Source organism: Bacillus sp. JNUCC-22 (genome assembly GCF_018861275.1).
Classification (GTDB): Bacteria; Bacillota; Bacilli; order Bacillales; family Bacillaceae; genus Bacillus; species Bacillus velezensis.
The window spans coordinates 828,187-884,317 of the sequence record NZ_CP076408.1 but is presented as its reverse complement, the minus strand read 5'-3'; the positions used below and the strand labels follow the sequence as shown (position 1 = coordinate 884,317).

Genomic DNA, 56,131 nt, shown 5'->3' with positions numbered 1-56,131 from the left:
CGGGCATCTCGTTCGGAATTTACAGCCTGAAGGCGGATCAGAGGGGCTCGGTATATCACCCTTTAAAATTATCCGCTCCCTTTTCGCTCCGGGATCAGGAACAGGCACGGCTGATAACAGCGCTTTCGTATAAGGGTGAAGCGGCCGTGAAAAGAGCTCCTCCTTTGACGCGTATTCCACAATCGTCCCTAAATACATAATGGCGACCTTCGTACATAAGTGCTCCACCACGCTTAAATCATGAGAAATGAACAAATATGACAGCCCGTGCTGTTTTTGAAGGCTGCTGAACAAATTGATCATCTGCGCCTGGATGGAGACATCTAACGCCGCCACGGGTTCATCCATAATGATAAATTGCGGCTTGAGCGCCATCGCTCTTGCAATCACGATCCGCTGCCGCTGCCCTCCGGAAAATTCATGCGGATAACGGTCGATAAAGTTTGCGGAAAGGCCGCAGGCTTCAAGAACTTCCGCCGCTTTATCACGCGCGTTCCGTTTTACCGCCAATTGATGCTCGATCATCGCTTCACCAATGGCTTCTCCGATCCGGCGCCGGGGATTTAAAGAACTGAACGGATCTTGAAAGATGAGCTGCGCTTCTGATCTGAAAGTTTTGAGCTCGCGCCGGCTCATCCGAAACACATCACGCCCCTGAAAAAACACCTCTCCCGCTGTTTTTTCATGAAGCCTCAAAATGGTCTTGCCGATTGATGACTTTCCGCTGCCCGATTCTCCCGCTAAGCCGAACACTTCTCCCTTTTCTATCGTAAAACTGACACCGTCAACCGCTTTTACGGGATTTTTGCGGGTCTTTCTCATCCCCCCATGCTCCTCGTAATATTTTTTCAGCCCCTTGACCTCCAGCAACACATCACTCATCTGCTTTCTCCTCTCTGTAAAGCCAGCACGCCGACTGATGCCCCTTCCCGAATTCAGTAAAATGCGGGCTCGATTTCCGGCATATTTCCGTGCTGTGTTCACATCGCTCCGCAAAATAACAAGACGATCCCGACAGGTCCGCAAGCTCGGGGACCTGCCCCGGAATGGTGTACAGCATCTCCCTTCTTTGACCGATAACCGGCTTGGCCGCGAGCAGCCCTTTCGTATACGGATGCTTCGGATCAGAAAACAGCTTTGCAACCGGTCCTTCCTCCACAATTTTTCCCGCATACATGACAATCACATAATCAGCCATTTCAGCAACCACGCCAAGGTCATGAGTAATGAATAAAATAGACATGCGAAATTGCTTTTTCATATCCCGCAATAAATCCAATATCTGCGCCTGAATGGTTACGTCAAGCGCTGTCGTCGGCTCGTCGGCAATGATCAGTTTCGGTTCGCAGCTTAGCGCGACAGCCGTCATGATGCGCTGCAGCATGCCGCCGCTCAGTTCATGAGGATATTGGTGCATAACCTGCTCGGCATGCGGGATCTCCACTAACGTGATCAGTTCAACGGCCCTCCGCCATGCTTCTTTCTTACTCAGCAATAAATGTTCGCGAATCGGTTCGGCCAGCTGCTCACCGATTGTAAACACCGGATTCAAAGATGTCATCGGTTCCTGAAATATCATCCCGATTTCGCTGCCGCGGATTTTCTGCATGTCTTTTGGTTTCAATTCCAACAGGTTCCGTCCGGAAAAATGCACCGCTCCCCGTTCGATTCTCCCCGTCTCGGGAATAAGCTGCATAATGGACAATGACGCCATGCTTTTCCCGCAGCCGGACTCCCCTACAATACAAACCGTTTCCTCCTCATGTATCGTAAAGCTGACATCGTCCACGGCCTTTACCGCCCCCTCCTCTGTATAAAAAGCCGTTTCCAAATGCATCACTTCTAAAAGCGGTTTTTTCATTTCATTTTCACCTGCCGTTTTACCTTAGGATCAAAAGCGTCTCTTAAACCGTCTCCAAGAAGATGAATCGCCACAACGGTCAGAAAAATGGCCGTTCCCGGCGGAATCCACAGCCACGGACGGAGTGTAAAATCCATAAAATGATTCGCCGCTTCCATCATGTTTCCCCAAGAAGGTGTCGGCGGAGCAACGCCAAGCCCGAGAAAACTCAGCGCCGATTCACTCAGCATCGCTCCCGCCACATGCAAAGTCGCCGCTACCAGTAATAACGGCAATGTATTGGGAAGCAAATGATAGAGGATTTTCCGTTTATCACTAAGCCCCAAAACTTCCGCGGCCATCATAAACGGCTGCTCCTTCAGCGACAAAATCTGTCCGCGTACAAGCCGCGCCAGACCGGGCCATCCGATCAGGCTTAACATCATCATAATCAGGTACATCCTGTATTCAGAAGGCACTTTCCACTCCGACATCACCGCAGCCAAAATCAAAAGCAGCGGCAGGCCCGGGATGGACATGAGCATATCAGCGATGCGCATAATGATCATATCAGCGGCTCCCCGATAAAATCCGGCCGCAGCCCCGAGTAAAGAACCGATGACAAGCGACAGCACCATTGAAGCAAGCCCCACGGTCAGAGAAATCTGCCCCGCCAGCATCAGCCTCGTCAGCACATCTCTCCCGTACTGGTCAGTTCCCAGCCAATGATGGATTCCCGGCTGCTGATTGGCATTTGAAATATCCGTCCGATCTGTTATGTACGGAGAAAAAGACGGCCCGATAAAGCACAATAAAAACATAAAACATAAGAAAAGAAGACTGATGACCGTCAGCTTATGCTGCAGCAGGCGGCGGTACGTCTGCTTCCAAAGAGAAGGCGGCACCCCTTTTTGTTTTTTCATTCCGAACACCCCCTATTTCAGCCTGACCCGCGGATCAACCGCGGCATAAGCGATATCCGCCAAGAAGTTCCCCACAATCGTTAAACAAGACAAAAACAAGGTAAACGCCATCAAAACCGGATAATCACGATAATGCACAGATTCCAGCTGAATACGTCCGACACCCGGCCACCCGAAAATCTGTTCAATAATGATGGCTCCGGAAAACAGTCCCGGCAGTTCAAAAGCAAGCAGGGTGATGGCCGGAATGAGCGCGTTTTTCAACGCATGTTTCCAGATGACGGTGCGCTCTTTCAATCCCTTCGCTCTCGCCGTTCTGATATAATCCTGTCTGATCACGTCCAGCATGCCGGAGCGGAAATACCTTGTCAGCGAGCCGATGCCGAGCATAGATAAAATCACGACCGGAAGAATCATATGTCTGGCGGCTTCAAGCACGTACGAAAAACCTGTACTCGTGCTTCCGGTATCAATCATCCCGCCGACGGGCAATATTTTCAAATCCACCCCAAACCACTTAATAAACAGAAGGCTGATAAAAAAAGACGGGAACGCCATGGAAGCAAAAACAAGAAACGTCACGATCCCGTCAAACCATGAGTATTTCCTGACAGCGGATATGACACCCGTTATCATCGCGGCTGACCATGTGACAAGCAACGCCAAAAATGCGACAAAAAACGAATTCCAGACATATTTCCGAAGCAGTGACAGGACGTTCTCCTGATATTTCAAAGAAAACCCAAAATCTCCGCTGAGCACATTTCCGAGCCATGTCACATAGCGCTGCCAAATCGGCTGATCCAGCCCGTAAAGCGCTTTTAACTCCTGCGCTCTTTCAGGAGTCAGGTTTACATTGGAATCAATATAGTCGCCCGGCAGCATGGCGAATAAGAAAAAAATAATAAAGGACGTACCAAATAAGATCACAAGCATTTGAATGAATCGTTCTGCGGCATACCGTTTCACAAAAAGCCCCTCCTTTCCGCTGAAAGGGCAAAATCCCCAGGATGCACCGGGTATTTTGCCCAACCGTTCTATTGAATTGAGACATTTGAGAGACTTGAACTGATTCCAGAATAATTGTCAGGCTCAAGCCCTTTTATTTTTCCGCTGACCGCCCTTGCGCTCTGACGGTAATGAATCAGAATGTAAGGCGGGTTTTCCCCGAGCTCCCGGTACAGCTGGTGATAAATCTCTTTTCTTTCGCTGATATCAAGCGTGCCGGCTCCTTTCTCTATCAGCCGGTCCGCTTTCGGATTGGAATACCCCGTTACATTATTGGGATGGCCGGAAGCCAGCTTTTCCACCGTGTCATTCGGATCAAGAATCTGCGAGGTGGAAACGGCGGCAAGGTCATATTGTTTGTCATTTATTTTCGCTACTTCTGTATTAAAATCCATCACTTCCGGTTTTAATGAGATTCCGATGTCCGCGTAATTTTCTTTCGCGATCGGGATAAAATCATCATCCGCTTTAGACGTGTAATAGCTGATTTCAAGCTTTTTGCCGTTTTTTTCACGTACACCGTCTTTGCCCGTTTTCCAGCCTGCTTCATCGAGAAGCTTTCTGGCTTTTTCAGGGTTAAACGCGTACCGATTGACATCTTTGTCATCATAAGCCCACGAAACCGGAGACACCGGCACATTCGCGACTTCTCCGTAGCGTTTAAAGCGGACATCGACGATTTTTTGACGGTCAAGTCCGTAAATAAGCGCCTGGGACACTTTCTTATCTCGAAAAGGCGGACGCTTGTGATTGACGTACACAAGCCCGTAATCATTCACGACAGATACGCTTATATTAGCAAAACCGAGACTTTTTAAATGCTGAACCGTATCATCATCAGGTGAGAAAGAAGCGTAATCAAGGTCACCCGTTTCAAACAGCTGAAGGGAAGTTGACGGATCGATAATTTTATAAATCAGCTTTTCCGTTTTCGGTTTTCCTGCATAATAGTGTTCATTAGCCTGATAGCGTATTTCCTGTCCCGGAAGGTATTCTGTAAATTGATAAGGTCCCGCTCCGAGCGGTTTGGCATAAAGCTCTTTTAAATAGTCCAGTTTGCCGAATTGATATTTCTTCCCGTAGTAGGCTTCTGACAGCACCTGCCCTCCCAAAAGAAGCAGCGACTTCGCACTGACTTTCTCAGTCGTGATTTGAATGGTTCTGTCATCAAGGACGCGAATGCCCTCTATCGTCTTTGCCTTTCCTTCTTTGTATGCCTTACCGCCTTTAATATAGGCCGTGGTGATATCTTCATAGCCCGCGTATGCAGGATCATGCAGCAGTGTTAAAGTGAATGCGGCATCCTTTGCGGTCAGCGGTGAACCGTCGCTGAAAACGAGATTTTTTCTTAAACGGAACGTGTATGTAAGCTGATCTTTGGAAATTTTCCAGCTTTCCGCAAGAGCCGGGGCAGGCTTCCCCGTTTTATCCAGTTTGACTAACGGTTCAAAAATAGGATCTGTCGCATTTCCGTCCCAGCCGTTTTCGTAAAAGTACGGCAGAAACACGCCGCCCGGCGCGGAAATCCCAGCAACAAAAGTGTCAGTTCTGGCTTTCGATTTAGCGGGAATCGCCGCCGGATGAGAAGCTTTAAATTCCTTTGTCTTGACATGGGCAATACGTGTTTCTTCCTTTTTATCCGCCGCAGATGACGGTTCTTCTCCGGCACTCCCGAACGCGCACCCTGATAACATGATGGATACCGACAGCGCGAGTACCGTTGTTTTTATCCTCCATTTTCTCTCCTTCATCTTTATCGAACCCCCGCATGCTTTTCATCTATCTTTATATAAATCTGCTCCATCTGTTCCTCATTTCTCATAATCTCCCGTTTGTTTTTCTCTACAAGCAGTTCGAAATTCAATGTGTGTTTTCTGTACTTTTTTCGTTTTTTGCTCTTTTTGCGCACATGTGATACCTTTTTTAACTCCACTTTTCATCCCTCCGCTTTTCATTTCATTCAATGACTTTCACGCAAAAAAGGCCCTTATCTGTTTAAAAGATAAGAGCCTTCGGTGATCCGATCAGCCATTGTTTGGAAATATGTAATGATTATGTTAATTCATACATTCCCTACCTGTCAACTACAATTTAAAATATCGTTTCCTTCCGGGGGTTTTCCTCATACACTCTCTCATTTTTCCGCATATGCTAGAAAACATAGCAGATTACAAGTGAAAGTGAGTGAGAATGTGGAAAAGACAACATTGACCGGTCGCATCGTCAAAAAAGATGACCCGGACTATAATGCTGCGAGAACCAATATCAATTTAAGCCTGCAAAGATATCCAGACATCATTGTGTTTTGTCAAAACAAACATGACGCCCTCAATGCGGTGAGATGGGCGCGTGAGAACAATGTGCCTTTCCGTATCAGAGGCGGAAGACACAGCTACGAAAACTTTTCCCTGTTAAATGACGGACTAGTCATTGATCTCAGTGAAATGAAGAAAATAAGAGTAAATGAGGATAAGCGGCTGGTCTCGATTGAAGCGGGAGCCGAATTGGGGGAAGTCTACCGCACACTCTGGCGGTACGGCTTGACCCTTCCTGCGGGAACCATTGCGAATGTGGGAATCACGGGGCTGACGCTCGGGGGAGGAATCGGATATTTAACAAGGACAGCCGGACTTACTTGCGATCGTCTCCTCCAGCTCGAAATGATCATAGCGGACGAAAAAGCGGGTGCTGACTTGATCACAGTCAACCGTTCAAAGCACTCTGATCTATTTTGGGCGTCTCAGGGAGGAGGGGGAGGCAACTTCGGCATTGTCACATCCATGATGTTTAAAGCCGTGCCGATCTCGTGCGTGTCTGTTTTTTCTGTCACTTGGGGCTGGGATGATTTTGAGGAAGTATTTAACACATGGCAGCGCTGGGCTCCATTTACAGACAACCGGCTTACCTCATCAATTCAGTTTTGGCCTAAGGAAGTCAACCGCATAGAAGCGCTCGGTCAATTTACCGGGACAAAGGATGAGCTGAAAGAACTGCTGGCTCCGTTAATGAAAGCGGGAAAACCGGCAAGCGGCATGGTCAAGACAGTGCCATTTATTAAAGCGGCAACCTTTTTTAACAGCCCGGGAGGCAATCAGCCACAAAAGATGAAGCGGTCAGGATCCTTTATTGAAAAACCATTATCAACACGCGCGATTTCCACTTTAAAGCGCTATTTAGAGCACGCTCCGAACGAAAACGCCAGTGTGTGGCAGCAATCTCTCGGCGGGGCGGCCGGACGGATCGCTCCGGACCAAACGGCATTCTACTATCGCAACGCAATCATTGCCCAAGAATATATTACAACTTGGACATCTGCTGAAGAAGAAAGACAAAATGTCCGCTGGATCGAAGGACTGAGAACGTCCCTATCAAGAGAAACGATGGGAGATTACGTGAATTGGCCTGATAGAGAAATCAGAAACTGGCTGCAAACGTATTACGGAGAAAATGTTCACCGCCTCCGTCAAGTCAAAACGAAATATGATCCGGAAAATATATTCCGCTTCGAGCAGAGCATTCCGCCGCTTCGCCGTTCACCGTTTTTCTAAAAAAGATGAAGATGGGCAAACTCCATCTTCATCTTTTCTTTTATTGATATAAGCGGCTTCCCTTCTCTGCAAACTCTTTTGCTTTTTCTTTCAGCCCTTCGTTGACGGCCTCGTCTTCAGTAAGTCCGTTTTCCTTCGCATAATCACGAATATCCTGAGAAATTCTCATACTGCAGAACTTCGGACCGCACATCGAACAGAAGTGAGCCGTTTTTGCGCCTTCAGCCGGCAGCGTTTCATCATGATATTCCATTGCTCTTTCAGGATCAAGCGACAAATGAAATTGATCACGCCACCGGAATTCAAACCGCGCCTTAGACAGAGCATCGTCACGGATCTGTGCACCCGGATGCCCTTTAGCAAGGTCTGCGGCATGTGCCGCGATTTTGTACGTGATGACACCTTCTCTTACATCATCACGATTCGGCAGCCCCAAATGCTCCTTCGGCGTGACATAGCAAAGCATCGCCGTCCCGTACCAGCCGATCATCGCCGCGCCGATTGCTGAAGTAATGTGGTCATAACCCGGAGCGATATCCGTCGTTAATGGCCCGAGCGTGTAAAAAGGCGCCTCTTTACAAATTTCCAGCTGCTTGTCCATGTTTTCCTTAATTTTATGCATCGGCACATGACCCGGTCCTTCGATCATCACTTGCACATCGTGCTTCCACGCAATCTCCGTCAATTCTCCGAGAGTCTCCAATTCCGCAAACTGCGCTTCATCATTGGCATCCGCAATCGAACCGGGGCGAAGCCCGTCACCAAGAGAAAAAGCGATATCATAGGTCTTCATGATTTCACAAATTTCTTCAAAATGCGTGTACAGAAAGCTTTCCTGATGATGAGCCAGGCACCATTGCGCCATAATCGCCCCCCCGCGGGATACGATTCCCGTCGTGCGTTTAGCCGTTAACGGGACGTAACGAAGCAGTACGCCGGCATGGATGGTGAAATAATCCACGCCCTGCTCCGCCTGCTCAATCAATGTGTCACGATAAATGTCCCACGTTAAATCCTCGGCAATGCCATTTACTTTTTCAAGCGCCTGATAAATCGGCACCGTCCCCACAGGCACGGGACAGTTGCGGATAATCCATTCACGCGTCGTATGAATGTCTTTTCCCGTGGATAAGTCCATCATCGTATCGGCGCCCCAGCGAATCGCCCACGTCATTTTTTCGACTTCTTCTTCGATAGAAGATGTAACAGCCGAGTTGCCGATATTGGCATTAATTTTCACATGAAAATTCCGGCCGATAATCATCGGCTCGCTTTCCGGGTGGTTGACGTTAGAAGGAATAATCGCCCGTCCGCTCGCCACCTCTTCCCTGACAAATTCGGGAGACACATGCTCACGTATTGCGATAAACTCCATTTCCGGCGTAATGATGCCTTTTCTCGCATAATGCAATTGTGTTACATTTTTCCCCGGCTTGGCCCGAAGCGGTTTCCGCTGTAGGCCGGGGTATTCGGCGGCACGGCCCTCTTTTTTATAGCCGTTGTCTTCAGGTCTCACGGTCCGGCCGTTATATTCTTCTACATCTCCGCGCCCGGTAATCCACTTTGTGCGGAGCGCCCCCAGCCCTTCATGAATATCAATCTGTACATCCGGGTCTGTATACGGCCCGCTCGTATCATAAACACGGACCGGCGCATTCTCCTCTTCCCCGAATGCCCCTGTAGTCGCACTCAGGCTGATTTCCCGCATCGGCACTCGTATATCGGGCGAAGAACCTTCTGTATAAACCTTTTTACTGCCGGAAAAACTCGACATAATGGAAATGTTCGCTTGCTGTACTGATTGATTTTGCATACAAATCTCTCCTTTATCATTTGAATAACAGAACCAAGCTCAGCACCAGCACAAAAAAACCGGGTTCAAAGAAGAACCCGGTTTTGCAGTCAGAAAGAAACTATTATTGTTTTCATCAACAATAATAAAACCTTTACTTCCCCACGCTGGTACGAACCAGATCAGGTCCAAAGGGTTAAGAAGCCGCCGCTTCTCTCTCAGCCCGCTCAGACGGGCACCCCCAGTAACTATTGATTTCGCTCTCATCGTAACATAAGTTGTGTACAAAAAAAAGCATATTATCAAAATTCAGATAACGGTACGGTCATAAGCTCTGTTTCCCGAACGCCTTCTTCGGTATTAAAAACCCGATAACCCTTTGCGGTTTCCCGGGAAGAGACAGCCTGGAACAGCTGACCGTCTTTATAATGAAGCGCAGCGCCGTCATCAGCGGCATAGCCCTCCCTGAGTTTCTTTTCTGAAATCAGACGGTGATACACCGGCCGGCGCTCCGCTTCTCCGTCATAGTGCGGACAAAAGCTGCCCGGCAAAAATCCTAAAGCTCTTAACTCTCTCAAATCTCCAGCTGAATCCGTCAACCCTTCTTCATACCAGCAAATCGCCCCGGCGCTGAGACCAGCCAACATGATGCCGTTTTCCCAAGCCTCACGAAGAATAAGGTCAAGCCCCCACTCTTTCCATAAGACAAGCATATTGCGCGTATTTCCGCCGCCGACATATATAATATCTTTCTTCATGAGAAAGGATCTGAGATCAGAACCCGGCGGTTTAAACAGCGACAAGTGATCCGGCTCACACCGCAGCTTTTGAAAGGCCTGATAAAACCTGCCGATATAATTCTCCGAATCTCCGCTTGCCGTCGGCAAAAAACAAATTTTCGGCTTTGACCGCGCCGACTGCTCTAAAATATACTGATCCAGCACAAGATAATCCGGCTCCATGGAAAAGCCCCCGCCGCCCATTGCAATAATCTGCTTCAATGTCATCACCTCTTTTTTCCTCTAGTATAACAGCTCATAAAAAGGCGTTATCCCCATTTCGGATACCGCCTTTAAAAAGTATTTGTTATCTAAAAAATGAAAACGCACCGTATAACACAACGGAGATCCCCGCGGCGATAAGCGCCGGAACAAGCTTCGAACGGGCATACTTCACAACATCGATCCCCAACACCGTACAGGTTGTCACCGTATTATCACTGAGAGGAGAAGCAAACGCTCCAAATGTTCCGCTCGCAAACACGGCCCCGATCGCTAATAATAAGCTGGTATGTGACTGAACCGCCAGCGTTACGCCGAGCGGCATTAAAAGCCCCCAAGTCCCCCAAGATGACCCGATAAAATAGGATATAACAGCCCCCAGTATAAAAAGAGACGGCGCAATAAACATATGAGGGATCCATGACGTTAAATGAGAAGTAACATATTCCGAGAATCCCAGATCTTCAGATACTGCTGTTACGGCCCAAATCAGCGATAACATAATAATAACGTTGACCAATTCGTTTCCGCCCTTAATAAAATGGGTAACAAGCTCGCCTGCATGAAAACGCTGAAACATAAAAAGAGCAAATGCTGCAATAACCGCTGCCAATAATGCGGTTAACATGACGCCAAGCATATCGCTTTTGATAAAAGCATTCAAAAACCCTTGTGCTTTTGAATGGCCGTCCCACCAGCTGAGAAAGAGTGTTAATAGCAAAAACAGCCCGATCGGAATGATTAAATTCCAAGGCCGAATCGGTGTTTCCTTAATATAAGCACGGTGCGCCGAATCCAGCTCCTCCTGCTGGTCAGCATGCTCATTACTTTCGAACATTCCCGTATGTTCACCGTGAATATCTGAGATCGTCCCTGTTTCCATGTTAAATGAACCTGAGCTTTTTGAAAGCAACACACCGCTGTTCCGCGGAATCGGTTCCGTATTTTTGTTATGTTTGCGAGCAGAAGTTTGTCCGCTCTTTTCTGTTTTTTCTAAGCTTTCGTCCGCTTTTTGTTTCTTAAAAAAGCAGTAATAAATTCCGACTACTATAATCACAATGGAGAAAAAATTGAAGGGAATACTTTTCACATACACCGTGTAAGCCGGCTGATCTATTCCTGACGTTTTAAGGGCCTGTCCGATAATGGAAACCATGTAGCCGACAAATGCCGTTGCTATCGGAATCAAGGCAATGACAGGGTTTGCCGTAAACTCAATGGCATACGCAATTTTCTGTTTCGACAGGTCCAGACGCTTGCTTAAAGCTTTCATGATCGGTGCAATTGTGACGATGCGAAAGTCCGGTTCACTGAACGTGCCAAATGTCGACAGCCATGCAAGCAGCATCGCACCTTTTTTGGTTTTAACTTTTTTACTGATCAAATGGACGAATCCTTTTATCCCGCCGGTCAGCTTTATAATCCCTACAAGGCCGGCAAATGAATATAGAAACACAATGATTCTAATATTATTGGTGACGACAATGTTGCTGATTACATATTGAACCATATGTTCAATCCCGCCAAGCAAGCTGGGATGCAAAAGATAGCTTCCGACCAGCAAACCGACAAACAGACCGGACTGCACTTGCTTTGTAATGATTGAAATGGGAATGACCAGAATAAATGGGATAAGACAAGTCCAAGTCCCTTCCATAAAAAACACCTCTTTCAAAGAACTTCTTGTTAGTATCTTTGAAAAAAGCGTATTTATACAATCTGCACGCGTATCATGTTTTCACAAGCCTTGGAGGATATTTTCACACAACAAAAAAGGCTTCTACAATATGTAGAAGCCTTTGTATACCGGTGGCCGGGGTCGAACCGGCACTCCAGAAGGAACACGATTTTGAGTCGTGCGCGTCTGCCAATTCCGCCACACCGGCATGTAATGCGTCGTGTTCAACCGACGTATATAAATATAACATGTATTTCATAAAACGTCAACGATTTAAGCAAAGTTTTTTTAATGGTAATGCAGTATATACGATACAAGCAAGAAACTTATATTGATAGTCATTACGTTTTTATTATATAAAAAAAGTGATCTGCAATATGCAAATCACTCTCATATATGTTTTATAATGTGAAAATTGATGACCAATTTAACATAGTTCGTTCAAAGTTAAATTGGTGCCGAGGGCCGGACTTGAACCGGCACGGTAGTCACCTACCGCAGGATTTTAAGTCCTGTGTGTCTGCCAATTCCACCACCCCGGCAATAGAAAGGCGACACCCGGATTCGAACCGGGGATAAAGGTTTTGCAGACCTCTGCCTTACCACTTGGCTATGCCGCCGTAATTTGGAGCGGAAGACGGGATTCGAACCCGCGACCCCCACCTTGGCAAGGTGATGTTCTACCACTGAACTACTTCCGCAACATGTAAAAGAACTTAATACATCTTATGCTGTTGTTTTAAAAAAAATGCAACTGGGCTAGCTGGATTCGAACCAACGCATGACGGAGTCAAAGTCCGTTGCCTTACCGCTTGGCTATAGCCCAATGATAATATGGGGCGATTGATGGGAATCGAACCCACGAGTGCCAGAGCCACAATCTGGTGCGTTAACCACTTCGCCACAACCGCCATAATCTGAAGATGAATAAATAATATAGTGGCAGGGGCAGTAGGAATCGAACCCACACCGGAGGTTTTGGAGACCTCTGTTCTACCGTTAAACTATGCCCCTATTTATAAAATGGTGGAGGGGGGCAGATTCGAACTGCCGAACCCTGAGGGAGCGGATTTACAGTCCGCCGCGTTTAGCCACTTCGCTACCCCTCCATCATTTAGAGTGCCGGCCAGAGGACTTGAACCCCCAACCTACTGATTACAAGTCAGTTGCTCTACCAATTGAGCTAGACCGGCAAATGGTGGCTCGGGACGGAATCGAACCGCCGACACACGGATTTTCAGTCCGTTGCTCTACCAACTGAGCTACCGAGCCTTGTTATAAATGGCGGTCCGGACGGGACTCGAACCCGCGACCTCCTGCGTGACAGGCAGGCATTCTAACCAACTGAACTACCGGACCATTTTTTTGGTTGCGGGGGCAGGATTTGAACCTGCGACCTTCGGGTTATGAGCCCGACGAGCTACCGAACTGCTCCACCCCGCGATGATAATGGTGGAGGATGACGGGCTCGAACCGCCGACCCTCTGCTTGTAAGGCAGATGCTCTCCCAGCTGAGCTAATCCTCCATCATATAAGTGACCCGTACGGGATTCGAACCCGTGTTACCGCCGTGAAAGGGCGGTGTCTTAACCGCTTGACCAACGGGCCCTGGTATTTTTTCGTTTGTTATGTATTGATAATTAGTGGCGGAGAGCAAGGGATTCGAACCCTTGAGACGGGGTTACCGCCTACACGATTTCCAATCGTGCTCCTTCGGCCACTCGGACAGCTCTCCATAAATGGCTCCGCAGGTAGGATTCGAACCTACGACCGATCGGTTAACAGCCGATAGCTCTACCACTGAGCTACTGCGGAATGAAGTCTGCCTGGCGATGTCCTACTCTCACAGGGGGAAACCCCCGACTACCATCGGCGCTGAAGAGCTTAACTTCCGTGTTCGGCATGGGAACGGGTGTGACCTCTTCGCCATCATCACCAGACATTTTAGTGACATGTATTATTATACTATGTATTTCAGAAAAAGCAAGAGTTTTTTTAAAAAAATTCTCTCAAAACTAGATAACAGTAAGCATACATTCAAATTGGTTAAGTCCTCGATCGATTAGTATCTGTCAGCTCCATGTGTCGCCACACTTCCACCTCAGACCTATCAACCTGATCATCTTTCAGGGATCTTACTTCCTTGCGGAATGGGAAATCTCATCTTGAGGGGGGCTTCATGCTTAGATGCTTTCAGCACTTATCCCGTCCGCACATAGCTACCCAGCGATGCCCTTGGCAGAACAACTGGTACACCAGCGGTGCGTCCATCCCGGTCCTCTCGTACTAAGGACAGCTCCTCTCAAATTTCCTGCGCCCGCGACGGATAGGGACCGAACTGTCTCACGACGTTCTGAACCCAGCTCGCGTACCGCTTTAATGGGCGAACAGCCCAACCCTTGGGACCGACTACAGCCCCAGGATGCGATGAGCCGACATCGAGGTGCCAAACCTCCCCGTCGATGTGGACTCTTGGGGGAGATAAGCCTGTTATCCCCGGGGTAGCTTTTATCCGTTGAGCGATGGCCCTTCCATGCGGAACCACCGGATCACTAAGCCCGACTTTCGTCCCTGCTCGACTTGTAGGTCTCGCAGTCAAGCTCCCTTGTGCCTTTACACTCTGCGAATGATTTCCAACCATTCTGAGGGAACCTTTGGGCGCCTCCGTTACCTTTTAGGAGGCGACCGCCCCAGTCAAACTGCCCACCTGACACTGTCTCCCCGCCCGATAAGGGCGGCGGGTTAGAAGGTCAATACAGCCAGGGTAGTATCCCACCGATGCCTCCACCGAAGCTGGCGCTCCGGTTTCCAAGGCTCCTACCTATCCTGTACAAGCTGTACCAACATTCAATATCAGGCTGCAGTAAAGCTCCACGGGGTCTTTCCGTCCTGTCGCGGGTAACCTGCATCTTCACAGGTACTATAATTTCACCGAGTCTCTCGTTGAGACAGTGCCCAGATCGTTGCGCCTTTCGTGCGGGTCGGAACTTACCCGACAAGGAATTTCGCTACCTTAGGACCGTTATAGTTACGGCCGCCGTTTACTGGGGCTTCAATTCGCACCTTCGCTTACGCTAAGCGCTCCTCTTAACCTTCCAGCACCGGGCAGGCGTCAGCCCCTATACTTCGCCTTACGGCTTCGCAGAGACCTGTGTTTTTGCTAAACAGTCGCCTGGGCCTATTCACTGCGGCTCTCTCGGGCTTGCACCCTAACAGAGCACCCCTTCTCCCGAAGTTACGGGGTCATTTTGCCGAGTTCCTTAACGAGAGTTCTCTCGATCACCTTAGGATTCTCTCCTCGCCTACCTGTGTCGGTTTGCGGTACGGGCACCTCTCACCTCGCTAGAGGCTTTTCTTGGCAGTGTGGAATCAGGAACTTCGCTACTATAATTCGCTCGCCATCACAGCTCAGCCTTCACGGGAAACGGATTTGCCTATTTCCCAGCCTAACTGCTTGGACGCGGATATCCAATACCGCGCTTACCCTATCCTCCTGCGTCCCCCCATTGCTCAAATGGTGAGGAGGTGGTACAGGAATATCAACCTGTTATCCATCGCCTACGCCTTTCGGCCTCGGCTTAGGTCCCGACTAACCCTGAGCGGACGAGCCTTCCTCAGGAAACCTTAGGCATTCGGTGGAGGGGATTCTCACCCCTCTTTCGCTACTCATACCGGCATTCTCACTTCTAAGCGCTCCACAAGTCCTTTCGGTCTTGCTTCACAGCCCTTAGAACGCTCTCCTACCACTGTTCGAAGAACAGTCCGCAGCTTCGGTGATACGTTTAGCCCCGGTACATTTTCGGCGCAGAGTCACTCGACCAGTGAGCTATTACGCACTCTTTAAATGGTGGCTGCTTCTAAGCCAACATCCTGGTTGTCTAAGCAACTCCACATCCTTTTCCACTTAACGTATACTTTGGGACCTTAGCTGGCGGTCTGGGCTGTTTCCCTTTCGACTACGGATCTTATCACTCGCAGTCTGACTCCCAAGGATAAGTCATCGGCATTCGGAGTTTGACTGAATTCGGTAACCCGGTAGGGGCCCCTAGTCCAATCAGTGCTCTACCTCCGAGACTCTTACCTTGAGGCTAGCCCTAAAGCTATTTCGGAGAGAACCAGCTATCTCCAGGTTCGATTGGCATTTCACCCCTACCCACACCTCATCCCCGCACTTTTCAACGTGCGTGGGTTCGGGCCTCCATTCAGTGTTACCTGAACTTCACCCTGGACATGGGTAGATCACCTGGTTTCGGGTCTACGACCACGTACTCAATTCGCCCTATTCAGACTCGCTTTCGCTGCGGCTCCGCATCTTCTGCTTAACCTTGCACGGGATCGTAACTCGCCGGTTCATTCTACAAAAGGCACGCCATCACCCGTTAACGGGCTCTGACTACTTGTAGGCACACGGTTTCAGGATCTCTTTCACTCCCCTTCCGGGGTGCTTTTCACCTTTCCCTCACGGTACTGGTTCACTATCGGTCACTAGGGAGTATTTAGCCTTGGGAGATGGTCCTCCCGGATTCCGACGGAATTTCACGTGTTCCGCCGTACTCAGGATCCACTCAGGAGAGAACGAAGTTTTGACTACAGGGCTGTTACCTCCTATGGCGGGCCTTTCCAGACCTCTTCATCTACCTCGTTCCTTTGTAACTCCGTACAGAGTGTCCTACAACCCCAAGAGGCAAGCCTCTTGGTTTGGGCTGGTCCCGTTTCGCTCGCCGCTACTCAGGGAATCGCATTTGCTTTCTCTTCCTCCGGGTACTTAGATGTTTCAGTTCCCCGGGTCTGCCTTCTCATATCCTATGTATTCAGATATGGATACCACTCCATTACGAGTGGTGGGTTTCCCCATTCGGAAATCTCCGGATCAAAGCTTGCTTACAGCTCCCCGAAGCATATCGGTGTTCGTCCCGTCCTTCATCGGCTCCTAGTGCCAAGGCATCCACCGTGCGCCCTTTCTAACTTAACCGTTAAAAAGAATCACTACGTGATATCTTGCATTACTAATTGAATGTGAATTACTTCTGTTATCTAGTTTTCAAAGAACAACGCATAGGACATGCTAACACATGCGTTGCCACAGGAAGTGGCGCATTTAGCAGGTGTTCCTATGTTTTGAAGGAATGATCCTTCAAAACTAAACAAGACAGGGAACGTTCTGTTTATAAGACCCATGGTCTTATATTCCGTTAAAATCCTTAGAAAGGAGGTGATCCAGCCGCACCTTCCGATACGGCTACCTTGTTACGACTTCACCCCAATCATCTGTCCCACCTTCGGCGGCTGGCTCCATAAAGGTTACCTCACCGACTTCGGGTGTTACAAACTCTCGTGGTGTGACGGGCGGTGTGTACAAGGCCCGGGAACGTATTCACCGCGGCATGCTGATCCGCGATTACTAGCGATTCCAGCTTCACGCAGTCGAGTTGCAGACTGCGATCCGAACTGAGAACAGATTTGTGGGATTGGCTTAACCTCGCGGTTTCGCTGCCCTTTGTTCTGTCCATTGTAGCACGTGTGTAGCCCAGGTCATAAGGGGCATGATGATTTGACGTCATCCCCACCTTCCTCCGGTTTGTCACCGGCAGTCACCTTAGAGTGCCCAACTGAATGCTGGCAACTAAGATCAAGGGTTGCGCTCGTTGCGGGACTTAACCCAACATCTCACGACACGAGCTGACGACAACCATGCACCACCTGTCACTCTGCCCCCGAAGGGGACGTCCTATCTCTAGGATTGTCAGAGGATGTCAAGACCTGGTAAGGTTCTTCGCGTTGCTTCGAATTAAACCACATGCTCCACCGCTTGTGCGGGCCCCCGTCAATTCCTTTGAGTTTCAGTCTTGCGACCGTACTCCCCAGGCGGAGTGCTTAATGCGTTAGCTGCAGCACTAAGGGGCGGAAACCCCCTAACACTTAGCACTCATCGTTTACGGCGTGGACTACCAGGGTATCTAATCCTGTTCGCTCCCCACGCTTTCGCTCCTCAGCGTCAGTTACAGACCAGAGAGTCGCCTTCGCCACTGGTGTTCCTCCACATCTCTACGCATTTCACCGCTACACGTGGAATTCCACTCTCCTCTTCTGCACTCAAGTTCCCCAGTTTCCAATGACCCTCCCCGGTTGAGCCGGGGGCTTTCACATCAGACTTAAGAAACCGCCTGCGAGCCCTTTACGCCCAATAATTCCGGACAACGCTTGCCACCTACGTATTACCGCGGCTGCTGGCACGTAGTTAGCCGTGGCTTTCTGGTTAGGTACCGTCAAGGTGCCGCCCTATTTGAACGGCACTTGTTCTTCCCTAACAACAGAGCTTTACGATCCGAAAACCTTCATCACTCACGCGGCGTTGCTCCGTCAGACTTTCGTCCATTGCGGAAGATTCCCTACTGCTGCCTCCCGTAGGAGTCTGGGCCGTGTCTCAGTCCCAGTGTGGCCGATCACCCTCTCAGGTCGGCTACGCATCGTCGCCTTGGTGAGCCGTTACCTCACCAACTAGCTAATGCGCCGCGGGTCCATCTGTAAGTGGTAGCCGAAGCCACCTTTTATGTCTGAACCATGCGGTTCAGACAACCATCCGGTATTAGCCCCGGTTTCCCGGAGTTATCCCAGTCTTACAGGCAGGTTACCCACGTGTTACTCACCCGTCCGCCGCTAACATCAGGGAGCAAGCTCCCATCTGTCCGCTCGACTTGCATGTATTAGGCACGCCGCCAGCGTTCGTCCTGAGCCAGGATCAAACTCTCCGATAAAGTAGTTTGACTGACTACGCACATCGCTGTGCGATTTATTTAAAACTTTGAATTAACAGGTACGTTTTGTCTTGTTTAGTTTTCAAAGATCATCTCAACCTCATCTTGAGGCGACTTTTTCAGTATAACATTTCAGCGATTTGCTGTCAAATGTTTTTTGTTTTTATTTCTCCGCCGCTGTGAGCTTTTTGTTGAAGCGCATCAGCGACGTTTAATAATATACCATGCCTATGATTCAGCGTCAACACTTTTTTTGAAAGAATATCCTCGATGATATACTTCCTGCCCTTTGGTCTCTATTTGAGATACTTCAACAAAGCCTTTTTCCGTCAGGTAATCAAGCATAACACCAAGATCTTGGGTGAAGTGCACCAGTTCAGGGTGCTGAAGCAATTCTCCAAACTGCCACATTTCTTTTTCTTTCATCACTTGAAAAAGGTGGGCAGAACCGATTTCAGCTTTTGAATGGATGAGAAAATCATTTGCTAAGAATAATAATTCGAGCCTTTTCTCCAAACTTTCGTGACTCTCGACAAGTTCGGAATATAGCTTATATACCTGCGGCTCAATGTGACGAACCTGGTTCCAGACTGTCGTTTCGGGATAAAACCCCCGGTCAATCACTTCTATGCGGGCCAAATGGTGAAGAGCATGCACTACCGCATAATATGCATCCAGAAAATGATCAGCTTCAAAAAACGCTTTTCCTTCTACAAATCTTCTGATCAGCTTGCCGTATTCCATTCCGATCTTTAATTTCCGCTCGGCGAAAGGAAAAGTGCTGAGCCGGTCATTGAGTTCAGATATATATTCATTGCGGTCAAACAGCACTTTGCCGTTGATGATCCAATCTATGACTCTTCTATTGGTCCCAAGCAGAATCCATTCCTGAAGCAGAGCATCCGTTACAATATGTAAAGAAGCGGTTTTGTGTTCGAATTCATAATGCTTTATAAAAAGAGGTTCATCAGCCTGTTTGACAATGACAAGCATGACCGCATCAAAGTTATCCGTGATGGATGATGCTTTACTCCTTCTTTCAATCATAAGGACGGCCAGCGTATCGGGATGACTTGCTCTTTCTTGGTAAATTGGACGGAGAAGATTGTCCATTACGATTCCTCCAATGCGATTGTTTCACTAGCTATTGTTTCTACATTTCTATGATAAAACATGAAAGTCCTTTTTTCTAAACACATTGCACTATTATAACAAATTTCCTTTCAGGTGCCATATTTATTCTTCCCTTTTCTTACGAAAACATGAAGAATATGCCATCTGTTTTGTGCTATAGTTAAACGAGAGGGGGATGGACATGGCGAAATACTCAAGCAAAATTAATAAGATCAGAACGTTTGCGTTAAGTTTGGTTTTCGTTGGGTTTATCATTATGTACATCGGGCTGTTCTTTAAGCAGTCTGTTTTGCTTGCCAGCTTGTTTATGATTCTCGGCCTGCTGTCGATCGGGCTCAGCACCGCCGTTTATTTTTGGATCGGCATGCTGTCCACAAAAGCGGTCCGGGTGATGTGCCCCGCTTGCGAGAAAGAAACGAAGATTCTGGGCAGAGTGGATATGTGCATGCATTGCAGAGAGCCGCTTACATTGGATAAAGGATTGGAAGGCAAAGCGTTCGATGAGTCTTATAACAGAAAAAACAGTGTAAAATAAACGAAGCTGACCGTATCAAAGCGGTCAGCTTCGTTTAGTGGTTTTCTTTTTTGGAACATTCTTGGCAGACGCCGTAAATCTCCAAACGGTGGTGGCTTACCTTAAACCCCGTGACGTGAGCCGCAAGCTGTTCCACTTCGTCAAGCCCGGGATAATGGAAGTCTACGATTTTTCCGCAGCTTTCACAAATGGCGTGATAATGGTCAGAGGTGACAAAGTCAAATCTGCTGGACGCATCTCCGTACGTCAGTTCCTTTACAAGCCCCGCTTCCCGGAATACACGCAAATTGTTATACACTGTCGCAACACTCATATTAGGGAATTTCCCTTCCAAGGCTTTATATATATCGTCCGCTGTCGGATGTGCCATAGAATCCACGAGATATTCCAGAATGGCATGACGTTGAGGAGTAATCCGGACTCCCGTATCCTTCAACGTGTCTAAGGCTTCTTTTAATTCATGTGCAGCCATCCGTCATGCACCTCTCTTCTAAAAAAGATTCTTACTTTATAATGTTTATAATTAGTGTACATCTTTTTCCGGTCTCCTGTCAAATGTAATCTGAAGAAAACCCCGTGAGTTCAGCATTTGTCCATTAATTAGACGCAATTTGTTCCAATTCTCGAAGCGCCTCGGCAACGTGATCTTTCACTTTTACCTTTCTCCACTCCTTCACAAGACGGCCTTCTTTATCTAACAAAAAAGTGGATCGCTCGATACCCATATATTCTTTCCCAAAATTCTTTTTCAGCTTCCACACATCAAAAGCTTCCGCCAATTTGTGCTCATCATCAACGAGGAGCTGGAAAGGAAGATCGTGTTTTTGCTTAAATTTTTCATGTTTATCACGGCTGTCAGGGCTTACTCCGATAATAACCGCATCAAGTCCCGCGAAACTTTCGTGCTGATCACGGAAATCACATGCTTCCGTCGTGCATCCGGGTGTCATGTCTTTCGGATAAAAATAGAGAACGACGTACTTCCCTTTAAAATCCGTCAATGCTACTTCTTCCCCGCTGTCATTCACTAATTTCATATCCGGTGCTGTTTGTCCGATTTCAATCGTCATTTCTTATACCTCCGGGTTTTTTATTAAGCGTATCCAATTCACGTTAAGATTACAACCGTTATCCTCCCGCTCTTTTCTGGAAGCATGAACCGTTGTGCTCGCAATGAAGCATGCTACAATAGAACATGATGTAAGGAGATATTAGGAGGGTCATTTTTTGTATACAAAATCAGTTGAACTTCATAAGGAAGCGTTAGAGCATATCGTCGGAGGCGTGAACAGCCCGTCCAGATCCTATAAAGCGGTAGGCGGCGGTTCACCCGTTGCGATGGAAAAAGCGAACGGCGCTTATTTCTGGGATGTAGACGGGAATCAGTATATCGATTATTTAGCGGCTTACGGCCCGATTATTACCGGACATGCCCATCCGCATATTACTGAAGCGATTAAAACAGCGGCTGAAAACGGCGTGCTGTACGGGACGCCGACCAAACATGAGGTCACTTTCGCCAAAATGCTGAAGGAGGCCATTCCTTCACTTGATAAAGTACGATTCGTAAACTCAGGCACTGAAGCGGTGATGACAACGATCCGGGTTGCACGCGCTTATACAGGCCGGACAAAAATCATTAAATTCGCCGGCTGCTATCACGGCCATTCTGATCTCGTACTTGTCGCTGCGGGTTCCGGTCCGTCTACGCTCGGCACTCCTGATTCCGCCGGCGTGCCGAAAAGCATCGCCAATGAGGTGATTACCGTTCCTTTCAATGATATTGAAAGCTACAAAGCCGCGCTGGATAAATGGGGTTCGGAAATTGCAGCGGTTCTCGTCGAGCCGATCGTCGGCAACTTCGGCATCGTTGAACCTGAAGAAGGATTTTTAGAACAGGTAAATGAATTGACCCATAAAGCGGGCGCGCTCGTCATTTATGATGAAGTGATCACGGCGTTCCGTTTTATGTACGGAGGCGCGCAGGATCTTCTTCAAGTGAAGCCTGATTTAACGGCGCTCGGTAAAATTATCGGGGGCGGCTTGCCGATCGGCGCTTACGGAGGCAAAAAAGAGATCATGGAGCAGGTTGCTCCGCTCGGCCCGGCATATCAAGCCGGCACGATGGCCGGAAACCCGGCATCTATCCTATCAGGCATCGCCTGCCTGGAAGTGCTGAAGGAAGAAGGCGTTTATGAGCGGCTTGATGAGCTCGGCGCCAGACTTGAGCACGGCATTCTCGCCCATGCGGAGACACACGGCATTACCATCACCGTCAACCGTTTAAAAGGCGCGCTCACGGTTTACTTCACTGATGAAAAGATCGTCAATTACGAGCAGGCGGAAAATACGGACGGAGAAGCATTCGCCAAGTTCTTCAAGCTGATGCTTGAGCGCGGCATCAATCTCGCTCCATCGAAGTATGAAGCTTGGTTTATCACAACCGCACATACTGAAGAGGATATCGACGCCACTTTACAAGCCGTTGAAGATGCGTTCAGACATATGAAAAAATAACTGCTGAAACAAGCGGGAGCCCGGGGCTTCCGCTTTTTCTTTTTGTCCGATTTGTGAGATAATGGTTTTTTCAAAAAAAGACCTTGAATAATTGGTATGATCCCTGTATATTACTTTATTGTTTAGCAAATCAGCCGACAGGGAAATGTAAGTGTCAGCCGTTCGTTCGGCACATAATTTATTAGAGAAAGGAATGCACGCACAAACCAATGAAACTTGGTGCCCGCATTTTCAAAACAGGGATTGCGATTACGCTCGCGCTCTACTTAGCATCATGGATCGGACTTCCGTCGCCGATCTTTGCCGGGATTGCAGCTATATTTGCCATACAGCCCTCTATTTACAGGTCTTTTCTTATCATTATTGATCAGGTTCAGGCAAATATCATCGGCGCTGTCATCGCTACGGCATTCGGACTGATTTTCGGACCGAGTCCGATTATGATCGGATTGACCGCAGTGATTGTCATCACGATCATGTTAAAACTGAAAATTGAACACACCATTTCGATTGCGCTCGTGACGGTTATCGCAATTTTAGAAACACCGGGAAACAGCTTCCTGACGTTCGCTCTGATACGAACAAGCACCGTTATTTTAGGCGTGCTGTCTTCTTTTATTGTGAACCTTGTGTTTCTTCCGCCGAAATACGAAACGAAGCTGACTCATCATACGGTTGAATATACCGATGAGATCATGAAATGGATCAGGCTGACGATGCGTCAGTCCACGGAACACTCGATATTGAAAGAGGATATTGAGAAGCTGAAGGAAAAGATGATGAAGCTTGATCATACGTACCTTCTTTATAAAGAGGAGAGAAGCTACTTTAAGAAAACGACGTATGTAAAGTCGCGCAAGCTTGTATTGTTCAGACAGGCGATTATTACGGCGAATCGGGCGCTTGATACGCTGAAAAAGCTGCACCGCTATGAAAACGAGATTTATCATATGCCGGAGGAATTTCAGGAGACGCTGACAGAAGAAATTGATTATCTGCTTCATTGGCACGAAAGGATTCTGATGCGGACGGTCGGCAAGATCAAACCGCATGATGACGATGCTGAAGAAAGCATAAGATATAAACAGCTTTTGACGAAGTCTTTCTTGAAAAATCAGCAGAACTGCGAGGATGAACTGCTTGATTACAATATGCTCAGCATTATGGCTGCGGTTGCGGAATACCGCGAGCAGCTGGAGCATCTCGATACATTAATTACGAGTTTTCAGACATACCACCCGAAAGACAGCGAATTAGAAACAGACGATGATGAGTAACCCGGTGCTCTAGATAACCGGGTTTTTTTGCATAAAAAAAAACGTATGCCGCCCATTCGGACGGCATAAGTTTTTGTATCAGTTCAAATTCTGAATCGTAAATAAGTGTCTGTACTGGCCGCCTTGGGCCATTAATTCCTCGTGCGTGCCGGTTTCGACGACGGCGCCGTTTTCCATGACGACAATTTTATCCGCGTGCGTAATCGTGGACAGCCTGTGGGCGACGATAAAAGTCGTCCGGTTTTTCGCAAGCTTTTCCATTGCTTCCTGAATGTAGTGTTCACTTTCAAGATCAAGAGCCGATGTCGCTTCATCCAAGATTAACAGCGGCGGATTTTTTAAGAACACACGCGCGATGGAAATCCGCTGTTTCTGCCCGCCTGACAATTTGACGCCCCGTTCGCCGACTTTGGTTTCGTAACCTTCTGGGAAATTCATAATAAATTCATGGGCATTTGCCGCTTTCGCAGCCGCAACCACCTCATCCAGAGACGCTCCCGGTTTACCGATGGCGATATTTTCACGAATCGTCTCACTGAACAGAAACGTATCCTGAAGCACCATTCCGACTTGATTGCGGAGGCTTCTCGCTTCATAATCGCGAATATCTGTGCCGTCAATCAGCAGGCTGCCGCCGGATACATCATAAAAACGCGGTATGAGGCTGACAAGCGTCGATTTACCGCCGCCGCTCATCCCGACGAGCGCGACGGTTTCCCCTTTTGTCACCTTTAAGGAAACGTCCTGCAAAATCGTTTCTTTTCCTTCCTCATAACGGAACGAGACATTTCGGAATTCAACTTCGCCCTTAATGCCGTCAGCTTTTACTGCATTCGGTTTATCAGTCAGTTCATACGGCTCGTCGATAAATTCAAATATGCGGTCCATTGAAGCGATCGACTGGGTCAGCGTCGTCGATGAGTTGATCAATCTTCTGACCGGATTGTACATTCTGTCAATATAGCCGACGAACGCAACCATCGTCCCTACCGTCAGCGGACCGTTTATGACAAAATAACCCGCAAACGCGATAACGAGCAGCGGCGCCAAATCCGTAATGGTATTCACGACTGCAAACGTTTTTGCGTTCCAATTCGTATGACGGATCGCTCTGTCCAGAAAATGTCCGTTTTTTTCATCAAAATTGGCTTGTTCATAATCTTCAATGGCAAAACTTCTGATGACGGGCATCCCCTGAACTCTTTCGTGCAAATGTCCCTGAACTTGGGCGAGTGCCTGAGAACGCTCACGTGTCAGTTTTCGGAGGCGGCCGTAAAAGTATTTCACTGAAATTCCGTATAACGGAAACAAAATGACAGATATCAATGTCAGCTTAACATCGAGTGTAAACATAATGCAGATGACGATCAGCACCGTCATCATATCAAGCCAGATATTCATCAGTCCCGTTATGACAAAGTCTTTTGTCTGTTCGACATCATTTATCACCCGGGAAATGACTTCGCCCGTTCTCGTGTTGGCATAAAACCTCAGGCTCAATTTTTGAATATGATCAAACAATACCCCCCTGATATCATAGAGCACCCGGCTGCCCGTCCATTGCGCGAAGTATTGCCGATAGTACTCTACCGGGGGACGCAGAATTAAAAACAGCACGAACATGATGCCCATTATCGTGAATAGCGATGATGTTTTAGCGCTTGCCGTTCCGCTCCCTTGAATAATGTCATCGACCACGTATTTTAACAGCAGCGGGAGAGCCAGCGGGATGGAGAATTTTATGATGCCGATTAACACTGTGATAAAAATTTGTTTTTTATAAGGTTTTACAAATTGCATATAGCGTCTGATTACGCCCACACTTTATCCCCCTCTCTCTTTAAGGCGTGTGAGCCCATGTGAAAAACCTGTTGACACCCCAACAGGTTTTTTATTGTATTCTTTATTTTGTATAGCGCAGATACCGTTCATACCACATATCAACAAATTCCGGAGCAAACGGTCCTTTCCGCTGATGAATCCAGTGCAGCAGCGTATTCAGATACTCCTTCAGAATGCTGTCGATCTCTTTAGGGTAATTCATTGATTTGCGGTGGTCATCGTATTCATCCTCGTCAAGAATGTTATACGTCATATCCGGAAACACCTTGACATCCAAATCGTAATCAATATATTTGATGGCCTCTCCGTCATAAGCGAACGGTGAGCTGATGTTGCAATAATAGTGTACCCCGTCATCTCTCAGCATTCCGATGACGTTAAACCACTGACGGGCATGAAAGTAGCAGATCGCCGGTTCTCTCGTCACCCACGTCCGTCCGTCGGATTCCGTCACCATTGTCCGGTCGTTGGCTCCGATGATACACAATTCCGTACTTTTTAAAATCGTCGTTTCATTCCAAATTCGATGAAGCAGCCCGTTATGCTTATAGCTGTGAATTTGAATGGTTTCTCCTTCCTTGGGATATCCCATATTTCTCCCCTACTTTCTGTAAAGCCCTGCAGTCAATGCAGCCGCAATTGCTTTCCGACAAGTCTTTTCACTATTATAACGTTACGAATTAAAAAATGAAAATAAAAGAACCACTCCGCTTCCGGAATGGCACATTCATTTCTGCACATAGGAAGACGGCTTTTCCGTGCTGCGATAAGACTGGATGACTTGCTCTGTCTGCCTTTGGAATAACTCCTGTATGCCGGCCAGGTCTTTTCGCTTTGTCGCAATTTCGTCCTGTACATTGTCCAGCTTTGCATCTCTTTCCAGACTGATGAGTTCCGCTTCCACCTGCCGGCAGCGGTCAAGTTCTGACTGCAGCTCGAGAAGCTGATCCATGATTTTCATCTGTTCACTTACAAGCTTTTCAAACTCTGACATCGGGTTCCTCCTTAGGCTTTTAGGTTGATACTCCTTACCATTTCGATTTTCCGCCGGAAAACCCTTTGACTCATTCTGTAGAGGAATCACAAGTTTTGTCGTTTTGGCAACAGAAAAAAGCACTTCCATCCGAAGATGAAGTGCTTTTTCGTTTCAGTGATTAGCTGTTTTGCTGTTTGTTTTGTTCAGCAGATTGGTTTTGCTTTCTAACCTGCTGCGCATCAGTTTCACTGCCGAATTCAGTGCCGTATTGACCCTGACCGGAAGCTGATTGCTGGTTTTGTCTTTTCACCTGCTGAACGTCTGTTTTGCTGTATTTTGAGTTTGCCATTGTTATCACCTCCACGCACTTTAGAATGCGCAGGAGATGATAAGGCTATTCATCTTTTTTTAAAACTTATACAAGCAGAGAACGTCCGCCGTCAATAATGATGGTCTGGCCGCGGATCATATCCGCTTTTGAAGAAACTAAAAACTCCACCGTGTCGATCATATCTTTAATCTCGACCATTCTGCCGGCCGGCGTATTTTGGCGGGCATCTTCCAGCAGTTCATCTCTGTTAGGGAAATGCTTCAGCGCGTCCGTATCAATCGCTCCGCCTGACACCGCGTTTACGATGATATTTTTCGGAGAAAGCTCAACCGCCAGATAACGGGTTAACGATTCTAAAGCGGCTTTTGAGACACCGACCGTCGTATAGTTTTCAAGATAGCGGATGCTGCCGAGCGAGCTGATGCTGACGATGTGGCCGCCTCCGTTTTTCTCCATCATCTTTGCCGCTTCCTGGGCGCAGAAAAGCAATGCTTTCGCATTGATATTCATCGTCCAGTCCCAGTGTGTTTCTTCGAGTTCCATGACCGGTCTCAGCACGCCTGAAGCCGCATTATTGACGAACACGTCCAGTCTGCCGAATGTTTCGTCAATCTGGCGGAACATGTCTTTGATTTTTGCCGGCTGGCCGACATTGGCTTTAATGACGAGCGTTTTCACGCCGAGTTTTTCAATTTCTTCGGCGGTTTCTAATGCCGCTTTTTTACTGCGGGCGTAATTGATGACGATGTTGTATCCTTTTTCCGCGAGTCTGATGGCCGCTGCTTTCCCGACGCCGCGGCTGCTTCCCGTGATCAGTGCGCATTTATTTTGTTCCATTTTTCCTCAGCTCCTTGCTGTGTATAGTTCTTTTCATTCAACAAACAATAAAAGCAATATGTGTTGAAAGGGGTCTTTTATATGTATGTCGGACGTGATATGGGCGAATTGGCCATGATGCCCAAAAAAGATTGGAGAGATTCAGAGCTCGCCTATTTCCATCATGCCTTCCAGCAAATTATGCCGTATTTAAACGAAGAAGGCCAGTCCAAATACCGGGAACTGATTCAGGAAATCGAAGCCCGCGGCGGACTGAAACGGAATGAAGCGGATTACGGCCACGGCACTCGCGTCAGCTATGACTGACGCTTTTTACAGGCGGCCGCTTTCTTCCGCCATTTTCCATATCTTTTGATGGGAAACGGGAAATGCGTATTCCTCGAGCTCCTCTTTTGTGACCCGTATAAATTCCGTTGTATCCGACACTTGTTTTACTTTACCGAAAAAGACCGAAATATTCCAGACGAGATGGGTGAAAACATGTTCTACGATGCCTTCCAGCTCCCCGATTTCAGCGGTTGTTCCCATCTCTTTTTCTAAATAGGCTTCAAGCTGCTCTCTTTCGGTTTTGATTCCTTTCTGGGTTTCGGTATTCGGAAACTCCCACAAGTTGGCGAGCAAGCCTTTTGGCGGCCGTTTATGAATATAGACATCGCCTTGATCGTCTGTCAGCACAACGGCTGCCATTGTTTTTATTCCGGGCTTTTTCTTTTTGCTTTTAACGGGCAGCTCCCGCTCTGTCCCTTCCGCAAATGCCGAACAGTGCTTTTGTACGGGGCAAAGCAGGCAGGACGGCGATTTCGGGGTGCAGATGATCGCGCCGAGCTCCATTAAACCCTGATTGAATTCAGATGGTTTTTCATGAGAAATGAAAGCGGATACCGCCTGTTCAAAAATGGTTCTGGTTTTAGGTTTTGCGATATCGTCCCATATGGAAAGAATTCTCGACATGACACGCATCACATTGCCGTCTACGGCGGGGATCGGTTTGTTGTATGCGATGCTGAGCACGGCGCCTTTTGTATAAGGGCCGACGCCTTTCAGTCCGCCAAATTCCTTTTCCTCGGCAGGGACGACTCCCCCGTACCGCTCATGCACTTCTTTTACGGCACTTTGCAGATTTCTTACACGGGAGTAATAACCTAGCCCTTCCCAGGCTTTGAGCACTTTTTCCTCATCGGCTTCAGCGAGCGCCGAAACGGTCGGAAATTGCTCAACAAACCGCCGGAAATAAGGGATAACGGTTTCTACGCGCGTCTGCTGCAGCATCACCTCTGACACCCACACCCGATACGGGTCCTGATTTTCTCTCCACGGCAGAATTCTCTGTTCTCTTTCGAACCATGTAATTAAGTCCTCGCGAAATTTGTCTATATCTTTTTGTTTCATTTTTTCTTCAAGTGCGTTCATATCTTCTCCTCAGATGTTTCGGGTTCCGCTTTTCTTGACACCGTATTTTGGTGTAAACTTAGGGCACGTTACGATAATATGTTACATTAAATAGTGATAAAGAAAAAGCGGAAACATATGAGAACGGCGGATAAACGCCATGATTGGGCAAACAGAAAATGGGGAATATCTTATAATGCGAAATATGCGGGCGACTGATTGTTAACGCCTGCTAGGAGGTCAACAATGGATACTGGCACTCACGTTGTCATGGGTATCGCGCTTGGCGGAATCGCAACTCTTGATCCTGCCGTCGGCATGCACACCCCCATGTCTCAGGCAGTTATGATTGCCGCTCTTGCCGGCTCTCAGGCACCTGATATTGATACCATATTGAAGCTGAAAAATAATGCCGTTTATATTCGAAATCATAGAGGGTTCACGCACTCCATTCCCGCCGTTTTATTTTGGTCCGTTCTGATTCCGGGTATTTTGTTTATGTTTTATCCGGAAGCGAACTTTTTGCACCTGTGGCTGTGGACGCTTCTCGCTGTCGTTTTGCATGTGTTTGTTGACATTTTTAACGCGTACGGCACGCAGGCCATCCGCCCGTTTTCGAGAAAATGGATCGCTCTCGGTTTAATCAATACCTTTGATCCGTTTATTTTCGTCAGCCATTTGGCCGCGATTGCCGTGTGGTATATCGGAGGTCATCCGGGCGTGACATTTCTGATGCTTTATATCATCCTCGCAGGATATTACGCCGTCCGGTTTTTGATGCAGCTGCGGATAAAGCGAAGGCTGCGCGAAATGATTGAAGAGGAGATTGAAACCATCATTATTTCGCCGACGATGAAATTCAGGCAGTGGCGTATCGCCGTGACGACGGCGCATGCCTTTTATGTCGGCAGAAGCCTTGACGGCCATGTCGTGATATTGGATACATTCAACCGCGTGCCCGTTCCGGAAACCGATGTGATGAAGGCCGCGAAACAGGACGAAAATATTGCAGCCTTTCTTTCATTTTCCCCCGTTTACAGGTGGGAGGTCGATACCTTTAAAGATCATTATGAGGTGCGCTTTATTGATTTGCGCTACCGGAGCAAAGGCCACTATCCTTTTGTCGCCATCGTCCACCTCAGTCATGATTTAGAGCTTCTCTCTTCTTACACGGGCTGGATTTTCAGCGAGGAAAAATTGCAGAAAAAATTAAAGCTCGGCTCTGTTTAAGAGCCGGGCTTTTTTTGTCTTCTCACATATATAACCGCAAACACGAGGCTGATCACCGATAGAGCGGCCGCGGGTTTAAAAAACGGCGGGTAATACGTTAATTGAATATCGTTTTTTCCTTTTTGCGCTTTAAATCCGATAAAGGAATAATCCGCTTTTTCAATCTGCTCTTTTCTGCCGTTTATCTTCAGCTCCCAGCCTTTTTCATATGGAATCGGAAGCATGATATACGGCGCGCGGGTTTTGTTATCATACGAGATATGAAGCGTATTTCCGCGCCAGCTTAGATCGGCCCGCGGTTCTTTTTCCGCTTTTCGGTATGCGCTTTTCAGCGTATCGTATCGTTCTTCATAAAGCGCCAGTCTGTCAAGCTGATACGATCCTTTCGGCAGACGGATTTGGATGTTTTTTGTTTTCGGCACTCTCACAGTAAGATCGTTGACACCTGTTTTGTAAATGGATTGATTCGATTTTCTCGTTGTCGTGTAATCGTTCACTTTTAATGTAAAGCCCTGGTCCTTCGCTTTATTCTTCAAATAAAAGCTGACGTAATAATCGCCGCCGTCCATCTTAGCGGCTTGCGGCGTAATGATCAGGCCGCCGCCGTCTTCGTTTACCGTCAGGATGCCGTTATGATAATCGCCATGTTCGGCCGCTACCTCTGCATGGCGGATCATATTTTTCGCCTCAGTCGCTTTTTTCGTGTTGGTTGTGCTTGATTCCATGACGATCCCGTCAAGCATTGCCCGTTCCCTGGCAAGGGCGGGCGCTTTTTTCAGGCCGCCCTCGTTATATACGCGATCGGCTGTCCGTACGAACGGAAGCATATATTGATTTTGATAAACCGCATAATGGGTTGATTCCATGATTTTTTTGAACCCGTACGGCACGCCGGCCTCGTTTGTTTTTTCCGTCATATAATATTTTCCGTAAAGCAGGCTGTATAAATTAGCCCTGTTTCCTAATGTCGCATAGCGGCTGACGCTTTCTCTGCCCATGTCAATCTGGAGATCGTTCCAGTAAAAGGACAGCAGATTGCGGTTCAGTATGCTTGAGTATACGCTGAATCCGTTGAATCCGTATATGATCGGGGTGTTATTGAAGACACCGTTCATCCAATCTAAACGGGCAAACGGATCAGGGTCTTTTTCTTTCAGACGCTGAATGAGCTCTGATTGCTCTTTGCCTTTATAGTCAGCACCCGTCATAAAAGTATGCGATACCGTATAAATCTTCCCGCCTTCTGATAAAGCATATTTTTCATATGTATTAGCCGTAAGCACAGCCGTAAGCAAAATGACGGCATAGACGGCGGGCACCGCGCCTTTCAGTCTTGTCTTTGCTGCAAAGAAAGCGGCTATGCTCAGCACCAGAAGAAGGATGACGGGCAGGTTGGCGTGATCAGACATATCCAGACTGTACCGCCTCACCTGGCTCCAATAGAGCAGAACGACGAGTACGGCGGACATCAGCATACTCTTCATGCTGATGTCTGAAAGCTTAGAAAGCCCGGCTGAAACCGTTCCGGCAATCGTGAAGCACAGGACGTATTCAAACCTGTTCTGCGGAGCTGAAAAACCGTTAAAGGCACTTGCCGCGAACGGACTGAAGTGAAACAGAATATACAGCAGACTGATTCCCGCAAACAGCCGGAACAAGCGGTTTTTGTATAAAGTAAATGTAAATAGAAAAAGCAAAAAAGCCGCCGGCAGGATGATTATCCTGCTAGAAAATAAAATGTTGTCGGAAAAATCAAGCCATGCAATATGCTCTGAATACGGAGGCCGCAGATTATGAAGGTATCCGTATACGACAGGAATAAAGGAAACTGCGCTTATGCCGAACCCGAGAAGGCCCGACAGAATAAATATCCTGCATTGAGTGAGCTTTTTCGCCTCATTGCCTTCAAGGGGGATCACCCACCTGAATAAGATATAAATGCCGATGAAAATCAGATTAATATACGCAAAATAAAAGTTGTTGATCAATGTCAGCGCACAGGCGAAGATAAACCACGCCGGCTTTTTTTCCCGGATGATTTTTTCCGCGCCCAACACAAGCAACGGCAGCCACACCATACTGTCAGTGAAAAAGTCCCAATATACCTCATGCCGGAAGTAAATAATCGAGACCCCGTACAACACGGCGCCGGCAAAAGCAGGCACCGTCCGTTTGACGAAATAACGGAACACACACGCCGCCGTGAATATGATAAAACTCTGCTTGGCAATGCTGATAAAAACGGAGGCCTGCGCCCAAAACAGCGCATCAGCCTCACCCGTCAGCTGAATAAGCTGCAAAAAGCGGACAGCGGCGGAGATAAACAGGAATAGAAAAGAAGTAGAGAAATAATAGCCGAGCTGACTGTACACGCCCCCGCCCAGTCCGAACGAATAGCTGTAAAACAGCCTGCCGTTCATATATTGATCAAACAGCAGCTTTTTGAAGACCGCCATTTGGGCGATCCCGTCTCCAGACCCCGTCATATAGCGGCCTGCCGACCACTCTTTTAAGAAAAAAATATGAGCGGCTGCCGCAGCCAGCACACAGGCTGCCGGCAAGATCCATTTATTTTTTTTCATACAACGTCCCCAGACCCTGCGCACAGCGGCGGCTGTTTAATGGTTCCACTTGCGCTTCTTTGTATAATTCGTTTCATTTTGTTCTCCGTACGTTATATTCGCTTCTTTAATTAAATAGTGCGGGCGTTTTTTTGTTTCATAGTAAATCCGGCCGATGTATTCTCCGATGATGCCGAGACTCAAAAGCTGGATGCCCCCTAAAAACAGCACGGCGGAAATAATGGTGAAGTATCCGGGTACGGACACGCCGTGTGTCAGAATATGAACAAAGGTCGTTACAATATAAACCATCGACAGAAGCAATATCAGAATACCGGTGAAAAAGCATACCCTAAGGGGCTTGTTGTTGAAGGAGACGACACCGTCCATTCCGTAGTTGAACAGATTGCTGAATGACCATTTGGACGTGCCGTTCTTCCTTTCGACATTTTCATAAAATACGATTTTCTGGTCAAACCCGATCCAGCAGAACAGCCCTTTCGAGAAACGGTTCCCTTCACTCAGCTTCAAAAGGGCATCAACGGCCTGCCGGCTCAGCAGGCGGAAATCTCCGACCCCGTCACGCAGGTCCACTTCGACGGCTTTGTTGATAAATTTATAATACAGGGAAGAAAGCACGGAACGCACGGGGCTGTCCCCTTTTCGGTTGCGCTGCGCGATGACTTGGTCATACCCTTCTTCATAGCCTTGAATGAAGTCTTTCAGCAGATGGGTCGGATGCTGCAGATCGGCGTCCATCACGATTACCGCTTCGCCCTGCACGTGTTCAAATCCTGCCAAAATGGCCGCTTCTTTCCCGAAGTTGCGGGAAAAAGATATGTATTTGACGCGATGGTTTCTGGCGGCCAGTTCTTTAATCTGCTGAAGGGTGTCATCCGCGCTTCCGTCATTGATGTAGAAAATTTCATAGTCATAATGAATCGTCTGAAACTCTTTTTTTAAAGATTCATGGATGAGCTTGACGTTGTTCCCTTCATTGTAAGACGGAATAATAATTGAGATTAACCTTTGTTTCATGAAGGCACCTTCTTTGTATTATTCTTTTTTTAGGACGGCCTTAAAGGAATTGTCCGCAAAACTTCAGTAAGGCTTTTCCTTTTTTTAATGACGTTTAAACCATTTTTTTGTTACAGGGAAAGAAAATTTTTTCTGCATATGGTTTATATTTTGTCATGTTTTTCGGCAGATATGAGAAAAAAAAGAAAAAGTCTGTACGCGGGACAGACTTTATTGCTGAAGGTATTCATGAATCAAATGGCTGACGATGCGCGGTTTTTCGTGAATGACCCAATGTGAGGCATCATCTATGAAGATTATGTCGCCGTTTGGAATCATCCGTTTTGTTTCCTTGGCGAGCTTTTTGCTCAGCGCTCGGTCATTGACGCCCCATATTAATCGGTACGGAACGGGCATTTTAAGCGGAACGGCAGGGCCTAAACCGCCGGCTCTGATCGCCCGGTACCAGTTCAGCATCGCCGTGAGCGCTCCTTTTCTGCCCCAAGCTTCTTTGTAGCTGTCGACATCTTCCCGTGAAAAAAGCGCCGGTCGTTCGGATAAGCCGATCGCTTGATCCAATACGCGGTAATTGTCTTCAGACAATCTCCGTTCCGGCTTTTCCGGCAGCTGAAAGAAAGCGATATAAGAGCTTTTCTTCCACTGCGGCGGGTAGAACGGTGTGACCTTCCGCATAACCGCCGGGTGCGGGATATTGACCGTGATTAATTTTTCAACGTATTGCGGCCGCGTGGATGCCAAATGCCAGGCCACGGCTCCTCCCCAATCGTGGCCGATGACGACGGCTTTGTCATCTGTAAAATGCGTGATCAGCCCGATAATGTCGTCTCTGAGCGTATCAATGGTATAGTTTTCAATGCCCTCCGGTTTGTCACTGAGATTATAGCCGCGCTGATCAGGCACGACAACATGGTATCCGGCATCCGCCAGCGGTTTGATCTGGCTCTTCCAGCCGTACCAGAATTCCGGAAACCCGTGCAGCAGCACCGCCAAAGGACCGTCTTTCGGACCGGCTGAAGCCGTGTGCAGCGTCACTCCGTTTGTTTCGATCATGTGAAACGTAATGTCATTCATCGATTCTCCTCCCCGTTTGTTTCAATCTTCTTTCTGTTAAGACGATGATCAGTACGCTGATCGCAATCAATAATACGGCCTGAACGATCAAGGCGAACGGCTGAGTCAGCCGGATAAGCAGGCTGCCCGCAAATCCAGCTGCCGCCGATATAAGGCCGAACAAAATCATGAGAAGCGCACTGAATCGATTGCCTTCTTTCCACTGCGACTCATCCGCCATAGAGCGCTTCGTCCGATATCCGTACAGGCTGTTGATCGACTTCGGCGGAAAAAATGTGACTAAAATGCCGGCCGCAGCCATCAGAAGGCCGCCGATTACCATTATCATATCTGTCACTCTCCTTTTCATCTTTTACGAAAGGAAAGGCGAAAAGTTTCAGAAAAAAAGCAGGCTCATTCGCCTGCCCGAATCTTTATTTTTGAGTTAAGTCGGCCGTTTTCACATAACCTGCTTTCCCGCCGTATGTGACGTACGCCCATTTACGGTCAAATCCTCCGTCATGGCTGAACCCCCAGCCGAGCACATTGACGGTTTCACCCGCTTTAACGGACCCTTTTTTGCCGGTTTCCAAAGTCGGCGTATAAAAAGCGGTTTGTTTCGCCGTCACCGCCTTCACCGGCTGCTTCATCAGAAAATGTGTGGAGATATAGGCTTTGTGACCTTTGTAGTCAATCTCAGCCCAATCTGCTCCTTGAAGCCGTTTAACCTTTACGGAATCCTCTGAACGAAGCGTGCCGATAATCGACCCTTGTTTATTTGGTTCTTTGCGGACGTTAAGTTCTCCTGCTTTCACGATATATGTATCTGCTGCGGTGTCTATTTTTGTCTGGTGAACTGCTGCGGCATTCGCTGCCGGATCGAAAAAAACGGTGCCTGCGGCTAAAAATAAGCAAAGTCCTGCGGCCGGAATAAATGCGGTTAACCCCTTTTTCATGTTCATTGTGGTTCCTCCCCGCTATTTTATAAGTTATTACACATTTCCACATTCCGCCGGTCGCCAAACATGATTTTCCTATTTCTTTTATAAAAAAAACCGCCGGACGATATCCGGCGGGCGCACTGCTATGTTAATGCAGGAGACCCCTGCTTTGATCCAAATAATGAGAAACGTCTTCCCGAACGCTCTGGAACATATGGAGCTTGCTGCCGTATGATTCGATCCATTCCTTGACGACGCGTTCCGTCATTTGCTCTCCTTGATACGGGCGGCCGGCTTTTGCGTAAGTCGCTTCGAAATCTCCCCATAAAAGCTCAACCCAAGTTCGCGCTTGCAAATAGCTGAGCATGTCATTTTTCTCAAGCAGCAAATTCGTCAGTTTGTCGATATATGTATTCATGTCTCTGTCTCCTTTCCTTGGGAAAACCTGCTGCTTTTACGCAGCTTGTCACAGGCATATACTAACTTTACGTCTTCAGTCCAGAAGGCGCAACCTTTTGATATTGGCCGAGGGGGAAAACAAATGGTCCGGAACAAGGCAAAAGGATTTCCTAATCAGAACAATAATAAGTTTGAAGGCGAACCGCGGGCAAAGGATGACTACGCTTCTAAACGGGCGGACGGTTCAATTAATTCGCACCCGCAAGAGCGCATGAGAGCTTCAGGCAGACGATAACACACACCGTAAGAGACCGGGAATGAGCCGGTCTCTTTTTTTGCAGAAAAAAACATCCTTTTGCGGTCATAACGCTAAATAAATTCCATAATATGTTAAATGTTCAACCGAAAGCCGGTAGACAAAAAAGGAGGGGTTTTATAAAATGAAGACAGTTTCAAAACGATTGCTGAGCCTTACCGCATTCTTACTGTCAGTTTCATTATTTGCTGTTTCAGCTGAAGCAGCGGGCAGCCCGCAGACATCTGTATCAAACAGCGGTGAGGAGTTTGACGCAAATCAGAATCAGCCTGTACAAACAACACAGACATCCCCCGCTTATGAAGGAACGGGCCTCACCAAAAGACAGCTTGCACAAAACAGCAAAGCTGACATCAAGTCATTAAAGCCTTCCAGTATTATTGGGACAGACGAACGAATCAGAATTTCTCCTACAACATCATTTCCATATCGAGCGACAGCACAGCTGACCGTCACATACAGCGGCAGCACAAGCACCTACGGATGCACCGGTTTTTTTGTCAATGCCGACACGATTGTTACGGCGGGACATTGCGTGTATGATCAGAAAAACGGCTGGGCATCGAAAATTACGGCAGCTCCCGGCCGCAACGGGTCATCGTACCCGTACGGCTCTTATTCAGGAAAGACATTCTACAGCGTCAAAGGGTGGACAGAAAACGGTGACACAAACTATGACTACGGCGCAATCAAAGTAAACGGGTCGCCTGGGGATACTGTCGGCTGGTACGGCTACCGGACGACCAACAGTTCCAGTCCGGCCGGGCTTTCCTCAACCGTGACAGGATATCCGTGCGACAAAGTGTCCGGTTCCATGTGGTCGGACAGCAAGCCGATACGTTCTGCCGAGACATATAAACTCACCTACACGACAGATACGTTCGGCTGCCAGAGCGGATCGCCCGTTTACCGCAATTACAGCGACACCGGCCAGACCGCCATTGCCATTCATACAAACGGCGGGTCGTCTTACAATCTGGGAACAAGGGTGACAAACAGTGTATTCGACAACATTCAATATTGGTCAAATCAATAAAGCTTTTGTTTTCTTTCTCGCGGCGGCCGTTTTATGCGGATGCGGCAAAGCGGATGATTCCGCCGCCAAAAAAGCACTGCCCGTTACGCTCCATGCTGAGGATGCAGACGGCTCACCGGCGGCCGGTGTGACGGTCACCGTGATGAAAGCGGCGGAGTCAGATCACCAGCCGAATATAGACCGCGGAGAGATAATAGGCAAGACTGATCACCACGGCGAGATTGCATGGAAAAGCGGCGTGAAAGGAACCTATGCCGTCGTTTTTGAAAAAGACGGAGTACCGGAAACCCGGAATATTTCCTTAGCTGAGAGTGATAAACATACGGTGATCAGCATTACATTGAAACACTGAAAAAAGCTTGCAGGCGGAATATCCCCTGCAAGCTTTTTGTTATCCTTTATGCACTTGGTATTCATAAACATCTTTCTTCTCAGACAGATGAGCGAACGTGGAAAGCACAAGGCCGAGAGCTGTCATCAGCGCACCGCCGGCAAACAGCCATGAGTAAGATCCCGTTCCGCCGAGAATCAATCCGCCGATCCAGGCGCCGAGCGCGTTTGCCAGGTTAAAGGCGGAAACGCTCACCGCAGCGGCGATTGTCGTGCCGTTTTCAGAGGAAGAAATAACCTTGGTCTGCAAAAGCGGCGGCGTGCCGAACGCACATGCGCCGAATAAAAATGTCGCTGAAACCGCGGCGGCTGGAAAAACGGCGATATAAGGGAAAATCGCCAAGACGCCGATCAAGCCGATCATCACACCGATCATCGTGCGCGTCAGCAGTTTGAGCGGCACTTTGCCCGCGAAGAAATTCCCCGCCACTCCGCCGAGACCGTAGGCAAATAATGCGCCTGTAATGCCGACTGTGCCGAACCCCGCTGAATCTCTTAAAATCGGCTCAATAAACGTGTAAGCGATAAATACGCCTGAGTAGCCGAGAATGGTGATCGCAAAGGAAAAAATCACTTGTTTATGCTTAAAGACACTCCATTCATTCATCAGCATCGGAATCACTTTCGGTTTCCGGTTCGGTACGACCAGCATCAGTCCGATCAGCCCGATCATGCCTAAAACGGAAATAATGAAAAAGACGGCCCGCCAGTTAAGGGCATCCCCTAAATAAGAGCCGAACGGGACGCCGAGCATCAGCGCCACGGTTAATCCGCCGTTCATGGAAGCCGCGGCGGCGGAACGTTTTTCAGGCGGCACCATTTCACTCGCAAACACCATGGCGATCGCAAAAAAAGCTCCGTGGATGGATGCGGATAAAATTCTGGAAATCGCCAGCACGGCGAAGTTCGGCGCAAAGACGCTCATCAGGTTGGCAAGGACGAAGATGCCCATCAACCCTAGCAGCACCGGTTTTCTCGGCAGCTTAACCGCGATAATGGTTACGATCGGGCCCGTCAGGCAGACGCTTGCCGCGTACGCCGTAACAAGCATGCCCGCTGAAGATACATGTATATGAAAGTCATCGGCAATCGACGTCAGAATACCCATGACAGCATATTCCGTATACCCGATGGAAAATGTGCAGATCATTAAAACAAAAATCATTAATTTCACAGATGGCTGTTTCATTTTGATATTCAACGCAAATCGCCTCCTTTTTATTTAAAAAACAACGAAGTCCATCTTAAAAGATATCAAAAATGAATTCAATCATTTTTTACTGAAAGGTTGAAACGAATGTGCTCGAAAAGAAAAAGAGGCCGGAACCGGCCTCTTTTGTTATTTTTTTTCTTTTAAAACGGAAATCGGCAGTGCTTCTTCCCCGTCAGACGGGGAAGATCTGTGTCCCCAGGCGAATACGCCGTTGATGTAATCAATGCGGAAAGTGTCATCAGAACCTTCTATCTGATACACCCCGCCGGGCCGAAAGTCTTCCGGGTTCAGCATGTAAGCTTTGGCCATCGTAATTTTCCGTTCAAGCACGGCCAGTTCATTTACAATGCCCATCTGTTCCGCTTTTCGCGCTTTTTCCGTCAGTCCCGCAATTTCTGTCTGTAGTTCATGAGGCGTCATTTGACTGTATCGTTTGTCCATTTCAGTTTACTCCTCTTCCTGCAAGAATTGATCAATATCGTCAATCGAGAATCCTTTTCTGAATAAGTACTGTTTAACCTTCATTCCGCTTTCATAGCTGCCGTCATAGCGGTATTTCCTGATCGCTTTTTCCGCATGGGCCTTCAGAGCTTCCATCTCGGCTTCATCATCATTTTCATACTCCGTCTGCTCCAGAGCGGCATTGATGACGTCGAAAGGGAAACCTTTTCGCTGAAGCTGCATCTGCGCCCGCTGTCTGATCTCTTTTGTGGACAGCTTTTTGTCTTTTTTGAGGATCTTGCCGATATGTTTCAGCGCTTCTTGTATCTGCTCATCAAATGTAAACGCGCTGAGCGTTTCCTTGATGGTATCGTCGTCTATTCCTTTCGCTTTCAGCTCGCGGAACAGGACGTCAGGGCCTTTGCCGTTTGTTTTTTTGTGGGTGCTCGCATAGGCTTCGGCAAATTCTTTGTCATTTAAGTAGCGGTAATCGTACAGTTTATGGATGACTTCAGAAATGACCATGTCCGGTGTTTCTTTTTTCTTCAGGTGGTCCCGGACTTCTTTTTCAGAACGCATCCGGTATGATAAAAATTCTACGGCGCGGTTAAAGGCTTTTTTCACGTCATCGCCGTACTGGATTTCAAGAATGTCAAGCTCGTCCAGTTCTTTCCCTTTTTTCAGGTCATAACGCACAAGCACGTCGGCGTCGACGCTGAATGCATATTTCTCATCAAGAAAGATGTTGAAGCGCTCGGTATTTTTCTTTTGGGTCGATATTTTTGTAATAAACGGCATCCCGGTCTCCTTTCCCGCCCCGATGTTCAGGCGTTTTTCTTTTTGGCAAATGAGGTACAGTATATATATCAACGTGTAAGGAGAGATGGATATGAATATCGCGATGACAGGCGGCACTGGTTTTCTGGGCCAGCATCTGACAGGTGTGTTTACCCGCCGGGGACATCATGTCTATATTTTATCAAGAAAACAGAGAGAAACCGAACAAAAAAATGTGACATATGTTCAATGGCTGGCCGAAAACGCGGCGCCTGAGCGCGAGCTTCCCCCTATTGATGTATGGGTGAACCTCGCCGGCAAATCCATCTTTGACCGCTGGACGGACACAACGAAGGAACAAATCATCTCAAGCAGAATAGAAGCGACGAGAGAAGTCAGACGGATTATGAAGCAGCAGCCGAAAAAACCCCGGGCTTTGATTCAGGCCAGCGCCGTCGGCATTTACGGCACAAGCACAGAAAAAACGCTCACCGAACAGTCCGATACGTCAAATGAAGACTTTCTCAGTCATACGGCTCATATGTGGGAGCGTGAAGGCCAGAAAATTGAAGCGCTCGGCATCCGGACGGTATATGCCAGATTCGGGGTGATGCTCGGTGAAAAAGGCGCCCTGCCGCTCATGGTTCTCCCTTATAAGCTGTTAGCCGGCGGCACCATCGGCTCTGGACGGCAATGGCTGTCATGGGTTCATGTGGATGACGCCGCGGAACTCATCGCTTATGCGGCGGAGCATGATGACTTGTCCGGTCCCATGAATGTGACATCGCCGAACCCCGTAGAAATGAAGCAATTAGGAAAGACGATCGCAAGCGTCCTGCACCGCCCCCATTGGATTCCCGTACCGGAACTTTTTCTGGAGAAGGCCTTGGGAGAAATGAGCCTGCTGATCGTAAAAGGCCAGCGCGCCCTGCCTAAGCAGGCGCTGACATCCGGTTTTCAATTTACATATGAAGAACTTGATTTGGCTTTAAAGGATCTCTTATCTGCATAAAAACGGAAATAAAAGCCAATCCTATTGGTATTCTGTTTTGAAGGAGGGTCTTCTTTTATGGAAAAGAAGCGCGAAAAACATCAGCAGGGAGCCAATCTGAAAAAAATGCAGGAAGTCCTTTATTCCGGTGAATTCAAAAAAGCGGAAAGAGCAGCCAAACGGAAATAAACTGAATAAAGATCGGGATTGGGCAGATACTATGTTTGTTTGATATCACTTTTTTCAGGGGGCGATTGATATGGGCAGAAATCATACTCACAAAAACCGTGATAAAAACAAACAAAAACTTCCTCAAGTTCCGGATGCTTTGAAACGCGAAACAGACGGCACATATGAGGAATATTCAAGCGAGCTTGCTGATTCCGCTGACCGCGAAGCGCAGGCGCGGATGAAAGCCGCTGACAACAGAGCTAAAAGCAAAACCCGCTAATACGAAATCCCCGCCTCTGTATAGAGACGGGGATTTTTTTTTACAGTTCGGTAAACAGGCTTTTTGCCGGCGTCCGTTCTTTCGCCTTAGGCTGTTCATCCGGATAGCCCGTTTGAATGATAGCTGCAAAGCGCTCATTGTCAGCAAGGCCGAAGTCTTGGTGCACCTGTTTGTCATACATAATGCGGCCGCTTTTCCAGACCATGCCGATGCCGTTTTCATGTGCGAGAAGCTGAAGGTTTTGAATCATGCCGCTCAGCGCCGCGAAATCATCGTTTCTCGTAAATTCATTTTCATCTTCTTTTAAGACGACCAGCAAAAATCCCGGAACGGCGCTGAGATTTTTTCTCATGTTCCGCTCTTTTTCCTCGTTGAAATCATCTTTTATCTTTTTGAAAAATGAGACGTAGCTGTCCGCAAGCTTTGCTTTTCCCGCTTCGCTTGCTGCGTAGATAAAACGCCATGGCTCCGTCAGTCTGTGGTTCGGTGCGTAAACGGCCGTTTCAAGCATATCTAATATGACTTCAGAAGGTACGGTTTCCGGTTTAAACGACCGGATGGATCTTCTGTTTCTGATTGTATGTGCAAGACTTTCGTTTTGCTGTAATTGTTCGGTTTTCGGCATGCCGATTCACCTTCCTATCCAAATGAAAATGATTATCATTTATAATATAACGGATACGACCGGCTTTTGTAAACCGTTACGGAAGCTGAAAATTGATTGTTTCGGCATACACGGCCGTTCCCGTCATCTTGATGTTCATCTCTCCGTTTTCCTCCGCGATCCTGATTTCCACTTTTCCGTCTTTCCCGATTTCCTGGCCCTGTTCAATCGTGAGGCATTCGGCTTCGGAGCCTCCGTATTGCCGCATATAGGCTGCCATGACGCCTGAAGCGGTTCCCGTGACGGGATCTTCAGTCGTTCCGGAGAAAGGGGAAGAAAAATGGCGTCCGTGCAGATCACTTTCCGGATGAACGGTTTCCAGAGAAAACGGATGAACGCTCGCTTTCGGAAGATCGCGCAAAATAGCGGGGAATTGTGCGTTGTCCGGCACCATATTCCGTGATGCTTTAAGTGATCTCAGCGGAACAATCAGTGTCCAGATCCCCGTTGATCCGTAAACAATCGGCAGCCCGCTGTGAAAATCCTCAGCCGTAATCCCGAGCGAGGCCGCAAGCTTTTCTTTGTCACCCGTAAACGGCAGAAATTGCGGGGGAGCCTGTTCGAGTGTGATGTATACCCGGCCGTTTCGTTCAGCGGCTTTTGCGGGAAGAATGCCGGCTTTTGTTTCAATTTGATATGTCTGATCAGCCTGAAGCCTTCCCTTTTCAATTAATGCGTAAAGAGAGGCGACGGTAGCATGTCCGCATAAATTCATTTCGTGGCCGGGTGTAAAATAGCGGATGCGCAGATCGGCTTCTCCGCTTTTACAGAGAAATGAGGTTTCATTGTACCCTGCCATTTCGGCGATCATCTGCATCTCTTCATCTGAATAATCATCTCCGTTAAAGACGATTCCCGCGGGATTTCCCAAATCCGGAATATCGGAAAACGCTTCATATTTAAACACGGTTGCCTGTTTCATTCATCAGCCTTCCTTTCACCTTATGATCATGTTATTCAGTATAACAGAGAGAAATTAGAATTTTTAGTCAATTATTCAAAAAAAAAGACGCCTTTTAACGGCGTCTTTTTTTGGTTTTTCCGATCAGGCGGGTGACGAGGATCATCGTGACGGACAGTGATCTGTTTTTTCGGTACGCCAAGTATTTCCCGCGCCACTCCGGTTTGTATTTTTCTTTAAAGGCCCGCAGCCCGCTGAAGCTGTACATATACCGGACGTTGTTGAAGATGACGGCCGCGATTCTTTCCGACCAGAAAGAAGTAAAAGCCGTTCCTACGTTTGACAAAGGCGCCATGCCCATATTGAAGGTAGTATAGCCTTTTTCCTGCGCCCAGAGAAACAGACGGATGAAAAGCGCGTCCATAATACCGTTCGGCGCGCTTTTCCGATAACGCATCAAGTCGACGGATATCTCGCCTTCCTGATACATCGGCATCAGGTTGGCAAAAGCGATGATCTCCCCTTCCGCGTCTTTCACGTAAGCAATCGGCGCCTGTTCCAAATAATCCCGGTCGAAGAAACCGAGAGAAAAACCTTTCTCTTTTTTCGGTCCGAGCCATTCGTCCGAAATGTCTTTCAGCTTGGCGATAAACTCGGAGGAAAACGGCGGTTCCCCGACATGAAATGTGTAGCCTTCGCGGTCAAATTTGTTGTTAATCGCCCGCAGCCCCGCTTTTTTCTTACCTGAGAGCGTAAAGGCCTCCATATCCACGAACGCTTCTTCTCCAAGCTTGAAGAAGTTATAGCCGAAGTCATGGTACAGCGCCAGATCTTCACGTTCGATCTGATAAAACATGACACTCAGCCCCTGCTTATGCGCTTCATTCAGAAATTCCTCAATCACAAGCGGAAAAGAGTCTCTCTGTCCTGACGGATCACCGAGCACGACAAGCCTTCTGGAAATCTGGCTGAACAATAAAAGCGCTTTGCCGTCGCTTGAGAAATAAAACCGCTTATCCCCGAGAAAGCCGAGATGGCTGAGCGCATTTCCGCCTTCTTCCGCCAAAAAGGACTTCAGCCGTTCAGGATCGGCCTCTTCTCCGATCGGCTTCGATCTTTTATGATAAAAGAACGTAAACAAAAGGAAAAACAGCGGCACAACAATAATGGCCGTCATCGTGGCATATGTAATGTGCGAATTGTTATGGACGAAATAATCGTGGCGCAGCAGTCGATTCATTTTATCCCAAATAAAGCCGGCAATGAGATTGTAGTTAAACAAGGCGATAATAAACAGAGCGGCCGCAAAAATCATCTGGCCGAGCGTATACGAAGCCTGCTCTCTGATAAACTGCCGCTTTAACAGCACAAGCAATACGATGACGACAGGCAGAATAAAGATCGCGCTGATGTTCAATCCTTTTAAGAAACTGAACACAAAACCGCCGACCAGCGCGGCAACCGCCATTGAATAAGAACGTTTCGTCCGTTTGTATAATTCAATCGGCAAGATTAAAAGAATCAAAGCCGCGCTTAACGATAACGCGTTAAACGCAAGGAGCGCCGGGCGCGGAATATGCGGGATGACCGTCTCCCTGTCAATCGGCAGGGCGACGGACGCCAGCACGACGACTCCCGCCATGAAAACCAAAAGCGACAGCGAACCGTAAAGCACCCTGATTAAGATAGCGCGCTGGAATACGAGAAGCACGTTCGTCGTTTCCACGGCAGGCGCCATCTTCGGATTTGATTCCAGCCGTTTCAGCGTATTTTCCGTTAAATCGCCAGCCGCAAAGAACAGCCCGAACACAAACGGAATAAATGAATACACAATCCGGTAGATGACGATGGATGTCACAACCGCCTCCTGGGGAAAGCCCATATTCTGCATGCCGAGCAGAAACAGAAGGTCAAACGAACCGAATCCTCCCGGCACAAGGCTGATGATTCCCCCGATAGCGGCAATGGCAAATACACCGAATACATGGCGGACATCCGCGTGAATTCCCATGACATACAGGGAATAATACATGACGACGGCCGCCGCAAACCATTCGGCAAACGATGCCCCGATGTAAGAAAAAACCGGATGCCTCGGTTTTGCTTCACCGTCTTCTGCGCCAGCTTTTTTATTGTTGATCCCAGCGGCGATTAAGGCTGCCGGCACTATAAGCGCCACTCCGGCGATAACAGCCCACAGCCACGGTTTCTCACCCGTAATCTCTCCAACCGGCAGAACCCGGGCGATGGTCAGGATACTGAAGACGGACAGCCCGAGCAGCGCTGAGGACGTAAGCCAGGCGATGCCTGCGACGAGGCGTTTTACGTCATTCGTATGTTCTTTGTAAAGCATCGTCCGCAGCCCGACACCCGCCAGACCGCCGAATCCAAGGACATTGTTAAAGGAATTGGCGATAAAGGAGACCCTGAATACTTTCCAATTCGGAATGTTGAGGCGAAGCGTCCGTTTCAGCACAAAGTCATAAAAGGACATTGCGCTGACGGCAAGAAGGCCGAGCAGAACGAGAATAAATAAATCGTAACGCTCAATCCCGTTAATAATGTACAGCGTTCGTTTAAAAGAAAGGTCTGTCAATTCCTTTTTGGACTGATAAATGACTAAAAGCAAAACTGCAATAGGAAATAATACTTTTAATATCGATAAGGCATTCTTTTTAGTCAGCAATGTTCTCTCCAATCATCATAAAATAGCTTATTTATTATAATTCCCCCAATAATCTCCAACATATTATACACTACCACCTCACATTCAAACAAAACTCGTCTGCAACTTTCTTTCTCTGATTAAAATCAGTAATATGGTATGCAGGAGTATAAATGAGGAAGTGAGACGATGGATTATAACCTGCATGATACAACAGTATTAAGCGGCGATATTTTTTCTCCTGAGGAACGGGATATTTGGGTGCTGTACATGAAAGTGATGACATCGGCGGGGCTCGGCGATGTGTCGGAGTGGATGAAGCTTGATATGAGCATGCCGCAAATGAAGGTGCTGATGCTTCTGAACAACCACGGGACGCTTAAGGTGAGTGACATAGCGGAGAAAATGGGCGCTTCCCTTTCAAATACGACGGGGCTGCTTGACCGTTTAGAAAAATCATGTTTCATTACACGCGCTCCGTCAGAAGAAGACCGCCGTTCAGTCGTCGTTCAATTAACGGAAAACGCGAAAGATATTTTCCGCAGCCTTTATCAAAAAGGACATGTAAAATTGAAGCGTTCATTGGAAACGCTGACCGCTGAAGAAAAACAAACGGTCAATCAAGGGCTTGCCATTTTGGCAAGAGCGCTTGATTCTTCCAAACAGGGATAGAGATGAAAAAGGCCTGCCGGTATCGGCGGCCTTTTTTTGTTTGACATTTAATTCACTTGAAGTGAATAATATATTCGAAGTGAATTAAAAACAGGAGGATTGATCAGTATGCCGGAGCCATTGCAAACAGAAAAAAACCAGAGCCGGGCCATCACTCTCTTTACGATCGGTGTGTTCATGGCGGCGCTGGACAACGGAATTATTTCCGCTGCTCTGACGACGATTAACAGCTCTTTTGATGTTTCTCCTTCATGGGGATCGTGGGGAGTGACCCTTTACACATTGGGACTCAGTGTCAGTGTGCCGATTGTCGGCAAGCTGTCGGACCGATACGGGCGGAAAAAGCTGTTTATGATTGAAGTCGGGCTGTTCGGACTCGGCTCTTTGCTTGTCGCACTCAGTCAGAGCTTCCCGATGTTTTTGGCGGCACGGCTCATTCAGGCCCTTGGCGGCGGCGGAATTTTTATTATCGGGAGTTCGCATGTGCTGGCTGTGCTTCCAAAGGAGAAACAGGGGAAAGCTCTCGGGCTTTTAGGGGCGATGAACGGTATGGCGGCCGTCCTCGGACCGAATATCGGGAGCTTTTTGCTTGATGTAACCGGGTCGTGGCATTGGCTGTTCTTGATTAACCTGCCGATTGCCGCCGCTTTGGTTGTGTGCGGCGGTTTGTTTATCGCTGAAACGAAAGAGCCTGAGGCGAAACGGCTTGACCTCGCCGGCACAATGCTGCTGTCTCTTGCGATCTTATCTTGCATGATCGGTATCACGAATCTCGATGGGGCGAAGCTGTCAGAAAGCATAATGAACGTAAAGGTGTACGGGTATCTTTTGGGAGCGGCACTTCTCTTTCTGGTGCTGCTTAAAGTCGAAAAGCGGGTTGAAAACCGAGGGGGCGATCCGATTCTCGCCTACTCGCTGCTGCAAAATAAAGTGTTTCAATGGACGCTCGTCATCGGATTTTTATCGGGAGGGCTGCTCGCTGCGGTCATTTTTATTCCTTCTTATGCGGAGCAATATTTGCATGTATCGGCGGAGAAAGCGGGTTATTGGATGACGCCGCTCGCGTTGGCGTCAGGAATCGGAGCGTGGCTCGGCGGGGCGATCACGGATAAAAAAGGGCCGGTCTTTTCCGCGGTTGTATCAGGCGCCATCGCATTTGCAGGCTTCAGCCTGTTTCCGTTATGGGTGACGGATAAATGGGAATTTGTCACAGCGAGTGTCATTGCGGGGATCGGTTTCGGATTTCTGCTCGGGGCTCCGCTGAATGTGCTTGTATCAGAAACGGCGGGCCAAAACAAAGGAACAGCGCTCGGCACGCTGTCACTCGTAAGGCAGGTCGGGCTGACGCTCGCTCCGGCTTTATATGCCGGCTTCATTACAGCGGGCTTTGACCGGATCGGAGATGACATCAAAAACCGTTTAGCGAAAAGCGGAATTCCCGCTGATCAGGCGCAAATGCCCGATATCGGCGGCGGACTTTCTTCGTTGCAGGAGCAGGTAAGCCGAATCCCCGTTCCCGCCGTCAAAAAAGCGGTTTCTGATGCGATTGAAGCGGGCATTTCCAGCGGCTACCACCATCTTTATACGGCAGCCGCCGTCATTTCATTATGCACGATTGTGTCTGCGGCGGTTTTGGCGTATTTCCGGAAGCCGGCATCCTCTAAGACAGATGCCAGCCCATCCGCCGGGAAAGCTCAGTAATATGGGCGATGTGATGTTCAGAGTGCCAGACATATAGCCCGAGCGCCTGTTCCAGCGTAACCGTCTCTTTAGATACAGGATGGAAGTATGTCCGTTTGAATTGGGCTTCCGTCATGGAGCGCAAAAGAGCGGCCCATCTTCTGTGCAGGAGCGTTAACAGCTCAAGCGCATCCCCGCAAGCGGCGGTTTTAGAATCATGAAGATCGGCCCAGCCTTTTTCATCATAAGGGCGGATTTCCGGTTCATTCTCCGTTAAGCTCAATTTAAACCGGGTATAGCCGTTCATGTGGCTGTCCGCCAGATGGTGAACCACTTGGCGGACAGTCCATCCCCCTTCGCGGTACGGCGTATCAAGCTGACTGTCCGACATCGCTCTGACAGCTTGTTTCAGTTTGGCCGGAGCGTGCTCCAGCGCATTGATCCATTCTTGTTTCTGTCCGGCCGAAATCGATTCAGCCGGCTGATATTCTCCAATCGGATAGCTGAGGGTTTGTTTTTCCATTTTTGTCTCTCTCCCGTTGCTCGTATTATGAAAGTATGATGGTGATGTCGCAGCCTTCCGCTTTCGCTTCACGAAAGACCTGAAGCACACTCTCGGCGCCATTTTCTGTAAGCTGCTTGCTTTGTTCAAACTGTCTCCATTCTAAAACGAGGGGGTATTCCACCCATCCGGTCAGACAATCCCATAAAGCGTCAAGGTTTTCACCGTAGTATTCAGGAAGGGCAAGTTCCTTTTTCAATGTCTGGTGCAGGTCGCTCATACTTCTGATTTGCTCCCCGTTAATAACTGCTTTATTCATGCGCTGCTCCTTTCCCATGTTTTTATTCTATCAGTTTACCATTTTCCTCTTCTGAAGTGACCGGAGTCTGCCGCGGTTCCAGCTGGACGATGCCTTGCCCGCCGTCAACGGCCACCCTGTCCCCCGTTTTCAGTTTTGACGTTGCATTTCCGCACCCTACAACGGCAGGAATCCCAAGTTCCCGGGCGACGATCGCCGCGTGGGACAAAGGGGCGCCGACGTCCGTTATGATAGCAGCCGCTCTTGGAAAAAGCGGGGTCCAGCCTACATTGGTTGTCGACGTCACTAAAATTTCCCCCGCCGCAAAAGAATCCCCGTCTTCCGGAGTATCAAGGACACGGACAATGCCCTCCACTCTCCCGGCCGCTCCCGCGAAACCTTTTAAAGTATGCGCATCATCAGTTTCCGCAGGCATAAAAGCATCGTAATAATCCGCTCTTCTGTCAGGATCCTCAGCCCATTTAAACGGATTGAACCTTCCGTTAATAACGGATGGGAACGGCGGCAGTTTTTTATAGGTTTCATAGTTTTGCTTTCTCGCTTGAATCGACGCAACCGCCGGCTCTTTCCCCGCGAGCAGATCGGTTATTTCATGCAGATACAGGAAGAAAATATCGTCCTTCATGCCGGTCATTTCCGCCGCTCTGAGCGCGAATGCTCTGGCTGTCCGGTACACCCTGACAAATTCGGATCTGGTTGTTTCTCTAATATTCGCGTATTCTGACGCTTTTTCCATTTTGGCTTTGAGCCATTTGACCTTATGAGGATACTTTTCTTCAAATCTTCGGAAGGCCTGTTCATGCGACCGCTGCTGTTTCAAAAGCAGTTGTTCGGCATCAATACCCGACTCCTTGTGTTCTTTGATCTGCTTCGTCAGCCAATCCCGGTTTTCTCCCGGATGCGGTATGGAAAGTTCGTATTCATGCGGGCCACGGTGACCTTGGTTCCTGAGGTATTCTTCCTCGCTCATACGGCCTTTCATGACTTGATCAATGCCGATAATCGGCTCCAGGCTGGCCAGTCCGCCTTTTCCCCTCAGATTGGACAGCAGGAGATTCGCATCTTCTATCCCTGCGAGTTTTGTTAATTGAGAGGTTAACGACGAAGAGGATTGCGCAGAATCACGCCCGCCGGATATTAACGCAAACCACGCGTTGCATAAATACGGATAGATCTCATTGTTCCATATCGCTAATAATGTCCGCTCCGTTTCGGCCCGTTTCAGCTTTTCCTCAATATTCCGGCACCACTCCGGCGATTCGTCCAAGTAGGAGGACATGTTTTTTTTCGCGTGCTTCATTTTCGACAGATACGGTTTCAGTTTTTTCGAGATGATCTTCAAAAGTTCATACTTTGAGAACGGATATAAAGGAATTTTCATTTCCGCCGGGATTTCTCCCAATGTATCGCTCATCATTTTTCCTATTTTTCCGCCTTTCGGATTCAGACCGAAAGCGGCGAGAACGGAAAGAGGCTGGCTCATATTGTTATAGGCTCTGCCGCAAATATTGCCGGACCAGACATAATAACCCGGAATGATGCCCGACTCTTCATCCAGATTCCGGAGGAGCGACCATGTCAGCGGCGTCATCACATCGGGAATCGCTTCTCCTATATTTGTGTTTGTCCATAAAAAATCCCCGCTGAAAGAATCATTCCATTCATAGGTTTCCAGATTTCCGGCTTGTAAGGTCGTAATCGGGCGGGATTGTAGAATATACAATGTCCCGCCCGCAGCGGCCCATTCAATATCCTGCGGCCCTCCAAGATCTTTTTCCAGCTTTTTCGCCAGTTTATAGAGCTTTGACGCATATTTGCGAAATTCCCCGGGGCCGTCATATTTTTTCTTGGGCCGTGCCAGTTTAAAAGAATAGGCATCGGCTTCCCCGGAAACGAGCTGCTCCCCGAGACCGTAGACGTAATTGCCTGTCATCTCCCTCCTGCTCCCCGTAATCGGATCTGCGGTAAACAGCACTCCGGATATCTCAGACGGTATCATCAGCTGGATGACGATTGCGATTTCATGCTCATCTTCCATTCCCTGAACGGCGCTGTACGCTTTTACCCTATCAGACTGTGCCGATCGGCGGACTTCATCAATCGCCCTGGACATGTCTTGATCTGTTTTGACATTCAACACCGTATCGAATTCTCCGGCAAAGGAAGCCTGAGCGGAATCCTCGCTCAGCGCGGATGATCGTACGGCAAACAACGCAGATGCATGGCGGCTGCGGATGGAATTCACATATTGATCAACAGCCTCTCTCGCCTGATGGCGCAGCTGTCCGTCCTGAAAGGCAGACGGCAAAATCACAAACCCTTCAGGCACAGGATACCCGCTTTGATACATTTTAGAGAGAATGCTTCCTTTTCCTCCCGCAAAGGAATAAAGTTCGTCCGGAAGTTCTCCGAATGTTTTGACACAGTCATTCATAATGTCCCCGCTCCTTTTTAGTCGTTCATCCAAGCTCACAGTTTTTCTCTTTTTCACTTTTTTTGAAAGTATTTCCTATAAGTATACAATATATCGGTCTTCACAAGGGAGAAAATCGATGGCGTTATGTTGTCATAAATGCATCCGTCAAAACGGCCGCAGGCGGGGTCTTCAGCCTTACAGTGAAAGCGCTATTAAAATTAGGGATAGGCTGCCCGATACTGCTTGCCTGGCATTCGCTTCCGGCTTGCCGCGGAAGGTTTCGTTTGCAGGTTATGTACAACTTCCGTATCATAAAAGGCGGCTGAAACGCCGCCTTTTTTTCAGACTGTGCGGCCTTGATGCGCCGCCGTATTTCTTTTGGTCTGCTTCGGCTGATACACTTTCCCGACAAACAGGTATCCGTATCTGAAATGGTTGCACACCCAAGATACGAAAATGGGACCGAGCGTGCAGATCAAAAATAAAAGAAGGATGGCAGCCGGCAAAGGCATTGATCGCAAATAGCCTTCCAGAAGATATCCGCTGATTAAAAAGTAGGAGTGCAACAGATAGATTGAAAACGAATAGTTGCTGATCATCATCACAATCGCGGGCACTTTTTTGAGCTTTGAAAACAGATGAAAACACAGAAAGATCATACTGACCGCGTAAATCATAATATCCGGACGCTTAGAGGAAATGGAGCCGCCGCTGATATATGAAACGGCCACAATCAATAGTGCCGATACGGCCGCACTGAAGTAAACCGCATAACGGTACTGATTGATTAGCGATAAAAAACGCGGATATTCCTTTCCGCAATAAAATGCCAGACAGAAATAAAACACCCAGCCCGGAAACGGAACCCAAAAGAACGGAAAAATAGAATCAAGCCCCGATGATGCCGGCGGATGAAAGATGGAAAAGTAAGCCAGATAGACGGCGTTGATGATAAACGACACAGACAGCACCCACATGGGAGATTTGTTGTTCAGCCAGCGGTGCAGCAGCATATGGAGAATGTAAAATTGAAAGATCACAAGAATGAAGTAGCCGATGAAGTTTCCTAAAAACACATTTTCTAAAAATTTACCGATCACTGAAACGAAGCCGGCTCCTTCTTCCGCCACGCTTTTCATTAAAATGGCATCCACCGCGGCAATAAACAGAAACGGCACGAAAATGACTTTGCCCCTTTTCTTTAAAAAACCCGCGGGAACGCCTCCCGGGTATGACCTGGCAAGCAGAAATTCCGAAATAAAGATAAACGCCGGCGTGCTGAACATCAACAGGGTCCGAAAAGCATCAACCGTATGGGCGGCACTGGCTAAGGACTCTTCCTGAATCATCAGCACCATTGAAACTACGTGAAGCAGAACCACACTTAAACAGGACAGGCAGCGAATCACGAAAATTTCTTTTATCTGCATGCGGCCGCTCCTTTTTCACAAGCGCGCCGGACTTTAGCGTATGCTTGGCGCAGCCATTTTTCCCGCAGCTCGGGTGTGCTCGTTTTGACGACAGAAAAAAGGTTCCGCTCGGCTTTTTGAATGCCGCAAAATTGCAGAATGCCTTTTTTCAGCGTAATCCAGTCCGAGTTTTTCCGGAACCACTTTAAGTACCAGCCCGGGGAATCCGCCGTATAAAAGACCTGTGCCGTCTCTGCCCGGAGCAGTCCTTTTACGCGGCCGTTTTCATATGTGTAGGCTTCTCCGGCGACAAGCACTCTGTCAAAAAAGCCTTTCATAATCGCCGGAACGCCTCCCCACCACAGCGGGTAGATGAAAATGAGATGATCCGCTTCTTTCATCAGTTTCCGGTATTTCTTCGTTTCAGCGTCCCGGTTCATGTCAGAGCGCTTTTTTTCGCCGCCGTACTTCAGCACGGGATCAAATTGGTCGGCGTATAAGTCAATGACCGTATAGCTTTGGCCGCTGTCCTTTAAAGCCATGACGACGTATTTTACGAGAGCCGCATTGAAACTGTTCTCATCCGGGTTTGCATACACAATCACCGTCTTCATATGTCCCTCCCATTATTTCTTAATTTTTACAATGATTATATCATGTTGTCATATGAATGAGGCAAAGACATGAGAAAGGCTTTTTCCAGTTCTGCTGCCGTTTCGATAACCCCTTTCTGCATATTTTCGCTGATTTTGCCGCCGCAGATTCAATTACAAGCATCCGGCACTTCTGCGTTTTTGAGCGGCCGTATGGTATACTAGCTGTCAAATGAATGGCTTGGAGGGCAACATGAGAATTTTAAAGTACGCGATTTTAGGGCTTTTGCGAAAAGGCGAATTGAGCGGATATGATATATCGAGCTATTTTAAAGAAGAGCTCGGCCAGTTTTGGAGCGCAAAGCACAGCCAGATTTATCCGGAATTAAAAAAACTGACGGCTGAGGGATTTATTACGTTTCGCACTGCGATTCAAGGAACGAAGCTTGAGAAAAAAATGTACACGCTGACTGACAAGGGAGATCTGGAGCTTGCTGCCTGGCTGACGAAAAAAGACCCGATTCCGGAAACGGTCAAGGATGAATTTATGCTGAAGGCTTATTTCATCTCAGCTTTGACGCAGGAAGAAGCGGATGAGCTATTCACCGATCAGCTCGTAAAGCGGAAGGAGAAATTGTCCGATCTGGAAAACAGTTATCAAGAACTGATGACATCGTCCGCGGAGGCGGATTCTTTTTCTTCTCCTGATTTCGGCCATTATCTCGTGCTGACAAAAGCGCTTGAGCGGGAACGGAATTATATTTCCTGGCTTGAAGATATTTTGGCTCTCATCAAAAAAGCATAAACAAAACGGGGCGGCTCTGTATCTGCAAGCCGCCTGTTTACGTTCTGAGAACCGCATTGATAAACGAATCAGCCATTAAAATAAGAAAAAGCAGACTGAAATACACAATCGAATAAAAAAACATCCCCTTCGACCATTGCGTGTCATCCGCCGCCTGAAAGCCTTTGACGCTCCGGTACAGCCAGATGGCCCCGAGCAGGAGAGCGGACGCGGTATAAAACGGGCTGACGTCTATATAAAGAGGAACGAGCAGCGAAACCGCAGTCAGAACGGCAATATAGCGCAGCATTTTTATTTTTGTGGCGCGGTTGCCTTTTATGATCGGCAAAAGCGGAATGCCGGCGGCACGATACTCTTCCTTTCGCCTGATTCCGATCGCCCAGAAATGCGGCGGCTGCCACAAAAACATAATCGCGTATAACAAAATCGCGGGCATATCAATGTACCCGGTCAGCGCGCAATAACCGATTAAAGGCGGAGCCGCCCCGGGAAAGCTGCCGACAAATGTGCTCCAGACGGATTGTCTTTTAAACCAAAGCGTATAAACGACGGCATACAGCAAAAATGCAAGCAAGCCAAGAACGGCGGTCAGTACATTAAGCGAAGCAAGCATGATGAATCCGCATGCGCCGAGACATGTGCCGTACAGGATCATGACCGGCGGCGGTATTCTCCCCGTGACGCTGGCGCGGGTGCGGGTTCGCGCCATCTTTGCGTCCATGCCGCGGTCAAAAAAGTTATTAAAAACAGTGCTTGATGCCATGACCAACGCCGTTCCGATCATAGCAACCGCCATGGCGGCAAATATACCGGGCCCTCCGCCCGTCCTTTCCGACTGAAGCCATGCGATCCAAAATCCGCCCAATGCGGCGAGTGAATTTGAGATGATAATCCCCGGTTTGGCAAGAATGATAAAGTCCTTGACCGTCACCCGGTTTCCGTTATGCTTCATAGACTGTTCCGTCTGTGCTGCATTTGAGTTCATTTGTTCAGGTTCTCCTTTTTCGGCTTATCATATCAGGAAGAATCAGGAAGAACAATTTATTTTGGGTATTTTTCACACAATTGTAAATTGTGTATAAAAAGCCGCATCTTGTGACCGGATGCGGCTTTTGCCTTTTTCTATTCAAAGTCTGCCCATACAGCTTTTTCAATCCGGCGGATGCTCTGAGCTTGGGCCGGCGATGACGGGCTCCACGCGTCATTTTGAGCCTCACTGAGATGTTCGCTCTCTTCAGTCACACAAAAGCCGTGTGTATATTGCAAATCGACGTTCTTCTTTCCCGAA

Annotated in this window: 51 protein-coding genes, 16 tRNA genes, 3 rRNA genes and 1 riboswitch (1 of these 71 cut by a window edge); of the genes, 15 read left to right on the top strand and 55 right to left on the bottom strand. The window is 48.1% G+C overall.

What is annotated here, in order from left to right:
- From JNUCC22_RS04525 to JNUCC22_RS04500, 6 genes are all read right to left on the bottom strand, one after another.
- Nucleotides 1–882, bottom strand: partial view of an ABC transporter ATP-binding protein gene (locus JNUCC22_RS04525; RefSeq protein WP_025284458.1) — the 5' portion only. Its footprint begins 84 nt before the window's first position; the window shows 882 of its 966 coding nt (coding positions 1–882); its start codon is at nucleotides 880–882; its stop codon lies beyond the left edge, outside the window.
- Entirely contained in the window at nucleotides 875–1,861 is a 987-nt protein-coding gene (locus JNUCC22_RS04520; RefSeq protein WP_216062159.1) for an ABC transporter ATP-binding protein, read from the bottom strand. Before JNUCC22_RS04520 ends, JNUCC22_RS04525 begins: the two co-directional genes overlap by 8 nt.
- On the bottom strand, nucleotides 1,858–2,763 hold the full coding sequence (gene opp4C, locus JNUCC22_RS04515) for an oligopeptide ABC transporter permease (protein WP_014417251.1): 906 nt from the start codon (nucleotides 2,761–2,763) through the stop codon (nucleotides 1,858–1,860). The genes JNUCC22_RS04520 and opp4C overlap by 4 nt, the downstream gene beginning before the upstream one ends.
- 12 nt (nucleotides 2,764–2,775) lie before the next feature.
- Nucleotides 2,776–3,732, bottom strand: coding sequence for an ABC transporter permease (locus tag JNUCC22_RS04510; RefSeq protein WP_007408412.1), 957 nt, complete (start codon nucleotides 3,730–3,732; stop codon nucleotides 2,776–2,778).
- 68 nt (nucleotides 3,733–3,800) lie between these two features.
- Nucleotides 3,801–5,522, bottom strand: a complete 1,722-nt coding sequence (locus tag JNUCC22_RS04505) for an ABC transporter substrate-binding protein (RefSeq protein ID WP_061046942.1) — start codon at nucleotides 5,520–5,522, stop codon at nucleotides 3,801–3,803.
- A gap of 2 nt (nucleotides 5,523–5,524) precedes the next feature.
- Nucleotides 5,525–5,704 (bottom strand): FbpB family small basic protein, encoded by a 180-nt coding sequence (locus JNUCC22_RS04500; protein WP_216062158.1) that lies wholly within the window; start codon nucleotides 5,702–5,704, stop codon nucleotides 5,525–5,527.
- 259 nt (nucleotides 5,705–5,963) lie between these two features.
- Here JNUCC22_RS04500 and JNUCC22_RS04495 point away from each other — a divergent pair, with 259 nt between their 5' ends.
- Nucleotides 5,964–7,319, top strand: coding sequence for an FAD-binding oxidoreductase (locus JNUCC22_RS04495; protein ID WP_042635701.1), 1,356 nt, complete (start codon nucleotides 5,964–5,966; stop codon nucleotides 7,317–7,319).
- A gap of 40 nt (nucleotides 7,320–7,359) precedes the next feature.
- Here the strand turns inward: JNUCC22_RS04495 and thiC are convergent, their stop codons facing one another.
- The 23 genes from thiC to JNUCC22_RS04380 form a co-directional block, all read right to left on the bottom strand.
- The gene (gene thiC / locus JNUCC22_RS04490) at nucleotides 7,360–9,132 is read right to left on the bottom strand and encodes a phosphomethylpyrimidine synthase ThiC (RefSeq protein WP_216062157.1); all 1,773 of its coding nucleotides are present in this window, start codon (nucleotides 9,130–9,132) and stop codon (nucleotides 7,360–7,362) included.
- A gap of 121 nt (nucleotides 9,133–9,253) precedes the next feature.
- Nucleotides 9,254–9,364: riboswitch (TPP riboswitch) on the bottom strand.
- 49 nt (nucleotides 9,365–9,413) lie between these two features.
- Nucleotides 9,414–10,112 (bottom strand): Type 1 glutamine amidotransferase-like domain-containing protein, encoded by a 699-nt coding sequence (locus JNUCC22_RS04485; RefSeq protein ID WP_032868284.1) that lies wholly within the window; start codon nucleotides 10,110–10,112, stop codon nucleotides 9,414–9,416.
- 85 nt (nucleotides 10,113–10,197) lie between these two features.
- A complete protein-coding gene (locus JNUCC22_RS04480) occupies nucleotides 10,198–11,769 on the bottom strand; it encodes a Na+/H+ antiporter NhaC family protein (protein ID WP_061581843.1) in 1,572 nt (523 codons plus the stop codon).
- 147 nt (nucleotides 11,770–11,916) lie between these two features.
- Nucleotides 11,917–11,998, bottom strand: a tRNA-Leu gene (locus JNUCC22_RS04475).
- 245 nt (nucleotides 11,999–12,243) lie between these two features.
- Nucleotides 12,244–12,332: transfer RNA gene (locus tag JNUCC22_RS04470), tRNA-Leu, on the bottom strand.
- 7 nt (nucleotides 12,333–12,339) lie between these two features.
- A tRNA-Cys gene (locus JNUCC22_RS04465) sits at nucleotides 12,340–12,410 on the bottom strand.
- Nucleotides 12,411–12,416: 6 nt separating this feature from the next.
- Nucleotides 12,417–12,491: transfer RNA gene (locus JNUCC22_RS04460), tRNA-Gly, on the bottom strand.
- Nucleotides 12,492–12,544: 53 nt separating this feature from the next.
- Nucleotides 12,545–12,616: transfer RNA gene (locus tag JNUCC22_RS04455), tRNA-Gln, on the bottom strand.
- A gap of 9 nt (nucleotides 12,617–12,625) precedes the next feature.
- A tRNA-His gene (locus JNUCC22_RS04450) sits at nucleotides 12,626–12,701 on the bottom strand.
- A gap of 29 nt (nucleotides 12,702–12,730) precedes the next feature.
- Nucleotides 12,731–12,804: transfer RNA gene (locus JNUCC22_RS04445), tRNA-Trp, on the bottom strand.
- 10 nt (nucleotides 12,805–12,814) lie between these two features.
- Nucleotides 12,815–12,899, bottom strand: a tRNA-Tyr gene (locus JNUCC22_RS04440).
- 11 nt (nucleotides 12,900–12,910) lie between these two features.
- Nucleotides 12,911–12,983 (bottom strand) — tRNA-Thr (locus JNUCC22_RS04435).
- A gap of 3 nt (nucleotides 12,984–12,986) precedes the next feature.
- Nucleotides 12,987–13,062, bottom strand: a tRNA-Phe gene (locus JNUCC22_RS04430).
- 10 nt (nucleotides 13,063–13,072) lie between these two features.
- Nucleotides 13,073–13,149 (bottom strand) — tRNA-Asp (locus JNUCC22_RS04425).
- 7 nt (nucleotides 13,150–13,156) lie between these two features.
- A tRNA-Met gene (locus JNUCC22_RS04420) sits at nucleotides 13,157–13,233 on the bottom strand.
- 7 nt (nucleotides 13,234–13,240) lie between these two features.
- Nucleotides 13,241–13,316, bottom strand: a tRNA-Val gene (locus JNUCC22_RS04415).
- 10 nt (nucleotides 13,317–13,326) lie between these two features.
- A tRNA-Glu gene (locus tag JNUCC22_RS04410) sits at nucleotides 13,327–13,398 on the bottom strand.
- A 36-nt stretch (nucleotides 13,399–13,434) separates the two neighbouring features.
- A tRNA-Ser gene (locus tag JNUCC22_RS04405) sits at nucleotides 13,435–13,525 on the bottom strand.
- 5 nt (nucleotides 13,526–13,530) lie between these two features.
- Nucleotides 13,531–13,605, bottom strand: a tRNA-Asn gene (locus JNUCC22_RS04400).
- A gap of 9 nt (nucleotides 13,606–13,614) precedes the next feature.
- Nucleotides 13,615–13,730 (bottom strand): 5S ribosomal RNA (gene rrf / locus JNUCC22_RS04395).
- 102 nt (nucleotides 13,731–13,832) lie between these two features.
- Nucleotides 13,833–16,762: ribosomal RNA gene (locus JNUCC22_RS04390) — 23S ribosomal RNA — on the bottom strand.
- A 233-nt stretch (nucleotides 16,763–16,995) separates the two neighbouring features.
- A 16S ribosomal RNA gene (locus JNUCC22_RS04385) occupies nucleotides 16,996–18,545 on the bottom strand.
- Together the 16S, 23S and 5S rRNA genes with 16 tRNA genes alongside form the textbook arrangement of a ribosomal RNA operon.
- A 228-nt stretch (nucleotides 18,546–18,773) precedes the next feature.
- Entirely contained in the window at nucleotides 18,774–19,658 is an 885-nt protein-coding gene (locus tag JNUCC22_RS04380) for a nucleotidyltransferase-like protein (protein WP_003155463.1), read from the bottom strand.
- A gap of 202 nt (nucleotides 19,659–19,860) precedes the next feature.
- On the opposite strand from JNUCC22_RS04380, the gene JNUCC22_RS04375 reads away from it, so the two are divergent.
- Entirely contained in the window at nucleotides 19,861–20,214 is a 354-nt protein-coding gene (locus JNUCC22_RS04375; RefSeq protein WP_007408568.1) for a YgzB family protein, read from the top strand.
- A 34-nt stretch (nucleotides 20,215–20,248) separates the two neighbouring features.
- On the opposite strand, the gene perR is transcribed toward JNUCC22_RS04375, so the two are convergent.
- Nucleotides 20,249–20,686, bottom strand: coding sequence for a peroxide-responsive transcriptional repressor PerR (perR, locus tag JNUCC22_RS04370; RefSeq protein WP_003155465.1), 438 nt, complete (start codon nucleotides 20,684–20,686; stop codon nucleotides 20,249–20,251).
- A 124-nt stretch (nucleotides 20,687–20,810) separates the two neighbouring features.
- Nucleotides 20,811–21,284, bottom strand: coding sequence for a thioredoxin-dependent thiol peroxidase (gene bcp, locus JNUCC22_RS04365; protein WP_003155466.1), 474 nt, complete (start codon nucleotides 21,282–21,284; stop codon nucleotides 20,811–20,813).
- A gap of 157 nt (nucleotides 21,285–21,441) precedes the next feature.
- On the opposite strand from bcp, the gene JNUCC22_RS04360 reads away from it, so the two are divergent.
- Together JNUCC22_RS04360 and JNUCC22_RS04355 are read left to right on the top strand one after the other, a co-directional pair.
- Nucleotides 21,442–22,731 (top strand): glutamate-1-semialdehyde 2,1-aminomutase, encoded by a 1,290-nt coding sequence (locus tag JNUCC22_RS04360; RefSeq protein WP_053104685.1) that lies wholly within the window; start codon nucleotides 21,442–21,444, stop codon nucleotides 22,729–22,731.
- 209 nt (nucleotides 22,732–22,940) lie between these two features.
- Nucleotides 22,941–24,008, top strand: coding sequence for an aromatic acid exporter family protein (locus JNUCC22_RS04355; protein WP_007408566.1), 1,068 nt, complete (start codon nucleotides 22,941–22,943; stop codon nucleotides 24,006–24,008).
- A 78-nt stretch (nucleotides 24,009–24,086) separates the two neighbouring features.
- Here the strand turns inward: JNUCC22_RS04355 and JNUCC22_RS04350 are convergent, their stop codons facing one another.
- The 5 genes from JNUCC22_RS04350 to fabL form a co-directional block, all read right to left on the bottom strand.
- Nucleotides 24,087–25,829: an ABC transporter ATP-binding protein gene (locus tag JNUCC22_RS04350; RefSeq protein ID WP_014417243.1), complete on the bottom strand. Its 1,743-nt coding sequence runs from the start codon at nucleotides 25,827–25,829 to the stop codon at nucleotides 24,087–24,089.
- Nucleotides 25,830–25,911: 82 nt separating this feature from the next.
- On the bottom strand, nucleotides 25,912–26,442 hold the full coding sequence (locus tag JNUCC22_RS04345) for a nucleoside tri-diphosphate phosphatase (RefSeq protein ID WP_003155475.1): 531 nt from the start codon (nucleotides 26,440–26,442) through the stop codon (nucleotides 25,912–25,914).
- Between the two features lie 135 nt (nucleotides 26,443–26,577).
- Nucleotides 26,578–26,844, bottom strand: coding sequence for a YgaB family protein (locus JNUCC22_RS04340; protein ID WP_003155476.1), 267 nt, complete (start codon nucleotides 26,842–26,844; stop codon nucleotides 26,578–26,580).
- Nucleotides 26,845–27,004: 160 nt separating this feature from the next.
- Nucleotides 27,005–27,175, bottom strand: a complete 171-nt coding sequence (locus JNUCC22_RS04335; RefSeq protein ID WP_003155477.1) for a gamma-type small acid-soluble spore protein — start codon at nucleotides 27,173–27,175, stop codon at nucleotides 27,005–27,007.
- A 66-nt stretch (nucleotides 27,176–27,241) separates the two neighbouring features.
- Nucleotides 27,242–27,994, bottom strand: a complete 753-nt coding sequence (fabL, locus tag JNUCC22_RS04330; protein WP_003155478.1) for an enoyl-[acyl-carrier-protein] reductase FabL — start codon at nucleotides 27,992–27,994, stop codon at nucleotides 27,242–27,244.
- A gap of 81 nt (nucleotides 27,995–28,075) precedes the next feature.
- On the opposite strand from fabL, the gene JNUCC22_RS04325 reads away from it, so the two are divergent.
- Complete coding sequence (locus JNUCC22_RS04325) at nucleotides 28,076–28,300, top strand: hypothetical protein (RefSeq protein ID WP_007408563.1); 225 nt, start codon at nucleotides 28,076–28,078, stop codon at nucleotides 28,298–28,300.
- A 6-nt stretch (nucleotides 28,301–28,306) separates the two neighbouring features.
- Here the strand turns inward: JNUCC22_RS04325 and mutY are convergent, their stop codons facing one another.
- Complete coding sequence (mutY, locus tag JNUCC22_RS04320; RefSeq protein ID WP_012117124.1) at nucleotides 28,307–29,404, bottom strand: A/G-specific adenine glycosylase; 1,098 nt, start codon at nucleotides 29,402–29,404, stop codon at nucleotides 28,307–28,309.
- A 225-nt stretch (nucleotides 29,405–29,629) separates the two neighbouring features.
- On the opposite strand from mutY, the gene JNUCC22_RS04315 reads away from it, so the two are divergent.
- On the top strand, nucleotides 29,630–30,613 hold the full coding sequence (locus JNUCC22_RS04315; RefSeq protein ID WP_003155481.1) for a metal-dependent hydrolase: 984 nt from the start codon (nucleotides 29,630–29,632) through the stop codon (nucleotides 30,611–30,613).
- Here the strand turns inward: JNUCC22_RS04315 and JNUCC22_RS04310 are convergent.
- From JNUCC22_RS04310 to JNUCC22_RS04285, 6 genes are all read right to left on the bottom strand, one after another.
- Nucleotides 30,610–33,195, bottom strand: a complete 2,586-nt coding sequence (locus JNUCC22_RS04310) for a YfhO family protein (RefSeq protein WP_216062156.1) — start codon at nucleotides 33,193–33,195, stop codon at nucleotides 30,610–30,612. The two genes, JNUCC22_RS04315 and JNUCC22_RS04310, sit on opposite strands and share 4 nt — an antisense overlap.
- 36 nt (nucleotides 33,196–33,231) lie before the next feature.
- Nucleotides 33,232–34,212 carry a glycosyltransferase family 2 protein gene (locus JNUCC22_RS04305; RefSeq protein ID WP_003155484.1) on the bottom strand — a complete coding sequence of 327 codons (981 nt, stop codon included), beginning with the start codon at nucleotides 34,210–34,212 and terminating at the stop codon, nucleotides 33,232–33,234.
- Between the two features lie 210 nt (nucleotides 34,213–34,422).
- On the bottom strand, nucleotides 34,423–35,283 hold the full coding sequence (locus JNUCC22_RS04300; RefSeq protein WP_216062155.1) for an alpha/beta fold hydrolase: 861 nt from the start codon (nucleotides 35,281–35,283) through the stop codon (nucleotides 34,423–34,425).
- Nucleotides 35,276–35,611: an SdpI family protein gene (locus JNUCC22_RS04295; protein WP_007408558.1), complete on the bottom strand. Its 336-nt coding sequence runs from the start codon at nucleotides 35,609–35,611 to the stop codon at nucleotides 35,276–35,278. Before JNUCC22_RS04295 ends, JNUCC22_RS04300 begins: the two co-directional genes overlap by 8 nt.
- Nucleotides 35,612–35,696: 85 nt before the next feature.
- On the bottom strand, nucleotides 35,697–36,224 hold the full coding sequence (locus JNUCC22_RS04290) for an SH3 domain-containing protein (protein ID WP_015417063.1): 528 nt from the start codon (nucleotides 36,222–36,224) through the stop codon (nucleotides 35,697–35,699).
- Nucleotides 36,225–36,351: 127 nt separating this feature from the next.
- A complete protein-coding gene (locus tag JNUCC22_RS04285; RefSeq protein WP_003155492.1) occupies nucleotides 36,352–36,621 on the bottom strand; it encodes a YfhJ family protein in 270 nt (89 codons plus the stop codon).
- A gap of 123 nt (nucleotides 36,622–36,744) precedes the next feature.
- Between JNUCC22_RS04285 and JNUCC22_RS04280 the strand changes: the two genes are divergently transcribed.
- The 3 genes from JNUCC22_RS04280 to JNUCC22_RS04270 all read left to right on the top strand — a co-directional run bounded on the left by JNUCC22_RS04280 (nucleotide 36,745) and on the right by JNUCC22_RS04270 (nucleotide 38,306).
- Complete coding sequence (locus JNUCC22_RS04280) at nucleotides 36,745–36,897, top strand: small, acid-soluble spore protein K (protein WP_003155495.1); 153 nt, start codon at nucleotides 36,745–36,747, stop codon at nucleotides 36,895–36,897.
- Nucleotides 36,898–37,042: 145 nt separating this feature from the next.
- Entirely contained in the window at nucleotides 37,043–37,954 is a 912-nt protein-coding gene (locus tag JNUCC22_RS04275; protein ID WP_216062154.1) for a trypsin-like serine peptidase, read from the top strand.
- Entirely contained in the window at nucleotides 37,917–38,306 is a 390-nt protein-coding gene (locus JNUCC22_RS04270) for a DUF2606 family protein (RefSeq protein WP_007610158.1), read from the top strand. The genes JNUCC22_RS04275 and JNUCC22_RS04270 overlap by 38 nt, the downstream gene beginning before the upstream one ends.
- A 39-nt stretch (nucleotides 38,307–38,345) precedes the next feature.
- Here the strand turns inward: JNUCC22_RS04270 and JNUCC22_RS04265 are convergent, their stop codons facing one another.
- From JNUCC22_RS04265 to recX, 3 genes are all read right to left on the bottom strand, one after another.
- Entirely contained in the window at nucleotides 38,346–39,539 is a 1,194-nt protein-coding gene (locus tag JNUCC22_RS04265; RefSeq protein WP_025284446.1) for an MFS transporter, read from the bottom strand.
- A 144-nt stretch (nucleotides 39,540–39,683) separates the two neighbouring features.
- A complete protein-coding gene (locus JNUCC22_RS04260; RefSeq protein WP_007408553.1) occupies nucleotides 39,684–39,998 on the bottom strand; it encodes a YfhH family protein in 315 nt (104 codons plus the stop codon).
- Nucleotides 39,999–40,004: 6 nt separating this feature from the next.
- Nucleotides 40,005–40,796, bottom strand: a complete 792-nt coding sequence (recX, locus tag JNUCC22_RS04255; RefSeq protein ID WP_029325989.1) for a recombination regulator RecX — start codon at nucleotides 40,794–40,796, stop codon at nucleotides 40,005–40,007.
- Between the two features lie 91 nt (nucleotides 40,797–40,887).
- On the opposite strand from recX, the gene JNUCC22_RS04250 reads away from it, so the two are divergent.
- From JNUCC22_RS04250 to JNUCC22_RS04240, 3 genes are all read left to right on the top strand, one after another.
- Nucleotides 40,888–41,787 (top strand): TIGR01777 family oxidoreductase, encoded by a 900-nt coding sequence (locus JNUCC22_RS04250; RefSeq protein ID WP_216062153.1) that lies wholly within the window; start codon nucleotides 40,888–40,890, stop codon nucleotides 41,785–41,787.
- 57 nt (nucleotides 41,788–41,844) lie between these two features.
- Nucleotides 41,845–41,955: a YfhE family protein gene (locus JNUCC22_RS04245; protein ID WP_003155504.1), complete on the top strand. Its 111-nt coding sequence runs from the start codon at nucleotides 41,845–41,847 to the stop codon at nucleotides 41,953–41,955.
- Between the two features lie 70 nt (nucleotides 41,956–42,025).
- On the top strand, nucleotides 42,026–42,217 hold the full coding sequence (locus JNUCC22_RS04240; protein ID WP_003155508.1) for a YfhD family protein: 192 nt from the start codon (nucleotides 42,026–42,028) through the stop codon (nucleotides 42,215–42,217).
- Between the two features lie 40 nt (nucleotides 42,218–42,257).
- Here the strand turns inward: JNUCC22_RS04240 and JNUCC22_RS04235 are convergent, their stop codons facing one another.
- The 3 genes from JNUCC22_RS04235 to mprF form a co-directional block, all read right to left on the bottom strand.
- Nucleotides 42,258–42,842: a nitroreductase family protein gene (locus tag JNUCC22_RS04235; RefSeq protein WP_007408549.1), complete on the bottom strand. Its 585-nt coding sequence runs from the start codon at nucleotides 42,840–42,842 to the stop codon at nucleotides 42,258–42,260.
- Between the two features lie 76 nt (nucleotides 42,843–42,918).
- Entirely contained in the window at nucleotides 42,919–43,803 is an 885-nt protein-coding gene (locus JNUCC22_RS04230; protein ID WP_015239425.1) for a PhzF family phenazine biosynthesis isomerase, read from the bottom strand.
- A gap of 94 nt (nucleotides 43,804–43,897) precedes the next feature.
- Nucleotides 43,898–46,468 carry a bifunctional lysylphosphatidylglycerol flippase/synthetase MprF gene (mprF, locus tag JNUCC22_RS04225; RefSeq protein WP_012117111.1) on the bottom strand — a complete coding sequence of 857 codons (2,571 nt, stop codon included), beginning with the start codon at nucleotides 46,466–46,468 and terminating at the stop codon, nucleotides 43,898–43,900.
- A gap of 168 nt (nucleotides 46,469–46,636) precedes the next feature.
- On the opposite strand from mprF, the gene JNUCC22_RS04220 reads away from it, so the two are divergent.
- Nucleotides 46,637–47,119: a MarR family transcriptional regulator gene (locus JNUCC22_RS04220; protein ID WP_012117110.1), complete on the top strand. Its 483-nt coding sequence runs from the start codon at nucleotides 46,637–46,639 to the stop codon at nucleotides 47,117–47,119.
- Between the two features lie 108 nt (nucleotides 47,120–47,227).
- A complete protein-coding gene (locus JNUCC22_RS04215; RefSeq protein ID WP_108654880.1) occupies nucleotides 47,228–48,820 on the top strand; it encodes an MFS transporter in 1,593 nt (530 codons plus the stop codon).
- On the opposite strand, the gene bstA is transcribed toward JNUCC22_RS04215, so the two are convergent.
- The 5 genes from bstA to JNUCC22_RS04190 all read right to left on the bottom strand — a co-directional run bounded on the left by bstA (nucleotide 48,780) and on the right by JNUCC22_RS04190 (nucleotide 54,059).
- Nucleotides 48,780–49,322, bottom strand: coding sequence for a bacillithiol transferase BstA (gene bstA, locus JNUCC22_RS04210; protein WP_022552779.1), 543 nt, complete (start codon nucleotides 49,320–49,322; stop codon nucleotides 48,780–48,782). The two genes, JNUCC22_RS04215 and bstA, sit on opposite strands and share 41 nt — an antisense overlap.
- Nucleotides 49,323–49,347: 25 nt before the next feature.
- A complete protein-coding gene (locus tag JNUCC22_RS04205; RefSeq protein ID WP_007408543.1) occupies nucleotides 49,348–49,620 on the bottom strand; it encodes a ribonuclease inhibitor Barstar in 273 nt (90 codons plus the stop codon).
- A gap of 22 nt (nucleotides 49,621–49,642) precedes the next feature.
- The gene (locus JNUCC22_RS04200; protein ID WP_108654881.1) at nucleotides 49,643–52,054 is read right to left on the bottom strand and encodes a PEP/pyruvate-binding domain-containing protein; all 2,412 of its coding nucleotides are present in this window, start codon (nucleotides 52,052–52,054) and stop codon (nucleotides 49,643–49,645) included.
- 323 nt (nucleotides 52,055–52,377) lie between these two features.
- Nucleotides 52,378–53,466, bottom strand: coding sequence for an acyltransferase family protein (locus JNUCC22_RS04195; protein ID WP_099566504.1), 1,089 nt, complete (start codon nucleotides 53,464–53,466; stop codon nucleotides 52,378–52,380).
- Nucleotides 53,457–54,059 (bottom strand): NAD(P)H-dependent oxidoreductase, encoded by a 603-nt coding sequence (locus JNUCC22_RS04190; protein WP_007408540.1) that lies wholly within the window; start codon nucleotides 54,057–54,059, stop codon nucleotides 53,457–53,459. Before JNUCC22_RS04190 ends, JNUCC22_RS04195 begins: the two co-directional genes overlap by 10 nt.
- A 232-nt stretch (nucleotides 54,060–54,291) precedes the next feature.
- Between JNUCC22_RS04190 and JNUCC22_RS04185 the strand changes: the two genes are divergently transcribed.
- Nucleotides 54,292–54,843, top strand: coding sequence for a PadR family transcriptional regulator (locus tag JNUCC22_RS04185; protein ID WP_015239418.1), 552 nt, complete (start codon nucleotides 54,292–54,294; stop codon nucleotides 54,841–54,843).
- A 37-nt stretch (nucleotides 54,844–54,880) separates the two neighbouring features.
- Here JNUCC22_RS04185 and cyoE read toward each other — a convergent pair whose 3' ends face one another.
- Entirely contained in the window at nucleotides 54,881–55,828 is a 948-nt protein-coding gene (gene cyoE / locus JNUCC22_RS04180) for a heme o synthase (RefSeq protein WP_108654882.1), read from the bottom strand.
- Nucleotides 55,829–56,131: the final 303 nt, after the last annotated feature.

Excerpts from the sequence above, each read along its gene's own strand:
- JNUCC22_RS04520 (WP_216062159.1), bottom strand. The coding sequence starts at position 1,861 with ATGAAAAAACCGCTTTTAGAAGTGATGCATTTGGAAACGGCTTTTTAT.
- opp4C (WP_014417251.1), bottom strand. The coding sequence starts at position 2,763 with ATGAAAAAACAAAAAGGGGTGCCGCCTTCTCTTTGGAAGCAGACGTAC.
- JNUCC22_RS04505 (WP_061046942.1), bottom strand. The coding sequence starts at position 5,522 with ATGAAGGAGAGAAAATGGAGGATAAAAACAACGGTACTCGCGCTGTCG.
- thiC (WP_216062157.1), bottom strand. The coding sequence starts at position 9,132 with ATGCAAAATCAATCAGTACAGCAAGCGAACATTTCCATTATGTCGAGT.
- JNUCC22_RS04480 (WP_061581843.1), bottom strand. The coding sequence starts at position 11,769 with ATGGAAGGGACTTGGACTTGTCTTATCCCATTTATTCTGGTCATTCCC.
- JNUCC22_RS04380 (WP_003155463.1), bottom strand. The coding sequence starts at position 19,658 with ATGGACAATCTTCTCCGTCCAATTTACCAAGAAAGAGCAAGTCATCCC.
- JNUCC22_RS04375 (WP_007408568.1), top strand. The coding sequence starts at position 19,861 with ATGGCGAAATACTCAAGCAAAATTAATAAGATCAGAACGTTTGCGTTA.
- perR (WP_003155465.1), bottom strand. The coding sequence starts at position 20,686 with ATGGCTGCACATGAATTAAAAGAAGCCTTAGACACGTTGAAGGATACG.
- bcp (WP_003155466.1), bottom strand. The coding sequence starts at position 21,284 with ATGACGATTGAAATCGGACAAACAGCACCGGATATGAAATTAGTGAAT.
- JNUCC22_RS04355 (WP_007408566.1), top strand. The coding sequence starts at position 22,941 with ATGAAACTTGGTGCCCGCATTTTCAAAACAGGGATTGCGATTACGCTC.
- JNUCC22_RS04345 (WP_003155475.1), bottom strand. The coding sequence starts at position 26,442 with ATGGGATATCCCAAGGAAGGAGAAACCATTCAAATTCACAGCTATAAG.
- JNUCC22_RS04340 (WP_003155476.1), bottom strand. The coding sequence starts at position 26,844 with ATGTCAGAGTTTGAAAAGCTTGTAAGTGAACAGATGAAAATCATGGAT.
- JNUCC22_RS04335 (WP_003155477.1), bottom strand. The coding sequence starts at position 27,175 with ATGGCAAACTCAAAATACAGCAAAACAGACGTTCAGCAGGTGAAAAGA.
- fabL (WP_003155478.1), bottom strand. The coding sequence starts at position 27,994 with ATGGAACAAAATAAATGCGCACTGATCACGGGAAGCAGCCGCGGCGTC.
- JNUCC22_RS04325 (WP_007408563.1), top strand. The coding sequence starts at position 28,076 with ATGTATGTCGGACGTGATATGGGCGAATTGGCCATGATGCCCAAAAAA.
- mutY (WP_012117124.1), bottom strand. The coding sequence starts at position 29,404 with ATGAACGCACTTGAAGAAAAAATGAAACAAAAAGATATAGACAAATTT.
- JNUCC22_RS04315 (WP_003155481.1), top strand. The coding sequence starts at position 29,630 with ATGGATACTGGCACTCACGTTGTCATGGGTATCGCGCTTGGCGGAATC.
- JNUCC22_RS04310 (WP_216062156.1), bottom strand. The coding sequence starts at position 33,195 with ATGAAAAAAAATAAATGGATCTTGCCGGCAGCCTGTGTGCTGGCTGCG.
- JNUCC22_RS04305 (WP_003155484.1), bottom strand. The coding sequence starts at position 34,212 with ATGAAACAAAGGTTAATCTCAATTATTATTCCGTCTTACAATGAAGGG.
- JNUCC22_RS04300 (WP_216062155.1), bottom strand. The coding sequence starts at position 35,283 with ATGAATGACATTACGTTTCACATGATCGAAACAAACGGAGTGACGCTG.
- JNUCC22_RS04295 (WP_007408558.1), bottom strand. The coding sequence starts at position 35,611 with ATGATAATGGTAATCGGCGGCCTTCTGATGGCTGCGGCCGGCATTTTA.
- JNUCC22_RS04290 (WP_015417063.1), bottom strand. The coding sequence starts at position 36,224 with ATGAACATGAAAAAGGGGTTAACCGCATTTATTCCGGCCGCAGGACTT.
- JNUCC22_RS04285 (WP_003155492.1), bottom strand. The coding sequence starts at position 36,621 with ATGAATACATATATCGACAAACTGACGAATTTGCTGCTTGAGAAAAAT.
- JNUCC22_RS04280 (WP_003155495.1), top strand. The coding sequence starts at position 36,745 with ATGGTCCGGAACAAGGCAAAAGGATTTCCTAATCAGAACAATAATAAG.
- JNUCC22_RS04275 (WP_216062154.1), top strand. The coding sequence starts at position 37,043 with ATGAAGACAGTTTCAAAACGATTGCTGAGCCTTACCGCATTCTTACTG.
- JNUCC22_RS04260 (WP_007408553.1), bottom strand. The coding sequence starts at position 39,998 with ATGGACAAACGATACAGTCAAATGACGCCTCATGAACTACAGACAGAA.
- recX (WP_029325989.1), bottom strand. The coding sequence starts at position 40,796 with ATGCCGTTTATTACAAAAATATCGACCCAAAAGAAAAATACCGAGCGC.
- JNUCC22_RS04250 (WP_216062153.1), top strand. The coding sequence starts at position 40,888 with ATGAATATCGCGATGACAGGCGGCACTGGTTTTCTGGGCCAGCATCTG.
- JNUCC22_RS04245 (WP_003155504.1), top strand. The coding sequence starts at position 41,845 with ATGGAAAAGAAGCGCGAAAAACATCAGCAGGGAGCCAATCTGAAAAAA.
- JNUCC22_RS04240 (WP_003155508.1), top strand. The coding sequence starts at position 42,026 with ATGGGCAGAAATCATACTCACAAAAACCGTGATAAAAACAAACAAAAA.
- JNUCC22_RS04235 (WP_007408549.1), bottom strand. The coding sequence starts at position 42,842 with ATGCCGAAAACCGAACAATTACAGCAAAACGAAAGTCTTGCACATACA.
- JNUCC22_RS04230 (WP_015239425.1), bottom strand. The coding sequence starts at position 43,803 with ATGAAACAGGCAACCGTGTTTAAATATGAAGCGTTTTCCGATATTCCG.
- JNUCC22_RS04220 (WP_012117110.1), top strand. The coding sequence starts at position 46,637 with ATGGATTATAACCTGCATGATACAACAGTATTAAGCGGCGATATTTTT.
- JNUCC22_RS04215 (WP_108654880.1), top strand. The coding sequence starts at position 47,228 with ATGCCGGAGCCATTGCAAACAGAAAAAAACCAGAGCCGGGCCATCACT.
- bstA (WP_022552779.1), bottom strand. The coding sequence starts at position 49,322 with ATGGAAAAACAAACCCTCAGCTATCCGATTGGAGAATATCAGCCGGCT.
- JNUCC22_RS04205 (WP_007408543.1), bottom strand. The coding sequence starts at position 49,620 with ATGAATAAAGCAGTTATTAACGGGGAGCAAATCAGAAGTATGAGCGAC.
- JNUCC22_RS04200 (WP_108654881.1), bottom strand. The coding sequence starts at position 52,054 with ATGAATGACTGTGTCAAAACATTCGGAGAACTTCCGGACGAACTTTAT.
- JNUCC22_RS04195 (WP_099566504.1), bottom strand. The coding sequence starts at position 53,466 with ATGCAGATAAAAGAAATTTTCGTGATTCGCTGCCTGTCCTGTTTAAGT.
- JNUCC22_RS04190 (WP_007408540.1), bottom strand. The coding sequence starts at position 54,059 with ATGAAGACGGTGATTGTGTATGCAAACCCGGATGAGAACAGTTTCAAT.
- JNUCC22_RS04185 (WP_015239418.1), top strand. The coding sequence starts at position 54,292 with ATGAGAATTTTAAAGTACGCGATTTTAGGGCTTTTGCGAAAAGGCGAA.
- cyoE (WP_108654882.1), bottom strand. The coding sequence starts at position 55,828 with ATGAACTCAAATGCAGCACAGACGGAACAGTCTATGAAGCATAACGGA.